Origin of the sequence: Variovorax boronicumulans NBRC 103145, assembly GCF_001591345.1 — a bacterium.
GTDB lineage: Bacteria > Pseudomonadota > Gammaproteobacteria > Burkholderiales > Burkholderiaceae_C > Variovorax > Variovorax boronicumulans.
The window spans coordinates 1-43,830 of record NZ_BCUS01000048.1; the positions used below are offsets into that span (position 1 = coordinate 1).

Annotated in this window: 44 protein-coding genes and 1 pseudogene; 30 read left to right on the top strand and 15 right to left on the bottom strand. The window is 68.8% G+C overall.

Annotated elements, in window-relative coordinates; translation table 11 throughout:
• From VBO01S_RS15485 to VBO01S_RS15495, 3 genes are all read right to left on the bottom strand, one after another.
• On the bottom strand, positions 1 to 217 hold a 217-nt coding region (locus VBO01S_RS15485; RefSeq protein ID WP_157627374.1), incomplete at its 3' end, for a FecR/PupR family sigma factor regulator.
• Between the two features lie 61 nt (positions 218 to 278).
• A complete protein-coding gene (locus VBO01S_RS15490) occupies positions 279 to 782 on the bottom strand; it encodes a sigma-70 family RNA polymerase sigma factor (RefSeq protein WP_062475907.1) in 504 nt (167 codons plus the stop codon).
• Positions 783 to 879: 97 nt separating this feature from the next.
• On the bottom strand, positions 880 to 1,629 hold the full coding sequence (locus VBO01S_RS15495) for an SDR family oxidoreductase (protein WP_062475909.1): 750 nt from the start codon (positions 1,627 to 1,629) through the stop codon (positions 880 to 882).
• A 102-nt stretch (positions 1,630 to 1,731) separates the two neighbouring features.
• On the opposite strand from VBO01S_RS15495, the gene VBO01S_RS15500 reads away from it, so the two are divergent.
• Positions 1,732 to 2,637 (top strand): AraC family transcriptional regulator, encoded by a 906-nt coding sequence (locus VBO01S_RS15500; RefSeq protein ID WP_062475911.1) that lies wholly within the window; start codon positions 1,732 to 1,734, stop codon positions 2,635 to 2,637.
• Positions 2,638 to 2,650: 13 nt separating this feature from the next.
• Here the strand turns inward: VBO01S_RS15500 and VBO01S_RS15505 are convergent, their stop codons facing one another.
• Positions 2,651 to 4,348, bottom strand: a complete 1,698-nt coding sequence (locus VBO01S_RS15505; protein ID WP_062475913.1) for a long-chain fatty acid--CoA ligase — start codon at positions 4,346 to 4,348, stop codon at positions 2,651 to 2,653.
• A 208-nt stretch (positions 4,349 to 4,556) separates the two neighbouring features.
• On the opposite strand from VBO01S_RS15505, the gene VBO01S_RS15510 reads away from it, so the two are divergent.
• The 3 genes from VBO01S_RS15510 (at position 4,557) to VBO01S_RS15520 (ending at position 6,697) form a co-directional block, all read left to right on the top strand.
• Positions 4,557 to 5,117: a CHRD domain-containing protein gene (locus VBO01S_RS15510; RefSeq protein ID WP_082818159.1), complete on the top strand. Its 561-nt coding sequence runs from the start codon at positions 4,557 to 4,559 to the stop codon at positions 5,115 to 5,117.
• A 110-nt stretch (positions 5,118 to 5,227) separates the two neighbouring features.
• Complete coding sequence (locus VBO01S_RS15515; protein ID WP_062475918.1) at positions 5,228 to 5,668, top strand: OsmC family protein; 441 nt, start codon at positions 5,228 to 5,230, stop codon at positions 5,666 to 5,668.
• 42 nt (positions 5,669 to 5,710) lie between these two features.
• Positions 5,711 to 6,697: a Bug family tripartite tricarboxylate transporter substrate binding protein gene (locus tag VBO01S_RS15520; protein ID WP_062475921.1), complete on the top strand. Its 987-nt coding sequence runs from the start codon at positions 5,711 to 5,713 to the stop codon at positions 6,695 to 6,697.
• Positions 6,698 to 6,710: 13 nt separating this feature from the next.
• On the opposite strand, the gene VBO01S_RS15525 is transcribed toward VBO01S_RS15520, so the two are convergent.
• Positions 6,711 to 7,439 (bottom strand): Crp/Fnr family transcriptional regulator, encoded by a 729-nt coding sequence (locus VBO01S_RS15525; RefSeq protein ID WP_062475924.1) that lies wholly within the window; start codon positions 7,437 to 7,439, stop codon positions 6,711 to 6,713.
• 142 nt (positions 7,440 to 7,581) lie between these two features.
• Between VBO01S_RS15525 and VBO01S_RS15530 the strand changes: the two genes are divergently transcribed.
• The 9 genes from VBO01S_RS15530 (at position 7,582) to VBO01S_RS15570 (ending at position 15,108) form a co-directional block, all read left to right on the top strand.
• Positions 7,582 to 8,082 (top strand): ester cyclase, encoded by a 501-nt coding sequence (locus VBO01S_RS15530; RefSeq protein ID WP_062475926.1) that lies wholly within the window; start codon positions 7,582 to 7,584, stop codon positions 8,080 to 8,082.
• A complete protein-coding gene (locus VBO01S_RS15535; protein ID WP_062475929.1) occupies positions 8,079 to 8,852 on the top strand; it encodes an SDR family NAD(P)-dependent oxidoreductase in 774 nt (257 codons plus the stop codon). Before VBO01S_RS15530 ends, VBO01S_RS15535 begins: the two co-directional genes overlap by 4 nt.
• A 44-nt stretch (positions 8,853 to 8,896) precedes the next feature.
• On the top strand, positions 8,897 to 9,970 hold the full coding sequence (locus tag VBO01S_RS15540; RefSeq protein WP_062475932.1) for an MBL fold metallo-hydrolase: 1,074 nt from the start codon (positions 8,897 to 8,899) through the stop codon (positions 9,968 to 9,970).
• A gap of 40 nt (positions 9,971 to 10,010) precedes the next feature.
• A complete protein-coding gene (locus VBO01S_RS15545; protein WP_062475935.1) occupies positions 10,011 to 11,348 on the top strand; it encodes an MFS transporter in 1,338 nt (445 codons plus the stop codon).
• A gap of 88 nt (positions 11,349 to 11,436) precedes the next feature.
• Entirely contained in the window at positions 11,437 to 12,195 is a 759-nt protein-coding gene (locus VBO01S_RS15550) for a GntR family transcriptional regulator (RefSeq protein ID WP_062475938.1), read from the top strand.
• Positions 12,192 to 12,989 carry a transporter substrate-binding domain-containing protein gene (locus tag VBO01S_RS15555; protein ID WP_062475941.1) on the top strand — a complete coding sequence of 266 codons (798 nt, stop codon included), beginning with the start codon at positions 12,192 to 12,194 and terminating at the stop codon, positions 12,987 to 12,989. Before VBO01S_RS15550 ends, VBO01S_RS15555 begins: the two co-directional genes overlap by 4 nt.
• Before the next feature lie 15 nt (positions 12,990 to 13,004).
• Positions 13,005 to 13,667: an amino acid ABC transporter permease gene (locus VBO01S_RS15560; protein WP_062475944.1), complete on the top strand. Its 663-nt coding sequence runs from the start codon at positions 13,005 to 13,007 to the stop codon at positions 13,665 to 13,667.
• Positions 13,668 to 13,685: 18 nt separating this feature from the next.
• Positions 13,686 to 14,339: an amino acid ABC transporter permease gene (locus tag VBO01S_RS15565; protein WP_062475947.1), complete on the top strand. Its 654-nt coding sequence runs from the start codon at positions 13,686 to 13,688 to the stop codon at positions 14,337 to 14,339.
• On the top strand, positions 14,323 to 15,108 hold the full coding sequence (locus VBO01S_RS15570; protein WP_062475950.1) for an amino acid ABC transporter ATP-binding protein: 786 nt from the start codon (positions 14,323 to 14,325) through the stop codon (positions 15,106 to 15,108). Before VBO01S_RS15565 ends, VBO01S_RS15570 begins: the two co-directional genes overlap by 17 nt.
• Before the next feature lie 33 nt (positions 15,109 to 15,141).
• On the opposite strand, the gene VBO01S_RS15575 is transcribed toward VBO01S_RS15570, so the two are convergent.
• Both VBO01S_RS15575 and idi read right to left on the bottom strand, forming a co-directional pair.
• Entirely contained in the window at positions 15,142 to 15,462 is a 321-nt protein-coding gene (locus VBO01S_RS15575; RefSeq protein ID WP_159275929.1) for a LysR family transcriptional regulator, read from the bottom strand.
• Positions 15,463 to 15,871: 409 nt separating this feature from the next.
• Positions 15,872 to 16,417, bottom strand: coding sequence for an isopentenyl-diphosphate Delta-isomerase (idi, locus tag VBO01S_RS15580; RefSeq protein ID WP_062475956.1), 546 nt, complete (start codon positions 16,415 to 16,417; stop codon positions 15,872 to 15,874).
• A 526-nt stretch (positions 16,418 to 16,943) separates the two neighbouring features.
• Between idi and VBO01S_RS15585 the strand changes: the two genes are divergently transcribed.
• The 11 genes from VBO01S_RS15585 (at position 16,944) to VBO01S_RS15635 (ending at position 24,683) form a co-directional block, all read left to right on the top strand.
• A complete protein-coding gene (locus VBO01S_RS15585) occupies positions 16,944 to 17,447 on the top strand; it encodes a P-loop nucleotide/nucleoside kinase family protein (protein ID WP_082818161.1) in 504 nt (167 codons plus the stop codon).
• Positions 17,448 to 17,458: 11 nt separating this feature from the next.
• On the top strand, positions 17,459 to 17,947 hold the full coding sequence (locus VBO01S_RS15590; protein WP_062475962.1) for a GNAT family N-acetyltransferase: 489 nt from the start codon (positions 17,459 to 17,461) through the stop codon (positions 17,945 to 17,947).
• Between the two features lie 72 nt (positions 17,948 to 18,019).
• Positions 18,020 to 18,601, top strand: a complete 582-nt coding sequence (locus VBO01S_RS15595) for a YceB family lipoprotein (RefSeq protein ID WP_062475964.1) — start codon at positions 18,020 to 18,022, stop codon at positions 18,599 to 18,601.
• Positions 18,598 to 19,605, top strand: coding sequence for a glycerophosphodiester phosphodiesterase (locus VBO01S_RS15600; RefSeq protein ID WP_062475967.1), 1,008 nt, complete (start codon positions 18,598 to 18,600; stop codon positions 19,603 to 19,605). Before VBO01S_RS15595 ends, VBO01S_RS15600 begins: the two co-directional genes overlap by 4 nt.
• On the top strand, positions 19,602 to 19,877 hold the full coding sequence (locus VBO01S_RS15605; protein ID WP_062475969.1) for a hypothetical protein: 276 nt from the start codon (positions 19,602 to 19,604) through the stop codon (positions 19,875 to 19,877). The genes VBO01S_RS15600 and VBO01S_RS15605 overlap by 4 nt, the downstream gene beginning before the upstream one ends.
• Positions 19,878 to 19,917: 40 nt before the next feature.
• Positions 19,918 to 20,328 (top strand): hypothetical protein, encoded by a 411-nt coding sequence (locus VBO01S_RS15610; protein WP_062475972.1) that lies wholly within the window; start codon positions 19,918 to 19,920, stop codon positions 20,326 to 20,328.
• A 197-nt stretch (positions 20,329 to 20,525) separates the two neighbouring features.
• A complete protein-coding gene (locus tag VBO01S_RS15615) occupies positions 20,526 to 21,902 on the top strand; it encodes a TolC family protein (RefSeq protein WP_306301671.1) in 1,377 nt (458 codons plus the stop codon).
• 1 nt (position 21,903) lies between these two features.
• Positions 21,904 to 23,328, top strand: coding sequence for a multicopper oxidase family protein (locus VBO01S_RS15620; protein WP_062475976.1), 1,425 nt, complete (start codon positions 21,904 to 21,906; stop codon positions 23,326 to 23,328).
• A gap of 32 nt (positions 23,329 to 23,360) precedes the next feature.
• Complete coding sequence (locus VBO01S_RS15625) at positions 23,361 to 23,873, top strand: cupredoxin domain-containing protein (RefSeq protein ID WP_062475979.1); 513 nt, start codon at positions 23,361 to 23,363, stop codon at positions 23,871 to 23,873.
• 21 nt (positions 23,874 to 23,894) lie between these two features.
• The gene (locus VBO01S_RS15630; protein ID WP_062475982.1) at positions 23,895 to 24,344 is read left to right on the top strand and encodes a DUF411 domain-containing protein; all 450 of its coding nucleotides are present in this window, start codon (positions 23,895 to 23,897) and stop codon (positions 24,342 to 24,344) included.
• Positions 24,345 to 24,392: 48 nt separating this feature from the next.
• Positions 24,393 to 24,683 carry a copper-binding protein gene (locus VBO01S_RS15635; RefSeq protein WP_062475985.1) on the top strand — a complete coding sequence of 97 codons (291 nt, stop codon included), beginning with the start codon at positions 24,393 to 24,395 and terminating at the stop codon, positions 24,681 to 24,683.
• A 3-nt stretch (positions 24,684 to 24,686) separates the two neighbouring features.
• On the opposite strand, the gene VBO01S_RS15640 is transcribed toward VBO01S_RS15635, so the two are convergent.
• Positions 24,687 to 25,988, bottom strand: a complete 1,302-nt coding sequence (locus VBO01S_RS15640; protein WP_062475989.1) for an NAD(P)/FAD-dependent oxidoreductase — start codon at positions 25,986 to 25,988, stop codon at positions 24,687 to 24,689.
• A 40-nt stretch (positions 25,989 to 26,028) separates the two neighbouring features.
• Here VBO01S_RS15640 and VBO01S_RS15645 point away from each other — a divergent pair, with 40 nt between their 5' ends.
• The 3 genes and pseudogenes from VBO01S_RS15645 (at position 26,029) to pabB (ending at position 30,245) form a co-directional block, all read left to right on the top strand.
• Positions 26,029 to 27,057 carry a P1 family peptidase gene (locus tag VBO01S_RS15645; protein ID WP_062475992.1) on the top strand — a complete coding sequence of 343 codons (1,029 nt, stop codon included), beginning with the start codon at positions 26,029 to 26,031 and terminating at the stop codon, positions 27,055 to 27,057.
• Positions 27,058 to 27,084: 27 nt separating this feature from the next.
• Positions 27,085 to 28,464, top strand: a complete 1,380-nt coding sequence (locus VBO01S_RS15650) for a TAXI family TRAP transporter solute-binding subunit (protein WP_062475995.1) — start codon at positions 27,085 to 27,087, stop codon at positions 28,462 to 28,464.
• A gap of 21 nt (positions 28,465 to 28,485) precedes the next feature.
• Positions 28,486 to 30,245 (top strand): annotated as a pseudogene (gene pabB, locus VBO01S_RS15655) (aminodeoxychorismate synthase component I).
• A 75-nt stretch (positions 30,246 to 30,320) separates the two neighbouring features.
• Here pabB and ettA read toward each other — a convergent pair.
• Positions 30,321 to 31,982 (bottom strand): energy-dependent translational throttle protein EttA, encoded by a 1,662-nt coding sequence (gene ettA / locus VBO01S_RS15660; protein WP_062475998.1) that lies wholly within the window; start codon positions 31,980 to 31,982, stop codon positions 30,321 to 30,323.
• Positions 31,983 to 32,276: 294 nt separating this feature from the next.
• On the opposite strand from ettA, the gene VBO01S_RS15665 reads away from it, so the two are divergent.
• A complete protein-coding gene (locus VBO01S_RS15665) occupies positions 32,277 to 34,079 on the top strand; it encodes a DEAD/DEAH box helicase (protein ID WP_062476001.1) in 1,803 nt (600 codons plus the stop codon).
• 196 nt (positions 34,080 to 34,275) lie between these two features.
• Here VBO01S_RS15665 and VBO01S_RS15670 read toward each other — a convergent pair whose 3' ends face one another.
• Positions 34,276 to 35,664, bottom strand: coding sequence for a hypothetical protein (locus VBO01S_RS15670; RefSeq protein ID WP_062476004.1), 1,389 nt, complete (start codon positions 35,662 to 35,664; stop codon positions 34,276 to 34,278).
• 130 nt (positions 35,665 to 35,794) lie between these two features.
• Between VBO01S_RS15670 and VBO01S_RS15675 the strand changes: the two genes are divergently transcribed.
• Positions 35,795 to 36,844, top strand: coding sequence for an endonuclease/exonuclease/phosphatase family protein (locus tag VBO01S_RS15675; RefSeq protein ID WP_062476007.1), 1,050 nt, complete (start codon positions 35,795 to 35,797; stop codon positions 36,842 to 36,844).
• Positions 36,845 to 36,853: 9 nt separating this feature from the next.
• Here the strand turns inward: VBO01S_RS15675 and VBO01S_RS15680 are convergent, their stop codons facing one another.
• From VBO01S_RS15680 to VBO01S_RS15700, 5 genes are all read right to left on the bottom strand, one after another.
• Positions 36,854 to 38,053, bottom strand: a complete 1,200-nt coding sequence (locus VBO01S_RS15680) for a mandelate racemase/muconate lactonizing enzyme family protein (protein WP_062476010.1) — start codon at positions 38,051 to 38,053, stop codon at positions 36,854 to 36,856.
• Between the two features lie 86 nt (positions 38,054 to 38,139).
• On the bottom strand, positions 38,140 to 39,150 hold the full coding sequence (locus tag VBO01S_RS15685; RefSeq protein ID WP_062476013.1) for a TRAP transporter substrate-binding protein: 1,011 nt from the start codon (positions 39,148 to 39,150) through the stop codon (positions 38,140 to 38,142).
• A 61-nt stretch (positions 39,151 to 39,211) separates the two neighbouring features.
• Positions 39,212 to 40,513: a TRAP transporter large permease gene (locus VBO01S_RS15690; protein WP_062476015.1), complete on the bottom strand. Its 1,302-nt coding sequence runs from the start codon at positions 40,511 to 40,513 to the stop codon at positions 39,212 to 39,214.
• On the bottom strand, positions 40,510 to 41,055 hold the full coding sequence (locus VBO01S_RS15695; RefSeq protein WP_062476027.1) for a TRAP transporter small permease: 546 nt from the start codon (positions 41,053 to 41,055) through the stop codon (positions 40,510 to 40,512). The genes VBO01S_RS15690 and VBO01S_RS15695 overlap by 4 nt, the downstream gene beginning before the upstream one ends.
• A 60-nt stretch (positions 41,056 to 41,115) precedes the next feature.
• Positions 41,116 to 41,865 (bottom strand): FadR/GntR family transcriptional regulator, encoded by a 750-nt coding sequence (locus VBO01S_RS15700; RefSeq protein ID WP_062476018.1) that lies wholly within the window; start codon positions 41,863 to 41,865, stop codon positions 41,116 to 41,118.
• Positions 41,866 to 42,079: 214 nt separating this feature from the next.
• Here VBO01S_RS15700 and VBO01S_RS15705 point away from each other — a divergent pair, with 214 nt between their 5' ends.
• Positions 42,080 to 43,819 (top strand): IlvD/Edd family dehydratase, encoded by a 1,740-nt coding sequence (locus VBO01S_RS15705; protein ID WP_062476021.1) that lies wholly within the window; start codon positions 42,080 to 42,082, stop codon positions 43,817 to 43,819.
• The last annotated feature ends 11 nt before the right edge of the window (positions 43,820 to 43,830 follow it).

Genomic DNA, 43,830 nt, shown 5'->3' on the forward strand with positions numbered 1-43,830 from the left:
ACATCGCCAGCGCCGGCGGCAGGCCGCCGAGCTTGTTCATCAGCTGCTCGGCGCGCGCCCAGGCGCGGGCGTGGTCGGGGTGGCTCTGGCGCCAGCGCTCGCAGGCGCGGCGGTCTTCGTCGGTGACGGCGCTGTCGTGCAGCCGCATCAGCCATTCGGCGGCTTCGTCGAGCACGCGAGGCGCAAGTGCTGACGTTTCGAAATTCATGGCGCTCATCAGAATGCCTTCGTGCTTCGCACTTCGGCGCGCGCTTGCTTGGGGCGGCCCGGCGCGGCGCTCATGCCATCACCGCCAGGCAGCCCCGGAAGCCCTGCTGCATGTAGCGCTTGACCGTGACCAGCGACACGCCCAGCTCGCGCGCGATGTCCTCGTACTTCATGCCGTCGAGCTGCGACAGCAGGAAGGCCCGGCGTGCGAGCGGCTTGAGGGCGTCGAGCATGGCGTCGATCTCGTGCAGCGTCTGCAGGATCACCAGCCGCTGCTCGGGCGACGGCGCCTCGGGCTCGGGCATGACGGCCAGCGCCTCGAGGTAGGCCCGCTCCAGCGCCTGGCGCTGGTACCAGTTCACGAGGATGTTCTTGGCCACGCTCGTGAGGTAGGCGCGCGGCTGCGCGATGACCTCGAGGTTGCGCGCCGTCAGCAGCCGCGCGAAGGTGTCCTGCGCCAGGTCGGCCGCGTCACACGAATTGCCGAGCTTCTTGCGCAGCCACGACTGCAGCCAGCCGTGGTGGTCGCTGTAGAGGGTGTGGACTTGCTGGAAGGCGGCTTCGGCAGCGGACATGGCGGGCGGCACGGCGGCGGGGGTTCCGCCTACAAATAAGAATTATTCTCATTTTAAGCAAAAAGGCCGCAGTGCCCGCGCTTGCGGACAGCGTGGCTCAGGCCGGCCGGGCCGCCGCGAGCGCCACCGCGTCCGCGCCCGCCGGATAGCGCAGCGTCGCCGCCGTGTCGTTCGCGGCGCGCCAGACGGCCTCGGCCACGTCGGCCGCCGTGGTCACGGCCGTGGGGTTGCCCAGCGCAGCGAAGACGTCCTGCGCCAGCGGTGCGTAGTCCGGCGGGATCAGGCCCTGCATGCGCTGCGCCCCGTTCTCGGTGAACCGCGTGCCGGGCCCGTAACCCGGCTCGACCAGCTTCACGCGCACGTTGAAGGCCGCCAGCTCGAACGCGAGCGAGGCGGTGAAGCCCTCGATCGCCGTCTTGCTCGCGGTGTACGCGGCCACCAGCGGCATCGGCGCGAGCGTGACGGTCGAGGTGACGTTGACCAGCACCCCCGAGCGCCGCGCCCGGAACTGCGGCAGCACGGCCTGCGCCATGGCCATCATGCCGAAGGTGTTGGTCTCGAACACCTCGCGCACGGTGGCCATGGGCGTGGCCTCGAAGGCGCCGAAGAGCCCGACGCCCGCGTTGTTCACGAGCAAGTCGATCGGGCCCGCGTTCTCGATGGCGGCGGCGATGCTGTCGGGTTGCGTCACGTCGAGCGGCAGCACGCGCAGGTTCGGCGCGTCGGGAAAGAGGTCGTCGCGCGGCGTGCGCATGGTGGCGACGACGCGCCAGCCCTGGGCGTGGAAGTGGCGCGCGGTGGCCAGGCCGTAGCCGGAGGAGCAGCCGGTGATCAGTGCGGTTTTCAATGGGGTTCCTTGGTGGTGGGCGATGAAGAGTCCCAACGATAGGGATGACCGACCGGACTTGCTACCATCGAACGTCGCCATTTCTTTTGCAGGAGTCCAGCCATGGCCGATCCCCTGGCCGAGGTCATCGCGCTGCTTCGCCCGCGCGCCGTGTATTCCAAGGTGATCGCGGGCGCCGGCGCCTGGGCCGTGCGCTACACGGCCTTCGGCCAGCCCAGCTTCTGCACCATGCTCGAGGGCGACTGCATCCTGGCGGTCGACGGCCAGCCGCCGCTGGCGCTGGCCGCCGGCGACTTCCTGCTGATGCCGGCCACGCCCGGCTTCACGCTGTCGGGGCGCACGCCGGCGCCGCCGGTGTTTCTCGATTCGCATGAGCAGGCGGCGCGCGAGGACGCACACAACGAGGTCCGCCACGGCGACCGGAACGGTCCACCCGAGGTGCGCATGCTCGGCGGCTACTTCGCCTTCGATTCGCCCGACGCCGCCCTGATGGTGTCGCTGCTGCCTTCTGTGCTGCACATGCGCGGCGTCGCGCGGCTGTCGCTGCTGGTGCAGCTCGTGCGCGAAGAGTCCCTGGCGCAGCGGCCGGGGCGCGACCTCGTGCTCGGGCGGCTGGTCGAGGTGCTGCTGATCGAGGCGCTGCGCTCGGCGCCCGGCGAAGGCGCGCCGCCGGGGCTGCTGCGCGCGCTGGCGGACAGCCGGCTGGCCGCCGCCGTGCGGCACATGCACGCGGACCCCGCGCGTTCATGGACGGTGGAAGAACTCGCCAGCAAGGCCGCGCTCTCGCGCTCGGCCTTCTTCGAGCGCTTCTCGCGCGCCGTGGGCCTGCCGCCGATGGAATACCTGCTGGCGTGGCGCATGGCGATCGCCAAGGACCTGCTGCGCCGCGGCGGCTGCGCGCCGGCGGAGGTGGCCGCGCGCGTCGGCTACAGCTCGGCCAGCACCTTCAGCACGGCCTTCAGCCGCCATGTGGGCCAAGCGCCGGGGCGCTACGCGCGCCAGCTGTAGCCCACAGCGACGATCAGGCCGCGGTGCCTTCCTTCTCCTGCAGCAGGCGCCACATCACCTTGCCGCTGCCGCTCTTGGGCAGCGCATCGACGAACTCCACCTTGCGCGGAATCTTGTAGACCGCCATGTTCTCGCGGCACCAGTCGATGATCTGCTGCTCGGTCGTGTCCTTGTGCGTGGCGCGCAGCACCACCACGGCCTTGACCGATTCGCCGCGGTAGTCGTCCTTGGTCGAGATGACGCAGGCTTCCTGGATCGCGGGGTGGCGGAACATCAGCAGCTCGACCTCGGCCGGCCACACCTTGAAGCCGCTCGCGTTGATCATGCGTTTGAGGCGGTCGGTGATGAAGAAGTAGCCCTCCTCGTCCATGCGGCCCATGTCGCCCGAGCGGAAGAAGCGCTTGCCCTCGAACTCGACGAAGGCAGACTTGGTGGCGTCGGGGCGCTTCCAGTAGCCTTGGAACACCTCGGGGCCGTGGATGATGATCTCGCCCGATTCGCCGATGGGCATCTCCTGCAGCGTGTCGGGGTCGACCACGCGCGCGTCGGTGCTCATGAACGGAATGCCCAGGCACTGCTGCTTGGGGTGGTCCGAGGGGTTGGTGTGCGAGGGCGCGGCGGTCTCGGTGAGGCCGTAGCCTTCCTGGTACTTCAGGCCGTACTGCTCGAACAGGCGCTGCGCCACGGCCTGCGGCATGGCGGCGCCGCCGCCGCCGATGTGGGTCATGCTCGTGAGGTCGTAGCTCGCGAAGTTGGGGCTGGCCATGAGGTCGATGACCATGGTGGGGATGTTGGTCCAGCTCGTGACCTTCCAGCGCGAGATGAGCCGGCCCGCCACGTCGCGGTCCCAGCGCGGCATGATGACCAGCGTGGCCGCCGCGAGGATCGAGGTGTGCATCATGCTCACCACGCCGGTGATGTGGAACATCGGCACCACGGCCAGCACCACCGCCTCCGACGTGGCCTGGCCCCAGAGCTGGCCGGCCATCGCGTTGTGCATGAGGCTCGAATGGTGGTGCACGCAGCCCTTGGGCAGGCCGGTGGTGCCGCTGGTGTAGGGCAGCAGCGCCATGTCGTTGGCGCCCACCACGTGTGCGGGGGCCGGGTGGCCGGCCGCGAGCGCGTCGGTCCACGCCATGACCTGGCCGTCGGCCAGCGCGGGCAGCGGGTGGCGCGTGCCGAGCCAGTCGGCCCAGGCCGGCGCGGGGGCGTCGTCGCCGGTCACGCCGGCATCGAAGGCGTCGGTGAACTGGCTCACGATGAGGTGCGACAGGCGCTGCTCGGGCGGCAGTGCGTCGCTGGCCTTGGCCAGCTCGGCCGCGAGGTCGCCGGTGGTGATCGCCACCTTGGCGTCGGGGTCGACGATGTAGTGCTTGAGCTCTTCGGCCCGGTTCATCGGGTTGACCGGCACCACGACGGCGTTGGCGCGCAGGATGGCGAAATGCGCGATCACCAGCTGCGGGCAGTTCTGCATGTTCAGCACCACGCGGTCGCCGCGCTGCACGCCCAGCGCATGCAGCGTGCCGGCCAGCCGCTCGACCTGGTCGGCCACGTCGCGGTAGCTCAGCACGCGGCCGAAGAAGACCAGCGCGGCCTTGTCGGGGTAGCGCGCCGCCGAGGTGGCCAGGTTGTGCCACAGCGAGGTCGCGGGGACGGTGATCGAATGCGGGAGGCGCTTGGGCCAGAACTTGTAATGCGGGCGTGGTTGCATGGTCTGTGAACAGGCGGAGGAGGAAAAAGGAGAGGGAAAGAAAGCGGTGCGACAAAGGCGCAATGCGCCAGCCTAAGCCGCACCGGCCGCCGCTCCCATCGGGGAAGCCCCCGGGGCGTCACCTTGGCGACGCCCATTCTTCGTACGTCGGGCATGCGCAGGCGCATCGGCTATCGTGCGGGCTCCGCTTCACCTGTGCCTGTCTGCCATGCCCGATCCCGCCCGCCCCACCTTGCGCCGACGCATCGCCCTCTTCGGTGCCGCACTGGCCGCCCTGGCCGCGGCGGGCTGCTCGCGGGTCCCGCGGTTCGGCTTGTCGTCCCCGGCGACGGAGCAGCCGTCCAAGGAACCACCGACCTGGTTCGTGGCCGACTGCTGGCTCGGAACCGAGGACGTGGTCCCGCCGCACAAGGGCAAGGCCGGCGGCTCGGCGGCCGGCACCCTGACGCTGGCCACCGGGCTGTTCGAATGGCGCGTGAACGCCGCGCGCCTGAGCGGCCCGGCGACGGTCGTCGGCTTCTACGGCCCCGCCGCCGCGGGCAGCAACGGCCCGCTGGCGATCCAGCTGCCGCTGCCCAGCGAGGGGGAGCCGCGCAACGACGGCACCGGCGCCGGCTACGAGCGCACCGGCACGAGCCGGTTGACGCCCGCGCAGATGGCCGACCTGATGGCCGGCCTCTGGTACGTCAGCGTGTCGACGCAGGCCTGGCCGGGCGGCGAGGTCCGCGGACAGTTGAAGCGCAGCACGTGGGGCGTGCACGGCGGCTGACGTCGGACCCCGATGCGATGCGCTCTGCGACTACAGACAGGCGCGGATTTCGGAGCGATACCTGCGGTTCTCCCTTTCCGATCCACCCTCCACCTGACTGAAGGAATGTCATGGCAGCAGACAAGCACGCAAGCGTTCACTGGGAAGGCGCCGGCAAGACCGGCAAGGGCCTGGTCAGCACCGAGACCGGCGCCCTGAAAGACTACCCCTACGGCTTCGCCAGCCGCTTCGAAGACGACCGGCGCGGCACCAACCCCGAGGAAATCGTCGGCGCGGCCCATGCGGCCTGCCTGACGATGGCCTTTGCCTTCGCGCTGGAAGCGGCAGGCCTGACCGCGACGCGCATCGACACCAAGGCCGCCGTGCGGCTGGCCAAGGACGGCGCCGGTTTCAAGATCGACCGCATCCAGCTCGAACTGGACGCGGCCGTGCCGAACCTCGACGAAGCGAAGTTCCAGGAAATCGCCGCCGCCGCCAAGGCCGGTTGCCCGCTGTCGAAGGCGCTGGCGAGCGTGCCCGAGATCACGCTGAAGGCCACGCTGGCGAGCTGACCGCGCTGCTTATGATCGTCTCCACAAAAAAGGAGACGGATCATGAGCAAGCCCACCCGGACCGCATCGGCGGTCCTTTCTTTCGCCCTCGGCGCGTTCGGTGCGTTCGGCACCACGGCGGCCCTGGCCGCCTACCCCGACAAGCCGATCAAGGTCGTCATCGGCTTCCCGGCCGGCGGCCCGCTCGACCAGCATGCGCGCCTGTTGACCGACAAGCTGCAGGCCGTGCTCGGCCAGCCGCTGATCGTCGACTACAAGCCCGGCGCGGGCGGCTCGGTCGGTGCCGACTTCGTCGCCAAGAGCCCGGCCGACGGCTACACGCTGGTGCTGGCCAACACCGGCGTGGCGGTGATCAACGGCGCGCTCTACAGCAAGCTGCCCTACAACACGCAGCGCGACTTCGTGCCGATCGCGCGCACCGCGATGCAGCCGCTGGCGCTGCTGGTCACGCCCAAGCTGCCGGTGCAGAACCTCAAGCAGTTCATCGACTACGCCAAGGCGCGGCCGGGCCAGGTCAACTACGGCTCGGCGGGCAACGGCGGCATCAGCCACCTCGTGCCCGAGATGTTCAAGACCGCGACCGGCCTCTTCATGGTGCACATCCCCTACCGCGGCAGCGCGCCAGCCTTCACCGACCTGATGGGCGGGCAGGTGCAGTTCATGGCCGAATCGATTCCGCAGGCCGCCAACTATCACAAGCAGGGCAAGGTGCGCGCGCTGGCCGTGACCAGCCGCGAGCGCAACCCCGCGCTGCCCGACGTGCCGACCGTCATCGAGTCGGGCGTCAAGGGCTTCGAGGTGGTGGGCTTCTACGGCTTCCTGGCGCCGAAGGACACGCCCAAGGACGTGGTCGCCAAGCTCAGCGATGCGTTCAGGCAGGTGCTGACCAGCCCCGAGGTGCGCGAGCGCATGGTGAGCCAGGGCGCGGACCCGGCCTACCTGGGCAGCGAGGACTTCGCACGCTTCCTCGCGACGGAAACGCCGCGCTGGGACAAGGCGGTGAAGGCCTCGGGCGCGCGGATGGACTGAGCCCCGCCAGCGCTCAGCGCGGCGTGGCCGCGTGCCGCTCCAGCTGCGCGCGGTCGAGCAGCTCGATGCTGCGGTAGCGCACGCGCAGCGTGCCGTCTTCTTCCCACAGCTTGAGCTGGCGGTTCACGCTCTGGCGCGACACGCCGAGCATGAACGACAGGTCTTCCTGCGACACGCCCAGCAGCGTGCCGCCCCCTTCCTCCGTCGGCGCCACCGCGCGCGCGTCCAGCGTGAGCAGCCGGTGCGCCAGCCGCACGGGCAGCGGCATCAGGATCACGTCGTCGATCCAGGCCAGCGCCTGGCGCAGGCGCAGGCACACGAGCCGGGTGAAGGCCATGTGCACGTCGGGATGGTCGGCCACCAGCTGGTGGAAGTCGGCCGCGGCGACCACGGCCATCTCGGTGGTGCCGACGGCGCAGGTGTCGTAGACGCGCTCGCGCCCCACCAGCAGCGAGACCTCGCCGAACCAGTGGCCCGGCTCGAGCATCGCGATCACCGCTTCGCGCCCGCCCGGCGCGACCACGCTCACGCGCAACGAGCCGCTGACCACGCCGAACAGCGCGTCGGGCGACGAGCCCTTGTGGAACAGCGATTCGCCGCGCACCAGCGTGCGCCGGTGCGCCACGGCGAGCAGGCGCTGCTGCACGTCGTCGGCCAGCCGCATGTCGCTGTTGTGCACGGGCGAAGGCTGTGCGTCCGGCTCGGCGGGGCTGGCGCTGGCAGAAGGGGAAGAGCGTGGCATCGCGGGTTTGTCCGGAGCCTCGATTGCCAACACCGGACAGTCTGGCGTCGAGGGGCTGTCGATAGTACGCAGGCCACCCGGGTCGACGCATTCGCGGCAACCCGATGTCCCCTGTCACCCCTGTCGCATGGAGCACACCCCGATGACCACACTGACCGACCTGCAAGCCCGCCGCGAGCGCCTCGTGCTCGACCATTTCGCCGACGAGACCCGCCAGGACTTCGACGCGGTGCTCGGCACCTTCCCGCACCCGCACTACGAGCTGATTCCCAGCGGCGAGGTGCACGACGGCATCGCCGACGTGCGCCAGTACTACACCGACACGCGCCGCGCCTTCCCCGACCAGCGCCACGAGATCATCCAGCTGCGCCATGCCGACGATTCGGTGGTCGTGGAGTTCTGGCTGCTCGGCACGCACCACGGCCCGCTCAAGGGCCTGCCGCCGACGGGCAACAGCTTTCGCTGCCGCATGAACGCCTTCTTCATCTTCGAGGGCGACCGGCTGGTGTGCGAGCGCGTGTACTTCGACACGCTGACGATGCTGCGCCAGCTGCTCGTGGGCGTGCCCCCGGAGATGGTGGGCGGCCTGGTCGCCGGGCTGCTCGGCCAAACCGCCCCGCAACCTGAGGCCGCCACGGCATGACCGACACGCTCGCCCGGCCACTCGAAGGGCGCCATGCGATCGTGACCGGCGGTGCGCGCGGCATCGGCCTGGCCATCGCGCGGCGCTGCCTCGCGAACGGCGCGAGCGTCGCGCTGTGGGATGTCGAGGCTGCGACGCTGATGGATGCCATGGCGCAACTGGCGCCGCGGGGCACCGTGGTCACATCGTTGGTCGACGTGCGAGACGAAGACCAGATCGCCCACGCGGCTTCGCAGTCGCAGGAGCGTTTCGGCCGCGTCGACGTGCTCGTCAACAACGCGGGCGTGCTGGGGCCGACGGTGCCCGCGTGGGAGCACACGCCCGCGCAATGGCGCCACGTGCTCGACATCAACCTCACGGGCGCCTGGCTGTGCTGCCGCGCCATCGCGCCGCTGATGCTGGCGCAGCGGCGCGGGCGCATCGTCAACATCGCCTCGGTCGCGGGCAAGGAAGGCAATGGCTTCAACGCCGCCTACTCGGCCTCGAAGGCCGGGCTCATCGCGCTGACCAAGTCGCTCGGCAAGGAGCTGGCGTCGTCGGGCGTGCTGGTGAACTGCATCACGCCGTCGGCGGCCGACACGGCCGTCTTCGCGGGTGTGCCCGCCGAGCACCGCGAACAGCTGCGCACCGCCCTGCTCTCGCGCGTGCCGATGGGGCGCTTTGTCGACGTCGACGAGGTGGCGGCGATGGCCGCGTGGCTGGCGTCGGACGAGTGCTCGTTCAGCACCGGGGCGGTGTTCGATATCTCCGGAGGGCGCTCGATGTATTGAGCGACGCACCAGGCAGCCCACGCATCCAGACACAGGAGACGACCATGACCCGAGACCCCGACCCCACCGGCTTCGCGCAGATCACCGAACTCGACGGCACGCGCCACGCCGCCATGCCGCAAGACCGCCTGCGCGCCATCCGCCGCGGCGCCGAAGCCCTGCGCGAGCGGCTGCTCGACGCACCGCCCGTTCACTTCGCGCGCAGCTTCAACCTGCTGCGCATTCCGTACCCCGCGTGGTTCGCCTTCACCGGCGTGTACTCGCAGCAGCTGCTCAAGCCGCACATGGTTCACCTGCTGGCGCGCACCGTGCTGGTCCAGTACGACGACTTCGAAGGCCGGCTGCGCACGCTGCTCTTCACGCCGGCCGACTTCGAAGCCGGCAACGAAACGCCCTACTTCAAGCGCCTGAGCGACCAGACGCCGAAGTTCCTGCACAAGGCCATCGCACCGGTCTACCAGACCGTGCTGCAGGCGCTCGCCGGCTGCGGCGTGGCGCCCGAACAGATCGACCACATCACCTACGACCACCTGCACACGCAGGACGTGCGCCGCTGGCTCGGCAGCGCGGGCACACCGGGCCTGCTGCCGAACGCGAAGCTGCTGGTGCACCGCCAGGAGCTCGCGAACGTGCAGGGCCTGCTGCCGGTGCAGGCCGAGTGGTACTGCCCGCACGGCCTGGACGGTGTGCCGACCGAGCGCATCGTCGCCTTCGACGGCAGCCTGCAGCTCGGCCCCGGCGTCGCGCTGGTGCACACGCCGGGGCACACCGAAGGCAACCACTCGCTGGTGTACCGCACGGGCGACGGCCTGCGCGTGAGCAGCGAGAACGGCGTGTCGGCCGACAGCTGGGCGCCGCTGCAGTCGCGCCACAACGGCATCCGCCGCTATGCACAGGCCACGGGCGCCGAGGTGATCCTCAACGGCAACACGCAGGAAAGCAGCAACGACCAGTACCTGTCGATGGTGCTCGAGAAGACGCTCGCGGGCACCTCGGCGCTGCATGGCTTCAGCAACGTCGTGCCGTCGGCCGAGTGCTCGCCGCACTGGCTGTTTCCGGGCGCGCCCACGAGCCACCTGTGGGGCGAAACCAGCTTCGGCGCGCTCGTGCGGGCCTGACCTGCCAACACGCGCACAAAAAAGAAAAGGAGACACACCGATGAACACCGCCACCCTCGATGCCGCCGCCGGCGCGCGCACGCCGGCTTCGGCCGATGCGCGCGACGACGCCGCGCTCTTTCGCAAGATCACCTGGCGGCTGATGCCGCTGCTGTGCGCCTGCTACGTGCTGAACTACCTGGACCGCACCAACGTCGGCTACGCGCAGCTGCAGATGAAGGACCAGTTGGGCTTCAGCGACGCGGTGTTCGGCCTGGGGGCGGGCATCTTCTTTCTCGGCTACGCGGTGTTCGAGATCCCGAGCAACCTGATGCTCGCGAAGATCGGCGTGCGCGCCACGCTGCTGCGCATCATGGGCCTGTGGGGCCTGGCCTCGGCGGCGATGATGTTCGCCACCACGCCCACGCAGTTCTACGTGCTGCGCTTTCTCATCGGCGTGTTCGAGGCCGGCTTCGCACCGGGCGTGCTGTTCTACCTGACGCTGTGGTTTCCCTCGCGCCGCCGCGCGCAGGCCACCGCGCTCTTCTTCATGGCCTTCGGCGCAGCGCCCATCGTCGCGGGGCCGATCGCCGGGCTCACGATGACCTACCTGGACGGCGTGCTGGCACTGCGCGGGTGGCAGTGGCTGTTCCTGCTCGAAGGGCTGCCGAGCGTGCTGCTGGGCGTGATCGCCTTTCGCACGCTGTCGAACAGCCCGGCGCAGGCGCCGTGGCTTTCGGCGGCCGAGAAGCAGCGCGTGGCGCACCTGCTGGCCGAGGACCAGGCCGCGCACGGCGCCGCCGGGCGCCACACCTTCGGCGCGGCGATGCGCGACGGGCGCGTGTGGCTGATCGGCTTCATGTCCTTCCTGATCATCCTGGGCATCTATGCGCTGTCGTTCTGGCAACCGACGATCCTGAAGTCGATGGGGCTCAGCGTGCTGCAGATCGGCTTCTATTCGGTGATTCCCGCCGTGGCCGGCATCGCGGCCAACATCGTCGTGGGGCGCCATTCCGACCGGCACCAGGAGCGCCGCTGGCACTTCGCGCTGGGCGCGCTCGCGGGCGCGGCCGGGCTGGCGCTGACCACGCTCTTCATGCACAACCCCGTGGCCGCCGTGCTGTGCCTGGCGCTGGCGTCGATGGGCATCTCGAGCGCCTTCACCGTGCTGTGGGCAATTCCCGGCAGCTTCATGTCCAAGAGCGCGGCGGCGGCGGGCATTGCGCTCATCAGCACCATCGGCGGCAGCGCGGGGCTGGTGGCACCGATGATGGTGGGCGCGCTCAAGACGCTCACGGGCGGCTTCACGGCCAGCCTGTATGTGCTGAGCGGCGCGCTGGTGCTGTCGGCGCTGCTCATGCTGCTGGCCCTGCCCCGCAGCGCGCTCGGCCAGCGCTAGCGCGCACCGCCGGCGCACCACGGCCGGCCCATTTCGGTGCACACGGCTTGCATACCAGTTGGCACGGAAGCTGCTGATATGCAGGCCTATGGCCATCTCCGCATCCGAAATCAGTGCACGCATCGTCGAAGCGGTGATGGCACAGAAGCTCGCGCCCGGCGCGCGCCTGGGCGAGCAGCCGCTGGCGATGCTGTTCGACTGCAGCCGCACCATCGTGCGCGAGGCGCTCACGCGGCTGGCTGCGCGCGGCATCGTCACGGTGAGCGCGCGGCGCGGCTGGTTCGTCATCGAGCCCTCGCAGGACGAGGCGCGCGAGGCCTTCGAGGCGCGGCGCGTGATCGAGCTCGGCCTCATCCGCAGCACGGGCCGGATCGACAAGGCCGCCCTGCGCCAGTTGAAGGCGCACCTGCAACGTGAAAAGGCCGCACTGAAAGAGAGCGACGTCGGCCACCGCAGCTTTCTTCTGGGCGACTTCCATGTGTGCCTGGCCGAATGCCTGGGCAACACGCTGCTGGCCGACACGCTGCGCGACTTCACCGCGCGCACCACACTGATCGCCATGCTCTACCAGAGCACGCACGACGCCGTGCAGTCGTGCGAAGACCACGTGCAGATCGTCGCGGCGCTGGAGCGCGGCGACCACGCCGCCGCCGAGGCGCTGATGGCCGAACACATCGGCACGGTGCAGTCGGCGCTGCGCGTGCAGGCGCCCGCCGACCCGCTCGCGCAGCTGCGCGATGCGCTGGCACCGCTGAACAACACCCCCACACCGAAGCGCCGCCGCAACGCCGCGCCCGCCGACGACGCCACCACCGATTCATCGACCTACCTAGGAGCCCTTCTATGACCTCTTTCGCCTCCCGCCGCCTTGCCCTCGCGCTGGCCAGCGTCGCCCTGCTGGCCGTCACCGGCGCCGCCCAGGCGCAGAACGCGCTCGACAACGTGCTCAAGGCCAAGACGATCAAGATCGCCGTGCCCACCGACTACCCGCCGTACGGCTCGGTCGACCGCAACATGCAGCCGCAGGGCCTCGACGTCGAGATGGCGCAGCTCGTCGCCGCCAAGCTGGGCGTGAAGGTCGAGCTGGTGCCGGTGACCAGCGCCAACCGCATCCCCTACCTGCAGACGCGCAAGGCCGACCTCGTGATCTCCACGCTCGGCAAGAACGTCGAGCGCGAGAAGGTGATCGACTTCAGCGCGGCCTACGCGCCCTTCTTCCAGGCCGTGTATGCGGCCAAGAGCATGAAGCTCACCAGCTTCGCCGACATGGCCGGCAAGACCGTCGCCGTGACGCGCGGCGCCATGGAAGACCAGGAACTGAACAAGGTGGCGCCGCCTAACGTCGACTACCGCCGCTTCGAGGACAACAACGCGACGATCGCCGCCTTCGTGGCCGGCCAGACGCAGACCCTCGCCACCAGCGCGGCGGTGGCCGGCGACATGCTCGCGAAGAACCCGAAGGTGAGCGCCGAGTACAAGCTGCTGCTGAAAGACAGCCCCTGCTTCATCGGCATCGCCAAGGGCGAGACCGCATTGAAGACCCGGGTCAACGAGATCATTGCCGCCGCCAAGAAGGACGGCACGCTCGACGCGATGTCCAAGAAGTGGCTCGGCAAGGCGGCCGGCGACCTGCCGGTTTGATCGAAGGGCGCGGCCATGGGCATTGAATTCGACTTCGGCGCGGTGCTCGCCGAATGGCCGCTGCTGCTGCGCGGCGTGGCATGGACGCTGGGCCTCACGGCCGTCGGCACCGTGCTCGGGCTGGCCGTGGGCACGCTGTGCGCGTGGGCCCGCTCGGGCGGGCCGGCGTGGCTGCGCGCGCTCGTGGGCGCGTACGTGGAGCTGATCCGCAACACGCCCTTCATCGTGCAGCTGTTCTTCATCTTCTTCGGGCTGCCGGCTGCGGGCGTGAAGCTCTCGCCCGAGGTGGCGTCGGTGATCGCGATGGTGATGAACCTGGGCGCGTATTCCACCGAGATCATCCGCGCCGGCATCGAGGCCACGCCCAAGGGGCAGATCGAGGCCGCCGTGAGCCTGGCGCTCAGCAAGGCGCAGGTGTTCCTGCGCGTGGTGCTGCCGCCGGCGCTCAAGAAGGTGTGGCCCGCGATGGTGAGCCAGATCGTCATCGTGATGCTGGGCTCGGCGGTGTGCGGGCAGATCTCGACCGAGGAGCTGAGCTATGCGGCCAACCTGATCCAGAGCCGCAACTTCCGCGCCTTCGAATCCTTCATCGTCGCCACGCTCATCTACCTGGCGTTGGCCGTGGCGCTGCGCCGCCTGCTCCAGTGGGCGGGGCCGCGCTTCTTCTTCGGCCGCTGAACGCGAGGCCCTTGCACCATGGTCGATTTTTCTCTGTGGGACATCCTGCGCAACCTGCTGATGGCGCTGCGCTGGACCGTCGTGCTCTCGCTCATCGCCTTCGTTGGCGGCGGGCTCGTGGGCGGGCTGCTGCTGTTCGCGCGGCTGCGCGGCGGCAAGGCGGCGCAGCGGGCCGTGGGCCTGTACGTGCAGCTGTTCCAGGGCACGCCGCTGCTGATGCAGCTGTTTCTCGCCTACTTCGGCATCGCGCTGTTCGGCATCGACGTGTCGGCGTGGACGGCCGCGAGCGTGGCGCTCACGCTGTACACCAGCGCCTTTCTCACCGAGATCTGGCGCGGCTGCGTGGCCTCGATCCCCAAGGGCCAGTGGGAGGCCTCGGGCAGCCTGGCGCTGAGCTTCGGCGAGCAGATGCGCCACGTGATCCTGCCGCAGGCCGTGAAGATCGCCATCGCGCCGACGGTCGGCTTCCTGGTGCAGGTGATCAAGGGCACGGCGCTGGCGTCGGTGATCGGCTTTGTCGAACTCACCAAGGCCGGCAGCATGATTTCGAACGCCACCTTCCAGCCCTTCGTGGTGTTCAGCTGCGTGGCCCTGCTTTATTTCGTGCTGTGCTTCCCCGTGAGCCTGTACGCCAAGACCCTCGAGAGGAAGACCCATGGCCGCCGTGCTTGAACCCCAAACCCAACCCGAAGCCGCATCGTTCGCCGCGCCCATCGTGCGCATCACGGCGCTGCGCAAGTCCTACGGCACGAACGAGGTGCTCAAGGGCATCGACCTGGACGTGAAGCGCGGCGAGGTGATCGCCATCATCGGCAAGAGCGGCTCGGGCAAGAGCACGCTGCTGCGCTGCATCAACGGGCTCGAGGTGTTCCAGGAAGGTGCGCTCACTGTCGACGGCAAGCCGCTCCTGCACGAGAGCGCGATGGCCATGCGCACGCTGCGCCAGCGCGTGGGCATGATCTTCCAGGGCTTCAACCTGTTCCCGCACCTCACGGTCGGCAAGAACGTGATGCTGGCGCCCACGCTGGTGAAGAAGCGTTCGTCGATGGAAGCCGCTTCGCAGGCGCGCAAGCTGCTCGAACGCGTGGGCCTGGCCGAGAAGTTCGATGCGATGCCCGAGCAGCTGTCGGGCGGCCAGCAACAGCGCGTGGCCATTGCGCGCGCGCTCGCGATGGAACCGGCCGTGCTGCTGTGCGACGAGATCACCTCGGCGCTCGACCCCGAGCTGGTGGGCGAGGTGCTGCGCGTGGTGGAGTCGCTGGCCGACGAAGGCATGACGCTGTTGATGGTCACGCACGAGATGAGCTTTGCGCGCAAGGTCAGCGACCGCGTGATCTTCATGCACCAGGGCCGCGTGCACGAGATGGGCCCGCCAGCGGAACTGTTCGGTGCGCCGCAGACGCCGGAGCTGAAGCAGTTCCTGTCGTCGCTGCACGACTGACCGCGCGCGCGGCGGCAGCAGCAGCAGCCGCCGCTACAGGTGCTGCGATTCGTCGATGCCCAGCCGCAGCCCCGCGGCCAGCGGCGGCACCAGCCGTCCGCCGCGCCGCTCGACCTCTTCGCCTGCCTTCAGCAGCTGCTGCACCTGCTGGAAGAGTTCGTCGCCGGCCGCGGTCAGCTGCACGCCCTGCTGGCTGCGCGCGAACAGCGCGTGCCCGAGGATGCCTTCGAGCTCCCTCACGCGGGCCGTGATGGCCGGTTGGCTGACAAAGAGGTGGCGGGCCGCCGCGTTGACGGAGCCCAATGTCGCGGCCCAGTGAAAGGCCTCCAGTTGCCGGAAGGTGATGCGCAACACCGCAGCCCCCTTTCAGCCGAGGGCTGTCGTGGACGTGCAGGGGTACACCGCGGCCTGTTCGCTCTTCTGCTTCATGTCTGCCTTCTTTCAAAGCAATTCAATCGCATCGAATGGCGAGAAGGCCACGCAACGGGGAATTCTAATTGCGTGAATTCCCATGACCACGGACGCAAACCACGGATCCAATCCAATTCAACAGAGGTGATTCCTTCTCATCAAATCCTTGAATTAACCGACTCCCAGGCTTGTAAGGCATCGCCGGGAGTGAATTGAGAATTTAGTGCAATCACAGTTCCTGTTAAAGAGAATTTTTTTGATATAGAACTTTGGTGGTAGGTGCAATTCGACCGAAAGCCACGGGAATCGGTGGGCCTTGTGGGCCTGGCCGGGGCCGCGCGTCAATGCGCCGTCAATGCGTCGCCAATGCGCGCTCCCGCCAGGCCCCCAGGCCTTCCGGCCCGAAGCGCTCGGCGATGCGGTGCAGCCAGATGGTGAAGTGCGCCGGGGCCCGCGCCAGTTCGCGGTGCAACTCGGGCAATGCCAGCCATCGCCACTCGCGCACCTCGCCGGGGTCGGGTTGCGGCAGCCCGTGCGCGATGCCGACGAACACGTGGTCGTACTCGTGCTCGACCAGCTCCGCGGACACCGCCTCCCGGTAGAGAAAGGCCGTCACCGGCTGCAGCGCGCACCGCAGGCCCAGCTCTTCGTGCAGCCGCCGCAGGGCGGCCGCGCCGGTGTCCTCGCCGGGGCGCGGATGCCCGCAGCAGCTGTTGCTCCACAGGCCGGGCGAGTGGTACTTGCCCAGCGCGCGCTGCTGCAGCAGCACCCGGCCCTGCGTGTCGAACAGGAAGATCGAGAACGCCCGGTGCAGGATGCCCTCGCGGTGGGCACTCATCTTTTCGACCGCGTGCAGCGGCCGGTCTTCGGCGTCGACGGCGATCAGGAATTCGTCCATGAGCTGCTCCAGAAGTGAGGGCCCGGAGCCTCGCGGCCCCTGCGATTTCCCTGCCCTGGCGGCTTCGAAAAAAACCGGCTCACTTCTTTAGCACGTATTTTTTGCCAGGCTGCAATAAGAAATTCAAATTAGTTCAAACTAATTACATCGGCTAAGAATATAAAAAATGGAATAAACACAAATAATTACACAGATAACAAAAATATCGAATCCGATTCACAAATGCGCCCAAATCGCCCCACGGGTATTTCTTGCGCATTTCGAACCGTGGTTCCTGGTTCGCCCGCGCCGCACGGTCAATGGCGCGCCATCGGCAACGCGTGATCGCCGGCGCTTTCCCGCGCGCCCCGGGCCGGGTTAACCTCGCCCTTCATGGCCCGCCTTCGCACCGCATCGATCATTCGCCCGCTCTCGCGAGAGCGGGTGAGCTAGCGCACGGTTCGAAACCACGCCATGCAACCCGCCCCAGGAGGCGGGTTTTTCTTGTCCGTCTCCCGAGCTTTGTTCCCCACCCGCAGGAGACCGAATGACACCGACACCACCCACATCTACGCCCGTGCTGCACATGGTCTGCGGCAAGATCGGCGCCGGAAAGTCCACGCTGACCCGGCGCCTGGCGCAGGCGCCCGCCACCGTGTGCATCAGCGAGGACACCTGGCTCGCCGCGCTCTACCCCGGTGAAATCCACGCGCTGCCCGACTACGTGCGCGCCGCCGGCCGGCTAAAGCAGGCGATGGGTGAGCACGTCTGCGCGCTGCTGGGCGCCGGCGTGTCGGTGGTGCTCGACTTTCCGGCCAACACGGTGAGCCACCGCGCCTGGGCGCGCGGCCTCTTCGAGCAGGCCGGCGCGGCGCACCAGCTGCACTTTCTCGACGTGCCGGACGACATCTGCAAGGCACGGCTGCGGGCGCGCAACGCGGCGGGCGAGCACCCCTTCGAAACCTCCGACGCGCAGTTCGACCTGATCACCCGCCACTTCGTGCCGCCCACGGCCGAGGAAGGGTTCCACGTGATCCGCCACGATCGGTAAGCTGCGCGCCGATGCACATCGAACCCGCCCTGTCCACTGAAGCGCCCGCCGTCGCGGCCGTGTTGACCGAAGCCGCGCAATGGCTCGCCGAGGGAGGACGCCCGCTCTGGAGCGCCGCCGACACCGGCCTCGAACGCATCCAGCGCGACACCGACGCCGGCCGCTACGTGGTGGCCAAGGAGAACGGCGACTGGGCCGGCGTGATGCGCCTCGATCTGGAAGACCCGTCGTTCTGGCCCGAGATCGCGCCCGGCAGCGCGCTGTTCGTGCACAAGCTGGCCGTGCGCCGCGCCTGGGCCGGCCGGGGCGTGTCGCGCGCGCTGCTGGGCCATGCACGCGACCACGCCCGCGCGCTCGGGCGCCCCTGGCTGCGGCTGGACTGCGTGGCCGATCGCGCCGCGCTGCGCACGCTGTACGAGGGCTTCGGCTTCGCGCTGCACAGCTGCATCGACCTGCGCGGCGGGACGTTTGCGCGCTACGAACTGCGCGTGAACGGCTGACCGTCCGACACGCCGACGCGTCCCTTCGGCGCTGGCGGGAACATCGTGGCCTGTGGCAAGCTCGCACGCTCCATGACCGACCGAATCCCGCCCTCTCATTTCCGCCGTCGGGTGCTGCGCGCGCTGCTGGGCGCCGCCGCCCTGCCCGCGCCGTTCGCGGCGCTGGCCGGCTTCAACTTCTTCACCAATGAATACACCGCCACGCGCGAGGAGCTGCAGTCGCAGATCGCCAAGCGCTTTCCGGTGGCCGAGCGCTATGCCGAGATCTTCATGGTCGGGCTGCGCGACCCGCAGCTGGGCCTGGACGGGCGCGCCAACCGCGCGGCCATCACGGCCACGCTGACCATCGCCAGCCCGCTGCTGGCGGCCTCGCCGGTGCAGGGCGTGGTGTCGGTGAGCAGCGCGCTGCGCTACGACGCGGCGGCACGCGCGCTGCGGCTCGATCAGCCCAAGGCCGAGCGGCTCGAGCTGCAGGGCGTGGAAGGCCGCGACGCCGAGCGCCTGCAGAAGGTCGGCGCGGTGGTCGCGCAGGAACTGCTGCAGGGCCAGATCCTGCGCAGCTTCACGGCCGACGAGCTCACGGTCGGGCGCAAGACCTACGAGGTGGGCGACATCACGGTGCAAGACAACGGCATCAAAGTGCAACTCAAATGAAACAACGTGCCGCCCTTCTTGTCCTGATCGCCGCTGCGCTCGTCGGCGCCGGCTGCGCCGCCATCGCCCCGAAGGCGAAGCAGCATTTCGACCTGCAGGCCCACCGCGGCGGACGCGGCCTGGCGCCCGAGAACACGCTGGCCGCGTTCTCCAACGCGATGGACCTGGGCGTGACCACGCTCGAACTCGACATCGGGCTCACGGCCGACGGCGTGGTGGTGGTGTCGCACGACACGGCGCTCAACGCCGACCACACGCGCGACGCGCGCGGCGCCTGGCTCACGGCCAAGCCCGCCCCGTCCGTGCGCTCGCTCACGCTGGCGCAGCTGCAGACCTACGACGTGGGCCGCCTCAACCCCGAGAGCAACTACGGCAAGCAGTTCGCGCTGCAGCAGCCGCGCGACGGCGAGCGCATTCCCACGCTGGCCGCGCTGTTCGCGCAGGTGCAGGCGCGCGGCGCCGATGCCGCGCGGGTGCACTTCAACATCGAGACCAAGATCGACCCGACCAAGCCCGACGAGACCGCCGCGCCCGAGCCCATGGTGCGCGCGCTGCTGGCCGAGATCGACAAGGCGAAGATGGGCGAGCGCGTGACCATCCAGAGCTTCGACTGGCGCACGCTCGCGCTGGTCGGCCAGCTCGCGCCGCAGCTGTCGCGCGCCTACCTCACCACGCCCCGCACGCTGAAGGACAGCCGCTGGACCGCCGGCCTTGACGCCGCCGGCTTCGCCTCGGTGCCGCAGCTCGTGAAGGCCGCGGCCGGTGTATCGGCCGGGCCGCTGATCTGGTCGCCGGCGCACGCCGACCTGGGCGCCCCCGCCATCCGCGAAGCGCAGAAGCTCGGCATGAAGGTCGTGCCCTGGACCGTGAACCAGCGCGCCGACATGGTGCGGCTCATGGACGCGGGCGCCGATGGCCTGATCACCGACTACCCCGACGTGCTGCGCGACCTGATGCGCGAGCGCGGACTGGCACTGCCACCACCAGCGAAGGCCGCCTCATGAGCACCGTGACGCAACTCGACACCATCGCCTCGGGCATCGCCGCCTTGCAAGGCGGCAGCGGCTCCGTCACCACGCTCTCCACGGCCGCGCGCGCCAGCACCGAGCTGCTCGGCGCGCTGCCGCCGCGCTATGGCGAGGTGCTGCTGAACCTGCTGGACCGACTCGAATCGAGCGCGCTTTTCAGCGAGGAAAGCTGCTCGTTCAGCCAGAAAGACCTGCTCGACAACCTGCAGGTGTGGGTCGACAAGGCCCGCGGCCAACTGGTGTCTTGAGGCGCCGGCGCCCCGCCCCGGTTTATCATCGCGCCCAACCATGCGCACCCTGCTGCTCGCCCTCATGATCGCCCTGCTGCCCATCCGCGGCTGGCTCGGCGACGCCATGGCGCTCGAGATGGTGCGGCATTCGCTGCCCGCCGCCGAGGCGGTGGTGGCCGCGGCAAACGGCATCGCCGAAACGCACTGCCATGAAGCCACCATGGAGGCCGACACCGGCCACGACATGGCGGCCATGCACGACAACAGCGGCGATTCGCAGCAGTCCCACGGCACCGACCACGCGAACTGCGGCACCTGTGTCGCCTGCCAGGTCTGCCACACGGTGGCACTCGGCGGCATGCCGCTGGTCGACACCCCGCATGCGGCGCCCCAGGCGCCGCCGGCCGCGCACGCGGCCCGCTTTGCCAGCGCCGAGCCCGTCCTGGGCTTCAAGCCGCCCATTTCCTGATCTTCCTGCCCGTAGTCCGTCCGCAGTGAGCCTTTGGCTCGCAGCGTTCGCCGTATTGCCCATGGAGATCGCTCGTGAATTCCCTTGCTCGCCGGCCGTATGCCGGCATCCCCCGCTATCGGACAGATAGCCCGCCCCTCGGGCGAAAAAGTCACTTTTCATTCCTCAGAACCGCCACCGCGCTGACCGCTGCGTTGGTGCTCGCCGGCTGCGCCAGCCTGTCGCCCGACGGCGGCGCCGGCGACGTGCAGGCGCTGGTCGACGGCAATCCGCTCATGGCGGGCGCCGCAGCCCAGCGCAAGCCGGACGACGCCTCGCAGCAAAGCGTCGACGCGCTGCTGGCCAAACCGCTGGACGCCGAAGCCGCCGTGCGCATCGCGCTCGTCAACAGCCCGCGCGTGCAGGAGGCCTTTGCCACGCTGCAACTGAGCGACGCCGACCGCGTGCAGGCCGCGAGCCTGCCGAACCCGGTGCTGTCTTTCAGCCGACTGGCGCAGGGCAGCGAGCGCGAGTTCGAGCGCATGCTGACTTTCAACGTGGTGGGCCTGCTCACGCTGCCGTGGCAGGCGCGCTGGGCCGGCCAGCGGCACGAGGCCGCCAAGCTGCAGGCGGCGCAAAGCGTGCTGCTGCTGGCCGCCGACACCCGCCGCGCCTGGGTGCGCGCGGTGGCCGCGCAACAGAGTGTGAGCTACCTGCGCGACGCGAAGGACGCCACCGAGGCCGGCGCCGAACTGGCGCACCGCATGGCCAAAGTCGGCAACTGGAGCGCGCTGCAGCGCACGCGCGAACAGCTGCTGCTGGCCGACGCGTCCGCGCAGCTCGCACGCGCCGAACAGGCGGCCGTCGCCAGCCGCGAACAGCTCACGCGCCTGCTGGGCCTGAGCGGCGCGCGCACCGGCTACACCCTGCCCGACCGCCTGCCGCCGCTGCCGAAGGCCGCGCCCGAGCTCGGCGACGTGCAGGCCCTGGCGCTGCGCGACCGGCTCGACGTGCGCTCGGCGCAGGCGCAGAACACGGCCGTGGCCGGCTCGCTCGGCCTCACGCACGCCACCCGCATGATCAATGCGATGGAGTTGGGCGTGGTGCGCAACACCACCTTCGAGAACGACGCCGATCGCTCGAAATCGACCACGCGCGGCTTCGAGCTCGAGCTGCCGATTCCGATCTTCGACTGGGGCCAGGCCCGCAGCGGCCGCGCCGAGGCGCAGTACCTGCAGTCGGCCGCGCGCGTGCGCGACGTGGGCGTGCTCGCCGCCAGCGAGGCGCGCGAAGCCTGGCAGGGCTGGAACACCGCCTACGCCCTGGCGCGCCGCTACCGCGACGAGGTGCTGCCGCTGCGCAAGCAGGTCAACGAGGAGATGGTGCTGCGCTACAACGGCATGCTCGCCAGCGTGTGGGAGCTGCTCGGCGAAACGCGCGCGAGCATGCTCGCCGTGAACGCCGGCATGGAGGCCCAGCGCGACTTCTGGCTGGCCGACACCGACCTTCAACTGGTGCTCACGGGCAGCTCGCCCGGCGGCATGACGGCCCTGCAGACCGCGGCCACCAACGAACCAGCGGCGGGAGGCCACTGACATGAACCGTCGCAACTTCTTTGCGGGCGCCGCCACGGCCGTGGCCGCCTCCACCGTGAGCCGCGTGAGCATGGCCGCGCTGCCCGAGCCGGTGACACAGGCATCGACCGCCACCGCACCGCCGCTCGTGCCGCCCAACGGCCGACCCTACAACCCCGTCGTCACGCTCAACGGCTGGACGCTGCCCTGGCGCATGAACGCCGGCGTCAAGGAATTCCACCTCGTCGCCGAACCCGTCGTGCGCGAGATGGCGCCCGGCTTCAAGGTCAACATGTGGGGCTACAACGGCCAGTCGCCGGGCCCGACCATCGAGGTGGTCGAGGGCGACCGCGTGCGCATCTTCGTGACCAACAAGCTGCCCGAGCACACGACCGTGCACTGGCACGGCCAGCGCCTGCCCAACGGCATGGACGGCGTGGGCGGCATCACGCAGCCGCACATTCCGCCGGGCAAGACCTTCGTCTACGAGTTCACGGCGCGCCGCCCCGGCACCTTCATGTACCACCCGCATGCCGACGAGATGGTGCAGATGGCGATGGGGATGATGGGCTTCTGGGTCACGCACCCGAAGGCCGAGCATCCGCTGATCGAGAAGGTCGACCGCGACTTCTGCTTCCTGCTCGGCAGCTTCGACGTGGAGCCCGGCAGCGCCACGCCCAAGGTCAACACCATGACCGACTTCAACATCTGGAGCTTCAACAGCCGCGTGTTCCCGGCCATCGACACGCTCAACGTGCGCCGTGGCGACCGCGTGCGCATCCGTGCGGGCAACCTCACGATGACCAACCACCCGATCCACATCCACGGCCACGAGTTCGAGGTCACGGGCACCGACGGCGGCCCGGTGCCGCGCACCGCGCGCTGGCCCGAGGTGTCGGTCGACGTGGCGGTGGGCCAGATGCGGCAGATGGAGTTCATTGCCGACGAGGAAGGCGACTGGGCGCTGCACTGCCACAAGGCGCACCACACGATGGGCCCGATGGGGCACGACGTGCCGACCATGATCGGCGTGGACCACAAGGGCGTGGCCGAAAAAATCAAGAAGCTCGTGCCCGACTACATGGTGATGGGCGACAAGGGCATGGCCGACATGGGCGAGATGGAAATGCCCATTCCCGAGAACACCGTGCCCATGATGACCGGCACCGGCCCCTTCGGTTCGGCCGAGATGGGCGGCATGTTCACGCTGCTCAAAGTGCGGCGCGACCAGAAGCCGGGCGACTACCGCGACCCGGGCTGGTTCAAGCACCCGGCCGGCACGGTCGCGCGCGAGGTGTCGGCCAGCGGTGCGCCGGTGGCGCCGCGCAAGACCGGCACCGCGCCCGCGAGCCCCGACAGCGGCAGCGGCAGCGGCAGCGGCAGCGGCAGCGGCAGCGGCAGCGCCACCGTGCGCAAGCCCTCGGGCCATGGGGCCCACAACCACTGATCGCATCGATCCAACTTTTTGAAATTCCATTCATGAACACCCGTTTCTCCACCCTCGTCGCCGGCATCGCACTGGCGGCCGTCACCACGTTCGCCACAGCCCACGAAAGCCACGCACCCAAGGCCGGCACCGCCACGCTCGCGCCCGAGCAAAAAGCCTGGGGCATCGCCGGCAAGGCCAGCGCCGTGAAGCGCACCATCGACATCGCGATGGCCGACGACATGACCTTCACGCCCTCGGTCCTCGAAGTGCGCGAAGGCGACACCATCCGCCTGCGGCTGAAGAACCGCGGCAAGGACCTGCACGAGCTGGTGCTGGGCACCGCCGCCGTCATCGAGGACCACGCCGCCATGATGAAGAAGCACCCCGGCATGGAGCACGACGAGCCCTGGATGGCGCACGTGCAGCCGGGCAAGACCGGCGAACTGATCTGGACCTTCAACCGCGCCGGCGACTTCGACTTCGCCTGCCTCGTGAAGGACCACTACGAACTCGGCATGGCCGGCCGCGTGCGCGTGCTCGCCGCGGCCGCGCCCACACGATGACCCACTGAAAGGAACCCCACCATGCAACGACGAACCCTCCTGAAACTCGCCGCCGCCACCGCGTCCCTGCCGCTCGCCGCGCAGGCCGCCGCACCGATGGTCGAGATCTGGAAAGACCCGAACTGCGGCTGCTGCCAGGACTGGGTCAAGCACCTCAACAAGAACGGCTTTGCCACGCGCGTGCACGACGAGGGCAACGGCCCGGCGCGCGAGCGGCTCGGCATTCCGACGAAGCTGGGTTCGTGCCACACCGGCCGCGTCGGCGGCTACGCCATCGAAGGCCACGTGCCGGCGCGCGAAATGCATCGGCTGCTGAAGGAAAAGCCCAAGGCCGTCGGCCTGGCCGTGCCCGGCATGCCGATCGGCTCGCCCGGCATGGACGGCCCGGCCTACGGCGACCAGCGCGACGCCTACGACGTGCTGCTGGTGCTGGCCGACGGCAGCACGCGCGTCTTCCAGAGCTACCGCTGAGCCCCTCTTCACCCTTCATCCCATCCAAACCAGGAAGGAACCCCGACCATGAAAAAAGTCCTCACCGCCCTCTCCACCCTCGTGCTCGCCGCCGCGGCGTTCGCGCAGGCCGCACTGCCCCAGGTCGACGGCGAAGTCCGCAAGGTCGACACCGACGCCAAGAAGATCACCCTGCGCCACGGCGACATCCCGAACCTCGAGATGACCGGCATGACCATGGTGTTCCGCGTGAGCGACCCGGCGCTGCTCGCCAAGGTGAAGGCCGGCGACAAGGTGAAGTTCACCGTCGACAAGGTCGACGGCGCACTCACCGTGCTGTCGATCACGCCGGCAAACTGAACCTCAGGACCTGAAGCGCCCCGGATCGAAGGGCGCCAGCGGTATCTCCGGCGCAACGCCCGCCAGCAGCTGCGCCGCCAGCCGCCCGGTTCGCGCCGAGCCGCACAGGCCGACGTGGCCATGCCCGAAGGCCAGCACGATGTCGGCGCTGGCCGCCGACGGGCCGATGCACGGCAGGCCGTCGGGCAGGCTCGGGCGGTGTCCGAGCCAGTGCGCCACCGAAGGCGCACCGGGCGCGGGCGGTGCCAGCGACGGGAACATCGATTGCAGATGCGCGTGCAGGATCTTGGCGCGGCGCCAGTCGGGCGCCGCCTCGAGACCCGCGATCTCCACCTGGCCCGCCGCGCGCAGGCCGCCGTCCATCCAGTGCGCAATGAGTTTGCCGTCGGCCACCATGGTCGGCGTTCGCGGGCCGGCCGTGGCGCCTTCGAGCACCACGTGGTAGCCGCGCTCGGACTCCAGCGGCACCGCCGAGCCTGCCGCCGCGGCCAGCGGGCCCGAGCGCGCGCCGGCGCAGATGGCAGCACCATCGCAGGCGATCTCGCCGACCTCCGTGCGCACGGCGCGCAGCCGGCCGCCCTCGATGCGAAAGCCGGTGGCCCGCGCGGCGACGCGTTCGGCGCCCGCGTCGAGCGCATGTTGGGCGAGGGCCGCCACGTAGGCGCCCGGATTGCGGCAGTGGCCGGCTTCGGGCACGAAGATGCCGAGCGTGTAGCGCGTGGCCAGATCGGGCTCGCGACGGCGCAGCTCGTCCGCCGGCCATTCTTCCCACTGGACGCCGGCGCGCCGGCGCACGCGCCAGCCCAGCGCATCGCCGTCGAACTCGGCGCGCGAACGGTAGGCATGCAGCAGCCCGCGCCGTTCGATGAGCTGCGGCACGCCGGCCTCGGCGGCCAGTTGTGCATGCAGCGCGGGCGCATCGACCAGCAGCGTGCGCAATGCGTCGGCGGTGCGCTGCACGCGCGCCTCGGTCCAGCCCGAGGCCAGGTAGCGCAACAGCCATGGCAGCGCGCGCGGCAGGTGGCGCCAGCGCAACGCCAGCGGCCCGAGCGGGTCGGCCAGCCAGCCCGGCACCTTGCGCCAGGCCCCCGGCAGCGCGGGCGGCACCACGGAGTGCGATGACAGCCAGCCGGCATTGCCGTAGCTCGTGGCCTGCGGGCCACCCGGCTCGCCGGGCTCCACCACCGTCACGCGCAGGCCCGCGCGCAGGGCCTCGATGGCGGTGGCGCAGCCCACCGCGCCCGCGCCGATCACCACCACGTGGCGGCTGCCGCCCTCGGGGGAGAAACTTCTTGCAACTGTCATTGTGGGGATCGTAAAGGTCGCGGTCCCATAATCGGCCGCCATGTCCGCTGCGTCTTCTTCCCCCTCTTCTCGCGCCGGTGCCATCACCGACGTCGCCGGCATCGAAGTCGGCCATTTCTCCGACACCCGCCGCCCCACCGGCTGCACCGTGATCATTGCGCGCGACGGCGCCGTGGCCGGTGTCGATGTGCGCGGCGCCGCGCCCGGCACGCGTGAGACCGACCTGCTCTCGCCCGGCAACCTCGTGCAGGAAGTGCACGCCGTCATGCTCGCCGGCGGCAGCGCCTGGGGCCTGGCCGCCGCCGAGGGCGCGATGCGCTGGCTCGAAGAGCGCGGCGTCGGCATGGACGTGCGCTTCGGCACCCTGCCCATCGTGCCGGCCGCCGTGCTGTTCGACCTGCCGATGGGCGACGCGCGCATCCGCCCCGACGCGGCCGCGGGCTACGCCGCCTGCGAAGCCGCCTCGACCGACGCGCCCGCCGAAGGCAACGTGGGCGCGGGCACCGGCGCGCTGGTGGGCAAGCTCTTCGGCGTGCACCGCGCGATGAAGGGCGGCATCGGCACCGCCTCGGTCACCGTCGGCGGCGTCACGGTCGGCGCACTCATCGCGGTCAATTCGCTGGGCGACGTGATCGACCCCGACACCGCCCTGCCCGTGGCCGGCGCGCGCACCGAGGACGGCAGCGCCCTGCTCGACACGCGCCGCGCGCTGCTGCGCGGCGAGCTGCCCAAGCCGCTGCTGGCCGGCACCAACACCACCATCGGCGTGATCGCCACCGACGCGGTGCTGACCAAGGTGCAGGCCAACCGGCTCGCCATGGTGGCGCACGACGGCCTGGCGCGCGCCATCAACCCGGTGCACACCATGAGCGACGGCGACACGTTGTTCGCACTGGCCACCGGCCGCGTGCCGCTCGAAGGCGATGCGCCCGGCATGACCGTGCTGAGCACCATGGCCGCCGAAGCCACCGCGATCGCCACCGTGCGCGCGGTGCGCGCCGCACGCGCGATGACCGTGGGCGAGCTGCACATTCCCTGCGCCGCCGACCTGGCCGCACCGCGCGGCTGACCCGCGCACCGCACGACGAGGCACCCCATGGCGTTTCCCCGCACCCTGAAGCTGATCCTGCTGTCGATCCGCGACCTGATCGCCTCGGCTGGCCCGATCGTGTTCATCGTCATCGGCCTGCTGATCGCGGCCTACTGGTGGCTGCAGCCGCAGCCGCCCAAGCACGTGACGCTGGCCACCGGCCCCACGGGCAGCGCCTATGCGCAGTTCGGCAAGCGCTACGCGGACGCCCTGAAGCACAGCGGCATCACCGTCGAACTCAAGGCCACCTCGGGCTCGACCGAGAACCTGCAGCTGCTGCGCACCGGCGGCGCCGACGTGGCCTTCGTGCGCGGCGGCAGCGCCGACCCGGTGGCCGACGAAGAGGCCGGCCTGCGCTCGCTGGGCGCGCTGTTCTTCGAGCCCATCTGGCTCTTCTACCGCACCGACACCGCGCAGAAGATCGACCGCAAGACCGGCACGCTGACCTCGCTCACGCAGCTGCGCGGCCTGCGCGTGAACGTCGACCTGCCCGGCAGCGGGCTGCCCGAGATCATGGAGCGGCTGCTCAAGGCCAACCGGCTCGGGCCCGACGACCTGCTGCTGTCGAACCTCGAGCAGGCCGCCGCGGCCGAGGCGCTGCAGGCCGGGCTGCTCGACGCCATCGTGCTGTTCTCGGCCCCGCAGTCGCCGCAGGTGCAGCGGCTGCTGCGCGCCGGCGACATCCAGCTCATGGACTTCGGCCAGGCCGAGGCCTACACGCGGCGCTTTCCGTTCCTCTCGGCCGTGTCGCTGCCGCGCGGCGTGGTCGACCTGTCGAAGGACCTGCCGCTGCACGACGTGTCGCTGCTCGCCGCCACCACCTCGCTGCTGTCGCGCGACGAGACCCACCCGGCCCTGCGCCAGCTGTTCGCGCAGGCCGCGCAGACCGTGCACAGCGACGCCGGCTGGTTCAACCGCGCGCGCGACTTTCCCAACACCCGCACCAGCGAACTGCCCGTGAGCCCCGAGGGCGACCGCGCGATCAACGGCACGCCGCCCTTCTGGCAGCGCTACCTGCCGTTCTGGGCCAGCAACCTCGTCGAGCGCATGTGGCTGGTGCTGGGCGGCGTGCTGGTGCTGATGCTGCCGCTGAGCCGCGTGATCCCGCCGCTGTACCAGTTCCGCGTGCGCCGCCGCGTGTTCCGCTGGTACGCGCGGCTGCGCGACATCGAGGCCAAGGTGGACGGGCGCCAGAGCCAGGCCGAGCGCGACAAGCTGCTGGAAGAACTCGACGACCTCGACCGCGTGGTCAACAAGGTGGCCGTGCCGCTGTCGTACGCCGACGAGCTCTACGCGCTGCGCAACAACATCTACGCGGTGCGCAAGCGGGCACTCGCGGGATCGGCGGGGGCAGCCGCCGCTGCGCCGGTCCGCGCGGCCACCTGACAAAAAGGCCCGGGCGCGCGCTTGCTGTCCACGCTGATCGATTTCGCCGACCCGCGCACCGACGGGGCGACCCGGCTGCGTGCCGCCTTCGGCGCACCGGTGCGCGTGCTCGTCGCCCATGCGCCGCACGAGGTGCGCCCTGTGCTGGAGGCCGTCGAGGCGCTGGCCCGCGAAGGCCGCTGGTGCATCGGCCACCTGCGCTACGAGGCCGCTGCGGCGTTCGATCCGGCGTTCGAGGTGCATGCGCCCGACGGGCCACTGGCCTGGTTCGGCGTGCACGACGCAGCATTGCCGTGGCCCGACGCGCCGGCGCCCGCCGTGGCGCCCGTCGCGTGGTCGGCCGACCTGTCGCGCGAAGCCTTCGACCGCAACATGCAGGCGATCCACCACGCCATCGCAGACGGCGTGCTGTACCAGCTCAACTACACGGCGCCGCTGCGCGCGGCCTTCGACGGCGACGCGCAGGCCTGGTTCCACGCGCTGCGGCAGGCGCAGCCCAACGGCTACGGCGCCTTCATCGACACCGGCGACGAACAGGTGCTGTCGGTGTCGCCCGAGCTGTTCTTCGACCGCGACGGCGACCGCATCCTCGTGCGCCCCATGAAGGGCACCGCGCCGCGCGGCGCCACGCCCGCCGAGGACGCGGCCCACGCGCTGCGGCTGCGCACCGTGCCCAAGGAGCGCGCCGAGAACGTGATGATCGTGGACCTGATCCGCAACGACCTCTCGCGCGTGGCCCAGCCCTTCTCGGTGCGCGTGCCGCGCCTCTTCCACACCGAGGCGCTGCCCACCGTGTGGCAGATGACCTCCGACGTGGAGGCCCGGCTGCGCGAAGGCACGACGCTGGCCGACCTGTTCGCGGCGCTGTTCCCCTGCGGTTCCATCACCGGCGCGCCGAAGGTGAGCGCCATGCGCATGATCCGCGCGCTGGAGCCCGATGCGCGCGGCGTGTACTGCGGCGCCGTCGGCGTGGTGCGGCCCGGCGGGCACGCGACCTTCAACGTGCCGATCCGCACCGTCACGCTGCGCGGCAATGACGCGCGCTGCGGCATCGGCAGCGGCATCACGGCCGATGCGCAGGCGGATGCGGAGTGGGACGAGTGGCGGCACAAGCGCGCCTTTCTCGACGCGGCGGTATCTTCGCAACCATGACCTCCTTCGAGCTGCTCGAAACCCTGGCGCTGACTGATGGCGCATTGCGCGATGCGCCCGCGCACCTGGCCCGCATGCGCAACGCGGCTGCGCACTTCGGCTATCCGTGGCACGAAGCACACGTGACGGCCTGCCTGGACCAACTACGCACCGCGCATGCCGCAGGCACATGGCGCGTGCGCCTGCTGCTCGACGCACAAGGCCAACCGCGCGCCGAAGCCTTCGCCATGGACGCTGCGCCGCCGCGCGTGCGCCTGCAACTGGCCGCGCGCGCGTTCGACGAGGCCGACAGCGAGTTCTCGCGCTTCAAGACGACGCGCCGCGCGCACTACGAGGCGTTCACACCGACCACACCCGGCGTGTTCGACACGCTGCTGTGGAACCGCGACGGCGAGATCACCGAATGCACGCGCGGCAACATCGCGCTGCGGCTCGACGGCCGCTGGGTCACGCCGCCGCTGCACTGCGGGCTGCTCGACGGCATCGGGCGTGCCCGCCGGCTGCGCGAAGAACAACTGACCGAAGCGGTCGTGTGCGTGGACGACCTGCCTCGCGTCGAGGCCCTCGCCTTCATCAACAGCCTGCGCGGCTGGCTCGACGCCGACCTCGTCGACCACGACGCCCCCTGAACGACAAAGCGCGCGGCCCCTTGCGGAACCGCGCGCTCTGATGGTCGAAGCGGCCGAAGCCGCCCGCGTCCTGTCTTACTTGAGGGCCTTGTAGCGCATGCGTTTCGGCTTGGCGCCTTCTTCGCCGAGGCGCTTCTTCTTGTCGGCTTCGTACTCCTGGTAGTTGCCGTCGAAGAAGGTCCACTGGCTGTCGCCTTCGGCCGCGAGGATGTGCGTGGCGATGCGGTCGAGGAACCAGCGGTCGTGGCTGATGACCATCACGGTGCCGGCGAACTCGAGCAGCGCGTCTTCCAGGGCGCGCAGGGTTTCCACGTCCAGGTCGTTCGACGGTTCGTCCAGCAGCAGCACGTTGCCGCCCGCAATCAGCGTCTTGGCCAGGTGCAGGCGGCCGCGTTCACCGCCCGACAGCGTGCCGACCTTCTTCTGCTGGTCGGCGCCGTTGAAGTTGAAGCGGCCCGCGTACGCGCGGCTGGCCATCTGGAACTTGCCGACGTTGATGATGTCCAGGCCGTTGGAGATGTCTTCCCACACGGTCTTGTCGGACGCCAGCTCGTCGCGGTGCTGGTCGACGAAGGCCATCTTCACGGTCTGGCCGATGACGACCTCGCCCGTGTCCGGCTTTTCCTTGCCCGCGAGCAGCTTGAACAGCGTCGACTTGCCGGCGCCGTTCGGGCCGATGATGCCGACGATCGCGCCCGGCGGCACGGTGAAGCTCAGGTTGTCGATCAGCATGCGGTCGCCGAAGGACTTGCTGACGCCGTGGAACTCGAACACCTGCTGGCCCAGTCGCTCCGCCACAGGAATGAAGATTTCCTGCGTTTCGTTGCGCTTCTGGTATTCCATGTCGCTCAGCTCCTCGAAGCGGGCCAGGCGCGATTTGCTCTTGGCCTGGCGTGCCTTCGGGTTCTGGCGCGACCACTCGAGTTCCTTCTTCAGGGCCTTGGCGTGGGCTTCTTCGCTCTTCTGCTCCTGCGCCAGGCGTTCGCCCTTCTGCTCGAGCCAGGTGCTGTAGTTGCCCTTCCAGGGAATGCCGCGACCGCGGTCCATTTCCAGAATCCACTCGGCGGCGTTGTCCAGGAAGTAGCGATCGTGGGTGATGGCCACCACGGTGCCCGTGAAGCGCTGCAGGAACACTTCGAGCCACTCGACCGATTCGGCGTCCAGGTGGTTGGTCGGTTCGTCGAGCAGCAGCATGTCGGGCTTGGACAGCAGCAGGCGACACAGCGCCACGCGGCGCTTTTCACCGCCCGACAGCAGGCCGATCTTGGCGTCCCACGGCGGCAGGCGCAGCGCGTCGGCGGCAATTTCGAGCTGGTGCTCGGAATCGGTGCCGGCGGTGGCGATGATGGCTTCGAGCTGGGCCTGTTCGGCCGCCAGCGCGTCGAAGTCGGCGTCTTCGGCACCGTAGGCGATGTACACCTCTTCGAGGCGCGCCTTGGCCGCGAACACCGCGCCCATGGACTCCTCGACCGATTCGCGCACCGTGTGCTCGGCGTTGAGCTTGGGTTCCTGCTCCAGGTAGCCGATCGTCATCCCCGGCATGGGCAGGGCCTCGCCCTCGAATTCCTTGTCCACACCCGCCATGATCTTGAGCAGCGTGGACTTGCCCGAGCCGTTCAGGCCGAGCACGCCGATCTTGGCGCCGGGGAAGAAAGAGAGCGAAATGTCCTTCAAGAGCTGCCGCTTGGGCGGCACGGTCTTGCTGACGCGGTTCATCGAATAGACGTATTGAGCCATCTGTGAATGATTACCTTGGGTAGCTTGGGATTTGCGTAAAAGCACGGTCGTCCGGACAGTGATCCGGGCGCGGCGAACCCATGATTATCGACTCATGCGACAATAGTCCTCGTTGCCGGGTCCAGTTGCCCGCAAACCGGCTCTCTGCCGGGGACGAAGAAAACCCCAAATCACCGCGGGTCTTCCGGCTCCCACCCCTGACCTTCATCTGCCTTGACTGGCTCGGCGTCACCCCAAAACGACGCCTGGCGGGCCGATGCCACTGCGCCGTGTATGGCGCTTGTTGTTTCCACAATGAATTTTGACGAACTGAAGCTGGCTCCCGCCATCTTGAAGGCTGTGCACGAGCACGGCTACGACACCCCCACCCCCATCCAGGCGCAAGCCATTCCCGTGGTCCTCGACGGCCACGACCTGCTGGGCGGCGCCCAGACCGGCACCGGCAAGACCGCGGCCTTCACCCTGCCGATGCTGCACAAGCTCACCATGAGCCGCAGCGCCACCAACAAGTTCGGCGGCATCGGCATCCGTGCCCTCGTGCTGACCCCCACGCGCGAACTCGCGGCCCAGGTCGAAGAGTCGGTGCGCACCTACGGCAAGTACCTGCAGCTCGACTCCACCGTGATCTTCGGCGGCGTGGGCATGAACCCGCAGATCAGCAAGCTCAAGAAGGGCGTCGACATCCTCGTGGCCACCCCCGGCCGCCTGCTCGACCTGCAGCAGCAAGGCATGCTCGACCTGAGCCAGGTCCAGATGCTGATCCTGGACGAAGCCGACCGCATGCTGGACATGGGCTTCATCCACGACGTGAAGAAGATCCTGGCCCTGGTGCCCAAGGAAAAGCAGAGCCTGCTGTTCTCGGCCACCTTCAGCGACGAGATCCGCGACCTCGCCGGCTCGCTGCTCAAGAACCCGCAGAGCATCCAGGTCACGCCGCGCAACACCACGGTGCAGCGCATCACGCAGGTGATCCACCCCGTGGGCCGCGGCAAGAAGAAGGCGCTGCTCGCGCACATCATCAACGAGAACAAGTGGAGCCAGGTGCTCGTGTTCACGCGCACCAAGTTCGGCGCCAACAGCGTGGCCGAGTTCCTCACCAAGAACGGCATCGAGGCGATGGCGCTGCACGGCAACAAGAGCCAGAGCGCCCGCACGCAGGCGCTGGCCGGCTTCAAGAGCGGCGACATCCGCGCCCTGGTGGCCACCGACATCGCCGCGCGCGGCATCGACATCGACGAGCTGCCGCACGTCGTGAACTACGAAATCCCGAACGTCAGCGAAGACTACGTGCACCGCATCGGCCGCACCGGCCGCGCCGGTTCGAGCGGCGAGGCCGTGAGCTTCGTGTGCCTGGACGAAGAAGGCTTCATGCAGGAAATCGAACGCTTCACGAAGCAGACGATCCCGGTGCAGAAGGTCGAGGGCTTCGGTCCTGAAGAAGGCGAACGCGCCGAGCCGATCGCCATGGGTCGCCAGACGATCTGGGGCGGCGCCGGCCGTCCGCCGAGCCGCGAAGTCATGCAGGCAGCCGCCAAGGCCGCCCGCACCGAAATGATGTCGCGCATCCGTGAGAACAAGGCCGGCCAGGGTGGCGGCAACGGCGGTGGTGGCGGCGGCAATGGCGGCGGTCAACGCCGTGGTGGCGGCCAGGGTGGCGGCGGCCAAGGCCGCAATGCCAACGGTGGCGGCCAAGGCCAGGGCCAGGGCCCGCGCGGCCAGGGCGCAGCCCGTCCCGCACAGGGCCGCGGCCCGCAGCAAGGCCAGCCGCGCGCACCGCAGCAGCCGCATCACCACGCACCGCACGAAGAGCGCCAACCGCGCCATCACGGCAACAGCCACAGCCCGACGCAGGCCAACCAGGTCGCGCACCTGCGCGCTGAAGCCGTCGCAGGCGGCGGCGCCGGTCAGCCGGACCCGTTGCGCACGAGCGTGGACCACATGGGTGGTCGCGGTCGCGGCGGTCGTCCGGGCGGCGGTGGCGGCTACGGCGGCAACCGGTCGGGTGGCGGTGGCCGCTCGGGTGGCGGCGGTGGTGGCTACGGCGGCGGCGGTGGTGGCCGCTCCGGTGGCGGCGGCGGTCGTTCGTTCGGTCGCTGACAAGACACCGCGGGTGGCACGCCATCCGGAAACTGAAAAAGGGCACCTCGGTGCCCTTTTCTTTTGAGCTCCCGCGGGAGCAGCCGTCAGCGCGGCGGCGCCGCCTGCATCCGGGCCACGGGAACCAGCGCGCCTGCGCAGGCCACGGCCAGACCAAGGCCGTGCAGCAGCGTGCGCCGATGCGCCGCAGCTGCGTTCACTGTTCGACTGCAGTGATCTTCTTGATGCCTTCTGAAGGCGGCTTGGCTGCGGCCTCCCGAAGCTGCAGGGCGTAGCCGTAGTCGGTCAGATAGACGTAGGTGTCGGTCCGTTCGAGCGAATCGGGCTGCATGCGGCACTCCAGGCGCCTGGCGTCGCCACTCAGGACAGGATGAAGCTCGGCAGCCGCGCTCACGCCGACGACCTTGCAGACCGTCGTGTAGTCGTAGGTCACTCCGCCGATCATGCTGAACAAGCTCAGTTTCTTCGTCTCGTAGCGCAACTCCGAGCCCACGGCCATGCGTTGCCAGTCGCCCGTCAAAGTGAGATCGGTCATGGCCTGGCTGATCGTGTCGGAGCCAGGAAGAAAGTTGACGAAGCTGCTCAAGTCGACCAGGCCCAGGAATGAAGCGGTCTGCGACCGCGTGCCGTCCGCGGGGCCTGTGCCGGTCTTCGTCCGGGTTCGGAACACGGAAGCTGTCGCGTCCGGCGCAATCTGGAGCTCATTGCGGGTCGGCGTCGTCTTCCCGTCGCGGGTCCATGTGCCTTCGAGCACGACGCGCTTCAGGCGCTTGGGCGCCGGTGGAAGCCCCAGCTGGGAAACAGCCTTCATCACCGCCGGGCTCGGCGGCGTCAGGCCTGCGGGATCAGGCAGCGCCTTGGCGCGAGAAGTGAAGGCAGGCAACGCCTGCCCTGCCGAAGCACCGCTGCAGGCCGCCTTGAAGAGCGCCTTGTAGTCCGCATTCGTGTCGCCGCCGACCGTGTACGACTTCGCCCTGTCACCTTCAACCCGGCCGTCCGTGACGCGGCCGCGCTCGTCGATGTCGAATCCGCTCACCTGGGCATAGGATTGCGATGGGCACGCGAGCCTGAAGCGCTCGCGCTTCTGCCCAAAGGGTGCCCGGTAAGGCAGGTCGAAGTCCATGCGCGGATAGTCGAACGCGCCCCAGAAGAGCAAGGCGCCCTCGGAGGTCTCGACGCTTGCGATGTCGATGAGCGTGAATGTGCCGTCTGCGCGGCGTTGCACCTCGCGCCAATCGGGCGGGGTCGCGCGGCATGCGCGTTCGACCGCCGGCTGCGCTTTCAGGGCCGATGCCTGGCGCTCGTCCAGTTCCTTGCGCACGCCATACCGCCGGCCGGTCACCGGATAGCTGCGGCCGGTGCGCAGGTCGGAGTAGAGCAACCACGCCTGGGGCGCATTGCACGCGACAGTGAAGTTGCGCGTCTCGGGCCCATCTTCCAGGGCAAAGGACACATGGTCCTCGACGCGCAGCAGGCTGTGTTCGACAAGGCTGCCGCCGAAAGACATCGACGGATGGCTCCTGGACGCGCAGCCCGCAACGAGCAGCGCCGCCACGGCGCAGGAGGTGAGATGGATGAGCTTCATGCATTCCGCGCTGGGCGGCTCCCCGGTTTCGTTGTTGTTTCTTGCGGCCGGCCTCGCCATCGAATGACATGGACGACATGGCGGGCGCACCTCAGCTTGAAATCCTAACCCGGGACACAATCGCGTTTCCATGCCATACATCCCGCCCAACTACGCCACGCTCTTCGTCGCGACCTGCAACCTGCTCAACCTCGCGAACCCCAACCGCGTGTACTACGAGAACCAGGACGCCTACAACGAGCGCGAATACGAACGCAAGATCGACTGGATCGGCGAGCGCATCCACGCGCTCAATGCCGACGTGCTCGCGGTGCAGGAGGTGTGGGACGAGGCCGCGCTGAAGGCCGCCATCGGGCGCAGCGGGCTGCGCTACGACTTCGTCTCGGTGCCGGGCGCCGAGAACTCGCCGCCGCCCGCGAGCCCGCCGGGCACGCCCGGGCGGCCGGGCGCACAGGGCACGCCGCGCGTCGGCATCGTCACGCGGCTGCAGGTGGACAGCGTGCAGTCCTTCGTCGACTTTCCCGCGGGCTTCGGCGTCGAGGTGCCGGGCATCGGCCCGCACACGCGCTTCGAGCGCCCGCCCCTGCTGGCCACCGTGCGCATGAAGCACGGCCAGCAGGTGCATGTGCTGACGGTGCACCTGAAGTCCAAGCGCCCCAAGTTCCTGCAGGACGCGCAAGGCAACCAGCTCGAAGACCGCGACGACCGCAAGATCGGCGCCATGGCCTCGCTGCGCTCGCTGCTGATGCGCGGCGCCGAGGCCGCGGCCCTGCGCTGCATCGTGATCGACCTGCTGCAGGGCACCAACGTGCCGCTGGTGGTGATGGGCGACTTCAACGACAACCCGCACAGCGTGACCACGCAGCTGGTGGCCGCCACCTCCGAAGTGGCCTACGACAAGGCCGCGCGCGACGTGGCGCTGTTCAACGCCTACGAGATGCAGGGCGAGTCGGCGCTGAAGAAGGACGTGGCCTATTCGCACATCCACCAGGGCTTTCCGGATGTGCTCGACCAGATCCTGGTGAGCGAAGAGTTCGTTGCCAGCAGCCGCCACAGCCTGGGCGACGTGCGCCGCGTCGACTACTTCAACGACCACCTGCACGAAGGCCGCGACCGCTCGCGCTCGGACCACGGCTTCGTGCGCGCCCTGCTGCGGCTGCGCACCGACGACAACCGCTGACGAACGCCCCTACGCCGCCTTCGACACCCGCACGATCGCGTCGGCGCGCTTGTGCAGGTCGGGCAGCAGCTCCAGGCCCAGGCCGGGCTTGTCGTTGAGGCTGATCATCCCGTTCTCGACCTTCGGCAGCTCGGTGACGAGCTCCTTGTACCAGCCGGTGAAGAAGGCGCGCACGCTCTCCTGGATGAGCGCATTGGGCGCATGCAGGCTCAGGTGCGTGGACGCGGCCCAGACCACCGGCCCGGTGCAGTCGTGCGGCGCCACGGGCAGTTGCCAGGCGTCGGCCATGGCGGCGATCTTGCGCGCCTCGGTGAGGCCGCCGCACCAGCTCAGGTCGAGCATCGCGACCCCGGCGACGCCGGTCTGCAGGTAGTCCTTGAAGCCCCACTTGTAGCTCAGCGTTTCGCTTGCGCAGACGAGCGCCTGGCAGTCCTTCGCGTACTGCTTGAGCAGGTCCAGGCTGTCCATGCGGATGGCGTCCTCGTGCCAGAAGGTGTCGAACTCCTGCAGCGCGCGCGCGATCTTCTGCGCCATCGGCAGCCGCCACAGGCTGTGGAACTCGACCATGATGTCCATCTTGCCGCCCACCGCCTGGCGGATCTTGCGGAAGGGCTCGAGCGCGGTGTCGAGGTCGGCGTTGCTGATGTACTGCCCGTGGCTCTTCTCCGCCGCCGGGTCGAAGGGCCAGATCTTCATGGCCGTGATGCCTTCGGACAGCAGCGACTCGGCCAGCTCGTCGGCGTGGTGCAGGAAGCCCTGCAGGTCTTCGTAGGGCCCGTTGTTGTTGGCCAGGCCCCAGTTCGAGCTGGTCTGGTTCGTGGCGCTGCGGATGTACTGGTAGCCCGCGCAGGTGTTGTAGATGCGAATGGCATCGCGGCTCTTGCCGCCCAGCGCCGTGTGCACCGGCATGTTGGCGGCCTTGCCGAACAGGTCCCACAGCGCGATGTCGACGGCCGAGTTGCCGCGCGTTTCCACGCCCGACCCGCGCCAGCCGAGGTAGCCCGTGATGTCGCGGTTGCGCGCCTCGATCTGCAGCGGGTCGGTGCCCAGCAGTTTCAGCGCCGCCCACTCGTGCAGGTAGGCCTCGACCGCTTCGGCGCCCATGAAGGTTTCGCCGAGGCCGACCAGGCCCTCGTCGGTGTGCAGGCGCACCCACAGGATGTTGGGAAACTCGCCGAGGCGGATGGTTTCGAGCTGCGTGATTTTCATGACAAGGATTCCGCAAAAAGAAAAAGCCGCAGCGGCAGGTGCCGCGCGGCTCTTGCACACATTCAGCGCATGGCCGAAAGCCTCGGTCAGCCCCCGCGCGCCTTCTTCAGCGCGTCGGTGACCACGCCCACGGCTTCCGTGCCGATGTTGGGCACGTTCTTGTCGTACACGGGCTTGACCTTCTCCAGCATGCGCTTCTGTTCGGCCGCCGAGACTTCGTTCACCGTCATGGTCTTGCGCAGGCTGGCGAGCGACTTCTCGTTGAGCGCCCGGTTGGCTTCGCGCTGGACCTTCTGGCCTTCCTTCGCGGCCTCGCGCAGCACCGCCTGCTCCTGCGGGTTGAGCTGGTCCCAGAGCTTCTTGCTGTAGAGGATGAGGAAGGGCGTGTAGGCGTGGCGCGTCACGCTCAGGTACTTCTGGACCTCGCTGAACTTGGAGGTCTCGATGGTCACGAAGGGGTTCTCCTGGCCGTCGATGGTGCGGGTTTCGAGTGCGGTGAACACCTCGCCGAAGGCCATGGGCACGGCGTTGGCGCCCAGGGTCTTGAACGAATCGAGGAAGATGTTGTTCTGCATCACGCGCAGCTTCACGCCTTCGAAGTCCTCGGCCTTGGCCACGGGCTTCTTGCTGTTGGTGAGGTTGCGAAAACCGTTCTCCCAGTAGGCCAGGTTCACGAGACCGGCGGCTTCGAGCTTCTTGTTGAAGTACTCGCCCGCGGGGCCGTCGAGCACCGCATCGGCCTCCTTCTCGTTGGCGAACAGGAACGGCAGGTCGAAGGCGCCGAGTTCCTTCACGATGCCCACCAGCGGCGAACTCGAGGTGCACACCATTTCCTGCGTGCCGGCGCGCAGCGCCTGTGTGGCCGGCAGGTCGCCGCCCGCGGCGCCGCCCCAGAAGGCCGTGATCTTCATCTTGCCGCCGGTCTTGGCAGCGAGCACTTCCTGCATCTTCTTCACGCCCACGCCCACGGGGTGGTCTTCGTTCACGCCGTTGGTGAACTTGATCGTGCGTTCGGCAAATTGCGCGAGGGCGCCGGTCGACGCCAGCAGGCCGCCGGCCACGAGGGCGGCGGTCATCAGGGTTCTGCGAAACAACATGCTTGTCTCCTTCGATTCGAGGGGTTGGTTGAACGAACTGACTGACAGGAAAAAAGAAGAACTAGCGCCCCATCCACCACTGGAGCGGAACGGTCACGAGCTGCGGGAAGAACACCAGCGTGAACAGCACCACCAGGTGAGCGATGAAGAAAGGCATCACGCCCTTGAAGGCATCGTCCATCGAGATGCGCGCCACGCCGCTCACCACGTTGAGCACCGTGCCCACGGGCGGCGTGATCAGGCCGATGGCGTTGTTCATGATGAACAGCACGCCGAAGTACACCGGGTCGATGCCGGCCTTGAGCACCACGGGCATCAGCACCGGCGTGAGGATCAGCACGGTGGGCGTGAAGTCGAGCGCGGTGCCCACGATGACGATCAGCACCATCATCACGAACATCAGCAGCGTCTTGTTGTCCAGGAAGGGCTCCAGCAGCGCCACCACCTCGGTTGGGATGTTGGCCACCGTGATGAGCCAGGCGCTCACCATCGCGGCGGCCACGAGGAACATCACGACCGCCGTGGTCTTGCCGGCCGCGAGCGTGAGACGGTACAGGTCTTTGACCTTGAGTTCGCCATAGATGAAGAGGCCCACCACGAGCGAATAGACGGCCGCGACCACGGCGGCTTCGGTCGGCGTGAAGACGCCGAACTTCATGCCGCCGATGATGATGATCGGCAGCGCCAGCGCCAGGCTGCCCTGCGCCGTGACCTTCAGCCGCTCGCCCCAGGGCACGCGCGGCGAGGACTTCACGTTGTCCTTCCGGGCCACGATCCACCAGGCCACGCCCACTGCGAGCCCCATCAGGATGCCGGGCACGATGCCCGCGAGGAACAGCTTGGTGATCGACACGTTGCCCGCCACGCCGAACACGATGAGCCCGATCGACGGCGGGATCACCGGCGCGATGATGCCGCCCGCGGCAATGAGGCCGGCCGAGCGGTTCATCTGGTAGCCGGCGGCCTTCATCATGGGGATGAGGAGCGCGGCCAGCGCGGCCGTGTCGGCCACGGCCGAACCCGACAGCGAGGCCATGATGATCGCGGCCAGCACCGCCACATAGCCCATGCCGCCGCGGTAGTGGCCGACCCAGGCCATCGCCAGGTTCACGATGCGCCGGCTGAGCCCGCCCGCATTCATGAACTCGCCGGCGAGCAGGAAGAACGGCACCGCGAGCAGCGGGAAGTTGTCGGCACCGTCGACAAAGCGCTGCGCGATGATCTGGCTGTCGAAGGCCGGCAGGCCGCCGGTGTAGGCCAGCCAGCCCATCAGCGAGACACCGCACACCAGCAGCGAATACGAGATCGGAATGCCCAGTGCCATCGCGCCGAGCAGGGAGACGATGAAGATCGTGACGGTCATTGCGCCACCTTCCCGTGTGCGGCGGCGTCGAGCACCTGTTCTTCGGATTCCATGATCTGGATCAACTCCTGGTCGGGCACCCGGCCCCTGAACAATCGCCAGAGCTTGTCGATGTTGAAGAGGGCCATCACCACCGACACCACGTAGCCGATGCCGTAGACCCAGATCATCGAGATGCCCACCACGGGCGAGATGTTGGTCACCTGCAGCTCGTGCATCTCGTAGGTGCCCATGAAGAAGAGCACGTTGCAGAACAGCATGAGCGACTGGCTCAGGAAGAAGCAGACCTTCTTGCCCATGAGCGGCAAGTGCTTGATGAGCGTGTCGACACCCAGGTGCGCGCCGTCGCGCATGGCCACCATGGCGCCGATGTAGGTGAGCCAGATGAAGCAGTAGCGCGACATCTCGTCCGACACCGAAATGCCCGAATTGAAACCGTAGCGCAGCACCACGTTGCCGAACACCATGACGACCATCGCCACCATGCACACGACGACGAGGAACTCCAGCAGGCGAAAAAATCCGTCGATTGCCCTTTGCATCAGCATCTGCGTCTCCTGACTTTCCAGTGTTGTTATGGGATGTCTGCGCGGCCGCCGCGTCTAGAGCGGGAAGGCCTTCAGCTGCGTGGCCGGGCGGCTGATGCGCGGAATCTTCTTGCGCGAGGCCAGCACCGTCTCGATGTCGTGGCGCGCGCCGTCGATGAGCACCAGCACGGCTTTCTCGGCGGCGGCCGGATCGCGTGCGATGACGGCGTCGAGCACCGCGCGGTGCAGCGGCAGCGAACTCGCGGGCCCGTTCTTGCGGGTGGTCGATATCTCGAAGCTGGTGCGCAGCAGCGCGCCCAGCGCACGGCTCATCTGCACCAGCATGCGGTTGTGGCTGGAGCGGATGAGGCCCTGGTGAAAGCGCAGGTCGGGCGTGATGTAGTCGCCGCCGAATTCGATGGCGCGCTTCATGCCCGCGTAGGCGTCTTCCATGTCGGCGATGTCTTCGGCGGTGGCGCGCTGGGCGGCCAGCGCCACCGCGGCGGGCTCCACCACGCGGCGCAGGTCCTGCAGGTCGCGCAGGAACTCGGCCGACAGGCCCGCCTGCGTCTGCCACACGATGACGTCGGCGTCGAACCAGTTCCACTGGTCGGGCGGCTGCACGCGCGTGCCCACCTTCGGGCCGCTGGTCACCAGGCCCTTGGCGATCAGCGACTTGATCGATTCGCGCACCACGGTCCGGCTCACGCCGAGCTCTTCGCACAAGAGCGGCTCCGGCGGAATCGACGCGCCGGGCGCATAGCGGCCCGCGACGATGTCGCTGCCGATGCGGTCGACCGTGTTGCCGTGAACGTTCTTGATCATGCCTGCCTGTGGGTGTGTGGTTCTGGTGGTGTCCGGTGCCTGTTTGCCTGCCCGTATCGGGGCCGGATTCAGGCGGATCTGCCTGTGCCGGCCACTCGAAAACCCTGAATGCGCGACAGCTCATCACGCTTATCATATGATGATTGAAACGGTCGTCCCGCAGGAAAAACCCTGAGGATTTCCGCAAAGCATCAACGACGAAGAGACACATCCCATGAGCAACGCCCCGAAGAAAAAGCCCGCCAGCGAACTGCGCAGCCAGCAGTGGTTCGGACGCCATGACCGCGACGGTTTCATCTACCGCAGTTGGATGAAGGGCAAGGGCGTGCCGCACGACCAGTTCGACGGTCGCCCGGTGATCGGCATCTGCAACACCTTCAGCGAACTCACGCCCTGCAACTCGCACTTCCGCACGCTCGCCGAGCAGGTGAAGATCGGCGTGTACGAAGCGGGCGGCTTCCCGCTCGAGTTCCCGGTGATGTCGCTGGGCGAGACCCTCCTGCGCCCCACCGCCATGCTGTATCGCAACCTCGCGAGCATGGACGTCGAAGAAAGCATTCGCGGCAACCCGCTCGACGGCGTGGTGCTGCTCATGGGCTGCGACAAGACCACGCCCGCGTTGATGATGGGCGCGGCCAGCGTCGACCTGCCGACCATCGGCGTGTCGGGCGGCCCGATGCTCTCGGGCAAATGGCGAGGCCAGGAGCTGGGCTCGGGCACCGGCGTGTGGCAGATGAGCGAGCAGGTGCGCGCCGGCACGCTCAAGCTGCAGGACTTCTTCGAGGCCGAGAGCTGCATGCACCGCAGCCACGGCCACTGCATGACGATGGGCACGGCCAGCACCATGGCCAGCATGGTCGAGTCGCTGGGTATCGGCCTGCCGGGCAACGCGGCCTACCCTGCCGTCGACGGCCGGCGCAACGTGCTCGCACGGCAGGCGGGCCGGCGCATCGTCGACATGGTGCATGAAGACCTGAACATGTCGAAGATCCTCACGCGGCAGGCGATCGAGAACGCGATCAAGGTCAACGCGGCCATCGGCGGCTCGACCAATTTCGTGATCCACCTGCTGGCCATCGCGGGGCGCATGGGCGTCGAGCTCACGCTCGACGACTTCGACCGCCTCGCCGCCGACCTGCCCTGCCTGGTGAACCTCCAGCCGTCGGGCCAGTTCCTGATGGAAGACTTCTGCTACGCGGGCGGCCTGCCGGTGGTCATCAAGGAAATCGCCGACCACCTGCACAAGGACATCCTGACCGTCACCGGCCAAAGCGTGTGGGAGAACGTGAAGGACGCCGAGAACTACAACCCGCAGGTCATCCGCACCCAGGCCGAGCCCTTCAAGGACAAGGCCGGCATCTGTGTGCTGCGCGGCAACCTCGCGCCCAACGGCGCCATCATCAAGCCCAGCGCGGCCACGCCCGAGCTGCTGGTGCACAAGGGCCGCGCGGTGGTGTTCGAGAGCGCCGACGACCTGCACAAGCGCATCGACGACGAGAACCTGGACATCGACGAGCACTGCATCATGGTGCTCAAGAACTGCGGCCCCAAGGGCTACCCCGGCATGGCCGAGGCCGGCAACATGCCGCTGCCGCCGAAGGTGCTGCGCAAGGGCATCACGGACATGGTCCGCATCAGCGACGCGCGCATGAGCGGCACGGCCTACGGCACCGTCGTTCTGCATACCGCGCCCGAAGCGGCTGCGGGCGGCCCGCTGGCACTGGTGCAGGACGGCGACATCGTCGAGCTCGACGTGCCGAACCGCAAGCTGCACCTGCACGTGAGCGACGAGGAGCTGGCGAAGCGCCGCGCGAAGTGGGTGGCACCCAAAGCGCCGCTGGACTCGGGGTACTGGAAGCTGTACGTCGACACGGTGCTGCAGGCCGACCAGGGGGCGGACCTGGCCTTTCTGCGTGGTCGCCGTGGGGCCTTTGTGCCGCGAGACAATCACTGATTTGGAGAGAT

What these genes read in the sequence shown, in the direction of transcription:
- VBO01S_RS15490 (WP_062475907.1), bottom strand. Translation starts at nt 782, where the DNA reads ATGTCCGCTGCCGAAGCCGCCTTCCAGCAAGTCCACACCCTCTACAGC.
- VBO01S_RS15500 (WP_062475911.1), top strand. Translation starts at nt 1,732, where the DNA reads ATGGCCGATCCCCTGGCCGAGGTCATCGCGCTGCTTCGCCCGCGCGCC.
- VBO01S_RS15505 (WP_062475913.1), bottom strand. Translation starts at nt 4,348, where the DNA reads ATGCAACCACGCCCGCATTACAAGTTCTGGCCCAAGCGCCTCCCGCAT.
- VBO01S_RS15510 (WP_082818159.1), top strand. Translation starts at nt 4,557, where the DNA reads ATGCCCGATCCCGCCCGCCCCACCTTGCGCCGACGCATCGCCCTCTTC.
- VBO01S_RS15515 (WP_062475918.1), top strand. Translation starts at nt 5,228, where the DNA reads ATGGCAGCAGACAAGCACGCAAGCGTTCACTGGGAAGGCGCCGGCAAG.
- VBO01S_RS15520 (WP_062475921.1), top strand. Translation starts at nt 5,711, where the DNA reads ATGAGCAAGCCCACCCGGACCGCATCGGCGGTCCTTTCTTTCGCCCTC.
- VBO01S_RS15525 (WP_062475924.1), bottom strand. Translation starts at nt 7,439, where the DNA reads ATGCCACGCTCTTCCCCTTCTGCCAGCGCCAGCCCCGCCGAGCCGGAC.
- VBO01S_RS15530 (WP_062475926.1), top strand. Translation starts at nt 7,582, where the DNA reads ATGACCACACTGACCGACCTGCAAGCCCGCCGCGAGCGCCTCGTGCTC.
- VBO01S_RS15535 (WP_062475929.1), top strand. Translation starts at nt 8,079, where the DNA reads ATGACCGACACGCTCGCCCGGCCACTCGAAGGGCGCCATGCGATCGTG.
- VBO01S_RS15540 (WP_062475932.1), top strand. Translation starts at nt 8,897, where the DNA reads ATGACCCGAGACCCCGACCCCACCGGCTTCGCGCAGATCACCGAACTC.
- VBO01S_RS15545 (WP_062475935.1), top strand. Translation starts at nt 10,011, where the DNA reads ATGAACACCGCCACCCTCGATGCCGCCGCCGGCGCGCGCACGCCGGCT.
- VBO01S_RS15550 (WP_062475938.1), top strand. Translation starts at nt 11,437, where the DNA reads ATGGCCATCTCCGCATCCGAAATCAGTGCACGCATCGTCGAAGCGGTG.
- VBO01S_RS15555 (WP_062475941.1), top strand. Translation starts at nt 12,192, where the DNA reads ATGACCTCTTTCGCCTCCCGCCGCCTTGCCCTCGCGCTGGCCAGCGTC.
- VBO01S_RS15560 (WP_062475944.1), top strand. Translation starts at nt 13,005, where the DNA reads ATGGGCATTGAATTCGACTTCGGCGCGGTGCTCGCCGAATGGCCGCTG.
- VBO01S_RS15565 (WP_062475947.1), top strand. Translation starts at nt 13,686, where the DNA reads ATGGTCGATTTTTCTCTGTGGGACATCCTGCGCAACCTGCTGATGGCG.
- VBO01S_RS15570 (WP_062475950.1), top strand. Translation starts at nt 14,323, where the DNA reads ATGGCCGCCGTGCTTGAACCCCAAACCCAACCCGAAGCCGCATCGTTC.
- idi (WP_062475956.1), bottom strand. Translation starts at nt 16,417, where the DNA reads ATGGACGAATTCCTGATCGCCGTCGACGCCGAAGACCGGCCGCTGCAC.
- VBO01S_RS15585 (WP_082818161.1), top strand. Translation starts at nt 16,944, where the DNA reads ATGACACCGACACCACCCACATCTACGCCCGTGCTGCACATGGTCTGC.
- VBO01S_RS15590 (WP_062475962.1), top strand. Translation starts at nt 17,459, where the DNA reads ATGCACATCGAACCCGCCCTGTCCACTGAAGCGCCCGCCGTCGCGGCC.
- VBO01S_RS15595 (WP_062475964.1), top strand. Translation starts at nt 18,020, where the DNA reads ATGACCGACCGAATCCCGCCCTCTCATTTCCGCCGTCGGGTGCTGCGC.
- VBO01S_RS15600 (WP_062475967.1), top strand. Translation starts at nt 18,598, where the DNA reads ATGAAACAACGTGCCGCCCTTCTTGTCCTGATCGCCGCTGCGCTCGTC.
- VBO01S_RS15605 (WP_062475969.1), top strand. Translation starts at nt 19,602, where the DNA reads ATGAGCACCGTGACGCAACTCGACACCATCGCCTCGGGCATCGCCGCC.
- VBO01S_RS15610 (WP_062475972.1), top strand. Translation starts at nt 19,918, where the DNA reads ATGCGCACCCTGCTGCTCGCCCTCATGATCGCCCTGCTGCCCATCCGC.
- VBO01S_RS15620 (WP_062475976.1), top strand. Translation starts at nt 21,904, where the DNA reads ATGAACCGTCGCAACTTCTTTGCGGGCGCCGCCACGGCCGTGGCCGCC.
- VBO01S_RS15625 (WP_062475979.1), top strand. Translation starts at nt 23,361, where the DNA reads ATGAACACCCGTTTCTCCACCCTCGTCGCCGGCATCGCACTGGCGGCC.
- VBO01S_RS15630 (WP_062475982.1), top strand. Translation starts at nt 23,895, where the DNA reads ATGCAACGACGAACCCTCCTGAAACTCGCCGCCGCCACCGCGTCCCTG.
- VBO01S_RS15635 (WP_062475985.1), top strand. Translation starts at nt 24,393, where the DNA reads ATGAAAAAAGTCCTCACCGCCCTCTCCACCCTCGTGCTCGCCGCCGCG.
- VBO01S_RS15640 (WP_062475989.1), bottom strand. Translation starts at nt 25,988, where the DNA reads ATGACAGTTGCAAGAAGTTTCTCCCCCGAGGGCGGCAGCCGCCACGTG.
- VBO01S_RS15645 (WP_062475992.1), top strand. Translation starts at nt 26,029, where the DNA reads ATGTCCGCTGCGTCTTCTTCCCCCTCTTCTCGCGCCGGTGCCATCACC.
- VBO01S_RS15650 (WP_062475995.1), top strand. Translation starts at nt 27,085, where the DNA reads ATGGCGTTTCCCCGCACCCTGAAGCTGATCCTGCTGTCGATCCGCGAC.
- ettA (WP_062475998.1), bottom strand. Translation starts at nt 31,982, where the DNA reads ATGGCTCAATACGTCTATTCGATGAACCGCGTCAGCAAGACCGTGCCG.
- VBO01S_RS15665 (WP_062476001.1), top strand. Translation starts at nt 32,277, where the DNA reads ATGAATTTTGACGAACTGAAGCTGGCTCCCGCCATCTTGAAGGCTGTG.
- VBO01S_RS15670 (WP_062476004.1), bottom strand. Translation starts at nt 35,664, where the DNA reads ATGAAGCTCATCCATCTCACCTCCTGCGCCGTGGCGGCGCTGCTCGTT.
- VBO01S_RS15675 (WP_062476007.1), top strand. Translation starts at nt 35,795, where the DNA reads ATGCCATACATCCCGCCCAACTACGCCACGCTCTTCGTCGCGACCTGC.
- VBO01S_RS15680 (WP_062476010.1), bottom strand. Translation starts at nt 38,053, where the DNA reads ATGAAAATCACGCAGCTCGAAACCATCCGCCTCGGCGAGTTTCCCAAC.
- VBO01S_RS15685 (WP_062476013.1), bottom strand. Translation starts at nt 39,150, where the DNA reads ATGTTGTTTCGCAGAACCCTGATGACCGCCGCCCTCGTGGCCGGCGGC.
- VBO01S_RS15690 (WP_062476015.1), bottom strand. Translation starts at nt 40,513, where the DNA reads ATGACCGTCACGATCTTCATCGTCTCCCTGCTCGGCGCGATGGCACTG.
- VBO01S_RS15695 (WP_062476027.1), bottom strand. Translation starts at nt 41,055, where the DNA reads ATGCAAAGGGCAATCGACGGATTTTTTCGCCTGCTGGAGTTCCTCGTC.
- VBO01S_RS15700 (WP_062476018.1), bottom strand. Translation starts at nt 41,865, where the DNA reads ATGATCAAGAACGTTCACGGCAACACGGTCGACCGCATCGGCAGCGAC.
- VBO01S_RS15705 (WP_062476021.1), top strand. Translation starts at nt 42,080, where the DNA reads ATGAGCAACGCCCCGAAGAAAAAGCCCGCCAGCGAACTGCGCAGCCAG.